The organism is endosymbiont 'TC1' of Trimyema compressum (assembly GCF_001584725.1).
Classification (GTDB): domain Bacteria; phylum Bacillota; class TC1; order TC1; family TC1; genus TC1.
In genome coordinates this window covers 1207501-1264906 of the sequence record NZ_CP014606.1, presented here as the reverse complement: position 1 = coordinate 1264906, position 57406 = coordinate 1207501, and the positions used below count along the sequence as shown (strand labels likewise).

The following is a 57406-nucleotide window of genomic DNA, read 5'->3' as shown; positions in this document are numbered from 1 at the left end:
GAGTTAGATGATTTAATAGAAGGTACAAGCCATCAAGGTATTGTGGCTGTTATGCCACCCTTTAAATATGCTAATTTTGATGAAACCATTGCATCTGTTAAGGAAAACAGAGAAAAAGGATTCTTTATTATTCTGGACCATCTAGAGGATACCCATAATTTTGGAGCCATTGTGAGAACTGCCTTATGTGGTGGAGTTCATGGCATTATTATTCCAGAGAACAGAAGTGTTCGGGTTACAAGTACTGTTATGAAAGTTTCAGTTGGCGCTGTATTTCATTTGCCTATTATTCAGGTTAAGAATTTAGTTCAGACAATAGATACTCTAAAAAAAGAGGATTATTGGGTTTTTGGTAGCCATCAAGATGGAAAATCAAATATTTTCAAGACTAAATTAGAAGGGCCTCTTGCTTTGGTTGTTGGCAATGAAGGCAAAGGCTTAAGTTCTATTGTTAAGAAAAACTGTGATAGACTAGTTTCCATTCCTCAAAAGAAAACTGTAGGTTCTTTAAATGTAAGTGTAGCTACAGGTATTTTAATCTATAGCGTTTATCGAGATTCCCAGGAGTAAGATTGTGAACAAAACGCTGATAATAGATGGTTATAATATGCTGTACCAATGGGAAGAAACTAAGTATTTAATGGAAAATGAAGATGATTCAGTTGATTTTGCAAGAACAAAACTAGTTAGAGAAGTTGCAAATTATTTAGGTTATTCAGATCAAAAAGGCATTATTGTTTTTGATGCATATTTATTAGCAGGTAATGAGGGCGAGGCTATTGAAGAGTCACCTTCATTACTTGTTTTGTATACAAAAACAGGAGAAACTGCTGATGAAAGAATTGAATTTATTATTAGTCAAACCCCTAAAGAGCAAAGAGAGAGTTTAGCTGTAGTAACAGATGATAATCTATTGCAAAAAATGGTGTTTTCCTACGGTGCTAGTCGCTTAACGTGCAATGAGCTAGCATACTGTTTTAAATCAATAGCAGATAGGGAAAATAAAAGGGAAAATAATGATTACTGCCGAAATACATTAAATACAGTAGTTTCTGAAGATACTTGGTGCTTATTAGAAGCTATTAGAAGAAGAAAGTAGCGAGGAGAAAGTTAATGAAGGAACAATTTAAAGATTTTACAGATGAAAAAATTGCTTTATTAGCTCAAGATGGCGATAGGGGTGCAGAACATTTCCTTTTAGAAAAATATAGAAATTTTGTACGCAGTAAATCCTATTCCTATTTTATTATAGGTGGTGACAGTGATGATTTGTTACAAGAGGGTCTCATAGGGCTTTACAAGGGGATTCATAGCTTTAAGGAAAAAGAAAAAACCTCTTTCAGAAACTTTGCATCACTATGTATAAAAAGACAGATTATTACGGCAATTCGTTCAGCCAATTGTCAAAAAAATCAACTATTAAATACCAGTCTTTCTTTTAGTCAAAAAGTATCTGATGAATCAGAAATGACTTTTGAGGAGATGTTAGGTGTAGACAATAGTATGAATCCAGAGGATATTATCCTAGGAAAAGAGCAAGCAAACTTAATTGAAAAAACAATTAAAAATGAGCTGAGCCTTTTAGAATGGACTGTATTTTTAGGGTATATGAATGGTGAAAAATTTAGTAAAATGGCCAGAAAACTAGATCTGCCAATTAAGTCTGTCTACAATGCTATAGATAGAAGTAGGAAAAAAATAATGAAGTCCCTTAAAGGAGAAAAAACATGATTAAGGAACTAGAAGTTATTAAAATAAGAGGAAGTAGCAGAGAAACTGTAATGGATAAAGTAGCAGAAGAAGTTCCTTTTCATATATACATAGAAAAAAATCATTATATTACATTAATGTGTTCACCAGAAAATCTAGTTGAATTAGGTTATGGTTTTCTTTTTTTTGATGGTGTTATAAAAAAGAAGGAAGACGTCAGAGACATTATTGATATGGGACATACTTTTTGTTTTCAGTTAACAAAGTCTTTTGTGCCAAAAAAAGAAGTTAGTGAAAGAGCTATTTTATCAGGTTGTGGTAAAGGAAGCTTACATACATCATTAATTGAAGACTATGTAACAGAAGAAAAAATCACTCATAGAATTCCTATAGAATCTGAAAGAATTTCAGAACTAATGAAAGATTTTAAAGATGAAGGACAAGTTTTTCTAGAAACTGGTGGTGTTCATAGAGTTGCTTTAGGAGATGTTAATGGTATTATTTGTGGGTTTGATGACATTGGTCGTCATAATGCAGTTGATAAAAATATTGGCTATGCATTAACTCATGATATTTCTTTTGATGATAAAATTTTATTTTCAACAGGGAGAATATCCTCAGATTTATTAGCTAAAGCAATTAAAGCTAGGATTCCTTTAGTTATCTCTCACACGGCTCCCACAACGTTAGCTGTCGAAATGGGACGAGCCTCAGGGGTTCAAATTATTGGTTTTGCTCGAGGCAAAAGAATGAATATTTATGCTTAAAAATTATTTTTATAATTGGCGAATATTAAAAAGATAAGTTCATAAAAGTGTACTTTGATTAAGAGGGGTACTGATTGAGAAATAAAGTTATTTACAAAAAGAACAATTAATATTACTATTATTGTAATACTAACATATCATTGAAGACTATAATTTAATATTAAACTCCTTAAGTGAATAGGCTTGGGGAGTTTTCTTATTTTAAGAGTAGAGAGCTATTAAAAAATCTACGTCATGGTTTAATTACAATTTTAAAACTAGTGAAGTGGATTGACTTATTCTTTGTAGTATTGTTTTTAGTAGCTAATATTGTAGGATAAAAAGTTATTTACAAAAATAAAAAGTTGTGTTATTATTAATTGGTAGTAATTAAAATGATACTACACAAACCACCTTTATTTGAAATTATATGATAAAGTATGATACCCTAAATAATAAGGTTGGGGAATTTTACTATATAAGGCATATTTTGAAAAGATATGTCTTTTTTGTTTGATAAATTTAGATTAACAAAAAAGCCAATCCGTAATGGACTGGCTTTTTGCTCTAAAAGGATAAGTGATATGAAAAAATGTTACATAAAAAATATAGCATACTATACTTAATTATACAACCCCTGAATTAATATTTTTTGCTATATGTAGCTTTTAATATGTTCTGATATGAATTTTTTTATGAAAATTTTACTAAATAGTTATTTTTATGTATTTTATTCTAATCTTTTTATTATAAAGGAAATTTATTTTATTTTTAAGGCAATAACCCTTATATTTAAAGGTAATAGAAAGGTGTGTTAAAATGAAAAAATAGTAATGATAGTGTTGGGGTTATTGTTAATGGTTTCATTTATAGGGATGGGCTGTTCTAATACTAAAGGTGTATCAACACTTGATAATTTATCATGGAATCAAATTGTAGATGAAGGTTCTAATTCAACAGTTGCATTTTATGGATGGGGTGGTAGTCAAGAAACAAATGATTGGATTGATAATGTATTATCACCTACTGTAAAAGAATTGTATAATATTACCTTAAGCAGAGTCCCTATGGATATTGATGAAAATACTTAATAAATTAATTACAGATAAACAAGGCAATAATGATAATGGAACTATGGATATTATTTGGATTAATGGGGGAAATTTTTTTACAGCTTGTTCTTATTGGAGATGGTGCTAAAGTAGGTGATATGCCTAGTTCACCTGAAAAACTTAAAGAATATAAAAAAATAAAGGGGTTTTTACTTATCCAGAAGTTACAGATTTTACAGGAAGTGCTTTTGTGAGAACTATTATTTATAATACATGTGATTTAGAAACGATTAAAAATTTACCAGCTGATGAATCAGAAGTTAAAAAGGATATTGCACCAGCAATGGACTATTTAAAAGAAATTGCGCCAAATTTATGGAGGGAAGGTAAAACTTATCCAACGAATTTACCACAATTAGATAATATGTATGCGGATGGAGAAGTAAATTTCACTATGAATTATGCTCCTTTTACAGCTACTCAAAAAATAGCTAAAGGTGAGTGGAAGAAAACTTTTCAGAAACATTTGTAATGGATAAAGGAACAGTAGGCAATACGAATTATTTAGCGATTCCTTTTAATAGCATTAATAAAGCAGGGGCAGCACTAGTGATTAATACTATATTAAGTCCTGAAATGCAAAGTAGTAAAGCCAATCCTTTAGGGAAAGGCGACATTACAGTTATTGAAGAAGCTTTTTTAAATACTGAAGAGAAAGCGTTGTTTGTATTGAATAATGAAGGAACTATTTCTATTGAAACACTAGAAAGCAAGCGTTTGCCTGAATTTTCTAGTGAGGTAGTACCGCTTGTAGAAAAATTTGGAGAGAGGAAGTATTGGGTGGTAAATAGAGGAAGACATTTATTAAGGTTGCTATTAATGACGCCCTTAATCGTACCTATTGTTAGTGTGTCAATGGGAATACAAATTAATTTTGTACCTTTAGGCATAGTAAATAGTTTTTTAGCTTTTTTAATAATTCATATTGTTTTAGCTATTCCCTACGCAGTCTGGTTTATTATGGATAGTTTTCAGTTAATTGGTTTAGGACGGGAATCCCAAGAAATTCAGCTAGGTGCAAATAGGTGGCAAGTTTTTATTCATATTACATTGCCTGATCTATTACCTACATTAATAATAGCTGGAGGCTTTGTATTTATATTTTCATTTAGTCAATATTTTGTAACTATGTTTTTGGGTGGTGGCCAAATTCGTACCCTTACTATGGACATGTTTCCTTATATTGCCAGTGGCCAACGAGCGATAGGGAGTGTATATAGCATTTTATTTTTAGTGATACTAATTATTTCCCTCCTCATTGGAAAGCAACTTATTAAAAAATATCAAAAAAAGAAAGAATTTTAGAGAAGTAATAATGGTAGATATTAAAGTTAATGCTATTTCAAAGCATTTTAATAAAAAGACTGTTTTATATAATATAAGTTGTTCTTTTCCTAAAGGAAAATTAACATCAATACTAGGACCATCTGGCTGTGGGAAAACTACTCTGCTAAATTGCATTACTGGTTTTTTAGAGCCTGATGTTGGATTTATTTGTTTTAACAATCAAGAAGTTAATAAAGTCCTTATGAATAAAAGGAAGGCGCCTATGGTTCACCAAGATCTTTTGCTTTTTCCGCATATGAATGTGCAAGACAATATAAGTTTTGGCTTAAGAATGGCTAAAATGAAATCTGCAGATATAAGAAGGAAAACAGATTTCTTAATTTTGAGGAGAATGGGTTTGCAATCAGAAGCATTTAAGTATCCTTATACGCTTTCAGGAGGTCAAAAACAAAGGGTGGCATTAGGGAGAGCATTGGCTATTGAACCTTCAGTTTTATTGTTAGATGAAGCTTTTTCTAAATTGGATACTAATTTAAGGAAAGATATGGGGAAGTTTGTTAAATGTGTACAGGAGGAATTTAAAATTACTACAATTTTAGTTACCCAGCCGAAAACACTTTCAGTTGCTGAGTTTTTAGGCAAAGAGAATATTTTTCCTGTAATTATCAAAGAGGGTAATTATTACCTTACTGAAGGTGTTTTTCCATGTGGAAGTATTAGGGAGGGATTTGGCCATATTATGCTTAATCAAAAAGATATTATTATTTCTAATGAAGGTATTTCAGGTGAAATTGTAGAAATACTCTATTGTGGTAATAGGGGCTATAAATATATCATTAAGGATTTTGGGGAAAATATAGTATATTACAGCTACAATCTATTACCTTATACTATTGGCAAAACCATATATTTAAGTATTGATTTTTCAATGCAATGTTTTATTAAGAAAGGAAAGAGTTGTTAGTATGTTAGATAGTAAAGGACGTAGCTTATTTCAATTTTGTATTAATATTGTAGCTAAACCTCTTTCTATAAAAGGCATTTCTCCTAATTTAATAACTATTATTGGTTTATGTATAGGCTTAGCAAGTGCCTTTGTTTATGTTTTTTAGGTTTAAGTATCATTGCTATTATATTATTGTGGATATCAGGTTATTTAGATGCTGTAGATGGAACTATGAGTCGTTTAATGGGTAAAACATCTAAAGTGGGGACATTAATTGATATTACATGTGATAGACTTGTTGAATTATTTGTTTTGATTGCTGTAGCTTATGTTCATCAAGAATCAGTTTTTCCTATACTAATTACAGTCAGTATGTTTGTTTTAAGTATGACCGTTTTCTTAACAGTTGGTGCTTTAACACCTCAAAAAGGTGAGAAAAGTTTTTATTATCAACCTGGACTTATTGAGAGAACAGAAGGTTTTATTTTTATTACACTAATGCTTGCTGTTCCTAGCCGGATTACTATTATTGCGTATATATTTGCATTGGTGTTGCTATTGGTGTTGCTATTACAGTAATTCAGAGATTTATAGAAGGATATAAACTGTTAAAAAAGAAAACATGATTAATATGCGTAAAGCCTTTTAGCGTTTATAAGTTAAATGGTTTGATGTAAGATGTTGCAAAAAACAAGTCTTTAATTGTAAAATAAGGTCAAACTGGACGTTTGGTTTAGTCAGAATAATAATTTTTTCAGTACTCTTTTTTGGCAATCATCAACAAATATAATGTCAGTTATACCCATGAAAGTAGTTTTCAGTAATTTATGTCTTATTGTATTTTTAATAGTGACTAAAAAAATTTACAATCCCCTGATGTAAAATAAAGTATAAAAAACATTGACAATTCCTAATTTAATATGAGACAATGTGTATAATAATTGATAAATCGGGGGATTTTTGATGTTAAAAAAACTTATTTGTTTATTTTTTTCTATTCTATTTATTGCTATTACTACTACTATTACTATTAATAAGCCTGTAACAGCAGCTGTTACATTTAATTCTCAATTTCCTAATTCCCATACAGCGCAAGTGATTTCTGGTTATTTTGGTAAGCATCCAACTGATGTAATGGATGCAACTACTTTAAATGCTACTTCTCTTGAACTGTCTGATTGTGTATTAACAGATGTTACTGGAATAGGAATATTTACTAATTTAACAAATATTAATCTTAGTAATAACAGTTTGACAGATTTACCTAGCAGTATGAGTAGCCTTACAAAATTAAATACGATTGCTCTAAATTTAAATCGATTAGCAACTGTACCTAGTTGTATAACTAATTTTACAAATTTAAAGTAATTAACTTTAGACTATAATAATATTACGATTTTACCTAGTGATATTAGCAATCTTACAAATTTAACCGAATTATATGTGACGGGTAATAATTTAACAAGTGTACCAGATCTAAGTAATCTTACAAATTTAGCATCTTTAAGTTTAGATGACAATGCATTAACTACTTTCCCTCCAAGCATATTAAACCTTTCCAAATTACAATCCTTATGGCTAGGAGACTTTGCAGCTGGAAATCAGATAACAAGTATTCCGGATAATATTGGTCAATTATCAAATTTAACGAGGTTATTGTTAGATTCAAATAAACTTACACAAATACCAGCCACAATTTACAATCTTACAAATTTAACTGAATTGTCTATAAATAATAATCAATTAGCAAGCTTACCAGATAATTTAGGCAACTTGTCTAAATTAACAACTTTAAATTTAGCTGGAAATCAACTAACAAGTTTGCCATCTAGTTTACAAAATCTGACGAATTTGCATGGCTTTTCTGTTTCACAATGTTTACCGCCAACCAACTACCCTACTGTACTTAATGGACTAGGAATAGTTGGAGGCGCTTTAAATTATGAAACACAAGATCAATTGTTATTAAAAACTGGTCTTACGCCAAATAGTATAGCATCTAAAACGGATTATAATAATTTAAATTTTGGCAATAAAGTGACATTACAATCAGGAAAATCTTTGTCTTCAAGTTAAAATTATATTATAACCAATTGTGTTGATAATGGTAATAATCCAGTTAATATTGATAGCTATTTTAGTGGTAATTTTGTGATAAAAGCAGGGGGCAGTAAAAGGGAATATACGTGCTACTGGCACAGGCTTATTTCCTAATAATAGTGATCATGCAATTACTACTGGAACAATTGAACTTGACTTTACAACAACTTCTTATCAGTACCAGTATGGACAGTATATACTTTTTAGGCTGAAATATTGCTGCTAATGGAAGTGGAATAAATTGGCAATTAAATTCAACTACAATGCCAGGCAATAATGTAACATTATATGTTCAGTGGCAGGGTAATCCCCATACCTTAAGCTTTAATTTAAATGGAGGATCAGGAACAGCTCCAGGAAATCAAACAGTGAATACAGGAGGAGTAGAAACAACCGTAACGGATTCAACATGGTTTGGCTATACCTTTTTACCGGTTGGAATACAGCAGCTGATGGCAGTGGCATAAATTGGCAACTTGGAACAACCCCAATGCCAAATAACGATGTGATATTATATGCTCAGCGGGAAAGATTATATGGTAAAATTAATGAAATTTTCCCAGATGCAAAATTAGCACAAATAGTTGCTAATATGTTAAGTGGGGGGGGAGATGTTAATGCTCAGTTAACTAGCGTTATGGTTAATAATTGCACTAATATAACTGCATCAAACAGCGGGATTACTGATATTACTGGAATAGAAGAATTAAATAAATTGCAGATTTTGGATTTACATAATAACAATATAACCAATATTCCAACTAAAATAGGCACTTTAAGTGATTTGCAATATTTAAATCTTAGTAACAATTTAATAAGTGTTGTTCCATCTGAAATAGCTAATTTAACTAAATTAACTGAATTGGATTTAGATTCTAATCAATTAATTAGTTTTCCAGATGTAATAGGAAACTTAACTAATTTAGTCCATATTAATCTTGCTGCGAATCAATTGACTAATTTAACCTTCTTAGGATTAGCTGATAATTTATTACCAAATAATTATCAAGACAAATTAAATTCGCTTGGACTATCTAATATTGTTTTTAACTATGAAGCACAAGCAGAACTTGTGCTAAAAGAAGGAATTTCTCCATATACTATTAAAAGTATTTCTGATATATCCGCAATAGCATTAAATTCATTAGTTGAAGTTAAACAAGCAGGGAAAATTGTTCCTTTATTTGCAAACCAAAAGTTAATTTTAACTGATTATGTTGATAGCACTAATGGTTCAGTCTCTATTGATGATTATACTTACAATGGTTTAGTAATTAAAGCAGGCAATTTTTGCGCGAATTCAAATAATGCCAACTGGTTCAGGTTTATTTCCTCTGGAAAGTAATCATGTATTAACAAATGGACAACTCCAATTTAATTTTGTGAAAGATTCTACAGTGTCTGAAGACAAAAGTAGTGGAAAAGTTACAGGATTACAGTTACCGAAAACAGGTAGAAATTGGTTTCAATTTCTTGGATTAGCTTTAATGTCTCTAGGCGTAAGTATAGGAAGTGCTATATTAATCAAAAAACTAAAAGGAGTTAATAAAAAATAAAATCAATAAATAAATACTATTGAGGTAGTAAATATAACAAATACTTTCATAATTGAGATAGAATCTATTGTGATTACTGTATTGAGCTTGTTCAACTTTGCCATTAGTGTATTTTAGAAGATTTTAACTAGAGTTTATTCTATGTTTACAATTAGGGATATATATTTTATATTTAATGATTAGTTAATAGACAAGTGAATCGCTCCTTTCTTTTGTTTGATGTTGTTATGTATCTACATTCTAACAAAAAGTGTTGCGCCTCATTTTTTATTTTATTTTGTCTCACATCTATTGTATATTAACAAGATAGAATGGCTGATAAGAGAAAGTCTATTGCTATATTCTATTAAAGTGTGATATTATAGTAGGGTAAATTAATAGTATAAATTGATGATTAGGATGAGTATTTTTAAAAGCCTTTACAGAGAGAATGGTGCTGAAAATTCTTAAAGGCATTAAAAAGAAAACCACCTAGGAGAGGAACCTGAAGAAAAAAGGGAACACGTAATGCTTGTGTTAAAAGCTTCTGAGGAGAAGTTGTAATAATGATTTCTTAAATTAGAGTGGAACCACGATGCTATCGTCTCTTATGAGAGGATAGCTTTTTTTATTTTATATTAAATATTTTATGTAGAAAACTAGGAGGCATGAATAAATGAAAGTATTTTTAAAAGATGGCAGTGGTTTTCAAGTTGAAAAAGGCGCTAATTTATTTGAAGTAGCCGGTGCTATAAGTCCGCGTTTGAAAAAAGAAGCTATTGTAGGCAAAGTAAATGATGTATTGGTAGATATGTTTACCGTTGTAAATGAAGGAGACAAGGTAGAGTTATTTACTTTAGACTCAAAAGAGGGATTGGATACCTATAGACACAGTAGTGCGCATATTATGGCAGAAGCAGTTGGAGAATTATTTCCAGATGCAAAATTTGGAATTGGTCCAGTAATTGAAAATGGCTTCTATTATGATTTTGATACTTCTCATATTTTTACGCCAGAGGATCTTGAGAAAATTGAAAAGAAAATTAGTGAAATTGTTAAAAGAAACAGTCCTTTTGTGAGAAGAGAATTATCAAGAGAAGAAGCGCTTGAATATTTTGCTTCTGAAGGTGAAATTTATAAAGTGGAGCTTATTAATGATTTGCCTGAAGGAGAAGTTATTAGCGCTTATGAACAAGGTGGTTTTATGGATTTATGTCGTGGACCACAAATGCCTTCAACAGGGTATCTTAAGTCATTTAAGTTAATGAGTTTAGCAGGAGCATATTGGAGAGGAAATGAAAAAAATAAAATGCTTCAAAGAATTTATGGTACTTCTTTTGCTAATAAAAAAGAATTGTCTGCTTACTTAATATTACTTGAAGAAGCTAAAAAAAGAGATCATAGAAAACTCGGTGCAGAACTTGATTTATTTACAATTGAAGAAGAGGGACCAGGCTTTCCAATTTTCTTACCTAAAGGTATGATTCTGAGAAATGAATTGGAAAACTACATGAAAGGTCTTTATGGAAAATGGGGGTATGATGAAATTAATACACCTATTATTTTAAATAGAAAGCTATGGGAACAATCTGGACATTGGGATCACTATCATGAAAATATGTATTTTACAGAAATTGATGATGTACCATTTGCCATAAAACCAATGAACTGTCCAGGATGCATGCTTGTTTACAAGCATGGTCAACACAGTTATAGAGAGTTGCCTATTCGCTATGCTGAAATGGGCTTAGTTCATCGCCATGAGAAATCAGGCGTTCTTCATGGACTAATGCGTGTACGGGCATTTACTCAAGATGATGCTCATATTTTTATGTTATATAGTCAAATTAAAGAAGAGATTAAAAAGGTAATTGAAATGGTAGATGAAGTTTACCGTACCTTTAATTTTGAATATAGTGTTGAGTTATCTACCCGTCCTGAAAAAGCCATGGGTTCAGTAGAGTTATGGAATCAAGCAACAGATGCTTTGAAAGATGCATTAGAAGATTTAGAAATGCCTTATGAGTTAAATGAAGGAGACGGCGCATTTTATGGTCCGAAAATTGATTTTCATTTAAAAGATTCTATTGGCAGAACTTGGCAGTGTGGCACTATTCAATTAGACTTCCAAATGCCTGAAAAATTTGATATCCATTATATTGGTGAGGATGGTAGCAAACATAGACCAGCTATGATTCATAGAGCTATTTTTGGTTCTATTGAGCGCTTCATTGGTATTTTAATCGAACATTATGCAGGAGCTTTTCCAACTTGGTTAGCGCCAATTCAAGTAAAATTAGTACCCATTGCAGAACCTCATTATAACTTTGCTTATTCTGTAGCTGAAAAGCTTAGAAGATCAGGTATCCGTTGTTCTGTTGATGATCGTAATGAGAAATTAGGTTATAAAATTAGAGAAGGTCAAATGAAAAAAATACCTTATTTATTTGTAATTGGTGATAAAGAAATGAGTGAAAACAAAGTAGCTGCAAGAAAGTACGGTCAAGGAGATCAAGGCGCTTTTGATGTAGATGTTATTGAAACTTTAATTGCTGATGAAATTAGAGATAAAGGCAATCAATAAGATATTTTAAAAGTAACCATGACCTTATTTATTAAGGTCATGGTTTTATTTTTTGACAATTATTATAAAAAATCGTATTATTTAACTATAGAGAATTGGGGGGATATAAAGAATGGTTAGAATACTACATAATATTTTTGAACTAATAGCAGATGCCTATAATCGAATGGTTGGTTTTCTAGCTGGATTTTACCAATCCTATTTGAATTCGCCTTATGCTTTAGTCCCAACTATAATAGGGTTGCTCTTTTGTATTGTATTGCTTATTACAGGTATCTTATTTCTAATTAAAAGCAAGCAAAAAATATGGTTATTCTGTATTGTTTTTGCCATAGTTTTTATTATCATTAATTGTGTTTTTATTATTAACCTGAATTAATTATTGGATTTTCCGGTGGAATAAATAACCAAGTGCTTTATATGTACTTGGTTATTTATTTTACAGTAGGTTTTTTAGTACAGATAAAAGCTTTTAAGGAACACACCATTGAGGAAAGTGAGCAGCTTTTTCAAACCAGCAAAAAATTTTCAGTTTTTATGGTTTTATAGTAATCGTAAACCAATCGAGATGAGGCGTGATAATCATAAAGTCCTTTAATAAAAATAAGAGGCATCTGAAAGGACGTAATTTAGAGGAACCTTTATGTAACAACTTGCTTTGTTACATAAAGGAGATTATTAAACCAATTTTCACCAGTGTGTAACTGAAATCAATTTTATTCAGTTTTTCAAGTGCCTTTTTTATTGCCAAATACCTATTTTTTTCTTTGGCTTTTTTCTCGGCTAGTCTGTATTCTTTGGCATAAGGCATAGTATCTTTTAAATATTTTAGATTAGCGTAACCTTCCTCAACTAATAATAGATTTAGATTAATACCGTCAACAAAAATAACACCAACAGGTCTATTATGGGTTGTACCTTGGGTTTTATCCCATTCTATTTCAATTACCTGAGCAATTTCTAATTTGGATTGTGTAAAATCGCTAGCTTCTTTACCATAGGGCTCAATACCTTTTGTAGGGTGTTTTGTCTCTGGTGTGTCAATACCTGAAAAACGAACTTTAATATTGCCATAGATAGCAGCATTAAAGTTGGCAGTATCACTATCAACTGGTCGAATCAATGTTACAATTTCTTTTCCATTTGGCCATAGTTGATTTATTGAAAAGCTCGGTTGTTCAGCTATAAAAATAACGCTTATTAGGATTACTGTAATTAAGGCGGTTATTATTTTCTTCTTTTGTTTCATATTGTCCCTTTCAAATTGCCTTATTTTCTCTTATGTAATACTTTAACACAACTGAAAACACATCTCAATAAAATAGAAAAAACCTTTTAATTGTACAGATGATGTTATATAATGTAAAGAGGATTAATCATTTAAGGAGGAAATAATATGTGGTATAAAATAGAAGATATAGAAGATAAATATAATATATCCAAGTTTTCTATTTACGCTTTGATTACACAAGAACCTGAATTAAGACAATATATTAAAGCTTTAGAAGGAGTTTTACAAATTAATGATGAAGGTATTGAATTATTATTAAAACATGTTGAAAAAGATGAAAATAATAATAAACCTATTGATAATAAAGAGGTTGTAGCTAATAAAAATATTGTTACTGAAGAGCCATTTGCTGCAATGGATAAGAAGAGAGAAAATCTTTTAGAAAAAGTTGTAGCATCTGAAAAAGAAGAAAGTACTATTCCAGAGGCAGTGGTAGAGGCAGAACCAGTTGTGGAAGCTAAGAAAGAAGAAGATGTTAAGGAAGTACCAGCAGTTTCCCTAGAAGAAGAGTTTTTTACTCACACTTCTTTAGATAGAGAAGAAGATTTCTTCGGTGAGACTGTTGATGAAGATGCCCCTTTATCACCAATTGAGGCTATTGTTGAAGAAGGGGTTCCGGAAGTAGATGTTGCTAAAGAAATGTCTATGTTAGAAGATGCTGAAGGTATTAATATGCCTGCCTATATTAAAGCCCTTAAGGAAAAAATGATTATTCAAAATAAACAAGTAAGAGCAATAAATGAATTTCTTGAAGTTTCTAAAAAACTATTGCTTCAAGACGAGAAGATTATTCATATTTTAGAGAAAACAGATTTGTAATTAATATAAGTAAATATATTAATAATTAAAAAGGTATAGCATTTGATAATTGAAGTTATATAAAGCTGGTAGACACAAAAAGATTGTGTCTACCAGCTTTTACTTTTAATGTATACTAGAAAAAGGAGTGAGAAAGTGCGAGAAAAGCTTATACATTTCATAGTAAAGAAGAAAAACTGTTGTTAGTTAAACGGTACTTATCAGGAGAGTCAGTAAAAAAGATTTCGGAAGAAATCGCCAAAAGGCTTTTAGAAAAAACAAAGAAGCGTACTAAAAATCCCATTCTTTTCCATAGCGATTAAGGAATTCAGTACACTTCATTAGGCTATTGTGCTTTACTTAGAGAATACAATGTCATTCAAAGTATGTCAAGAGCTGGAACACCTAGAGATAATGCTCTTATTGAAAGTTTTTTGGACGCTTTAAAGATGTGCTTAGATTTCAATTTAGATAGTGGGAGAAAGATAAGCTAGAGGAAACAGTTGCTGACGTCATTAACTATTTTAATTACTTACGACCTATTCGAAAACTAAATGGAAAACCACCTGTTCAATTTAGAATTGAACAGGTGGTTTAATTTGACTTTTTGTGTTTACTAACTATTAACTACTTCAATTTGATAATGCGATACCTTTTTAATTATTAACTAAGTGTTACTTCTACTTCAGTAGTTTGACCATTTCTATAGAGTGTAATTTTAACTTTATCGCCACTTTTATGAGAATAAATTGCTTGTTTTAGCTGCTCAAAAGTAGTAATTTCTTTATCACCTATTTTAGTAATAATATCTCCTTTTTGAATACCAGCTTTAGCAGCTGCTGAATTATTTAGTACTTCTCCAACAAGGATACCTTTTGAAGTATTATAGTATTTTGCCATTGCGTCGCCGATTTCCACCATTTGCGCAATGCCTAGTTGAGGACGAGAAACATTGCCTGTTTTAATGATTTCGTCAGCAATAACTTTTACAGTATTGACAGGAATTGCGAAGCCTATGCCTTCAACGCCAGAGGCAGCAATTTTAACGCTGTTGATGGCAATTAATTCACCAGAGGAATTTATAAGGGCACCACCACTATTACCTGGATTAATAGCTGCATCAGTTTGTAATACAGTTAAAATAGTTTTTCCATTACTTGTATCAACAGAGATTTCTCTATCTAAAGCACTAACAACACCAACTGTAACGGTATTGGCGAGCTCTATGCCTAACGGAGAACCAATTGCAATGGCAGTTTGTCCAACTTTAAGTTTCGGGGAATCTCCAAGTTTTATTGCTTTCAAATTGCTTTTGTCTTCTAGTTGAATAACGGCAATATCTGAGTCAGGGTCGCCACCTAACCTTGTTGCCTTTGTGGTTCTACCATCAGATAAATTGACGACTAAATCCCCATTGCCTTCAATAACATGATAGTTTGTAACTACATAACCATTTGTGTTGTCGATAATAACGCCGGAACCAATTGAAGCTGAACTTAAATTGCCACCTGATTGACTGGTATTAACAATTTGTACAACAGTAGAGGATGTGTTTGCAACTACATCTGGAATAGAAACATTCTCTCCTACTTTTACCTCATGAACTGTTTCTGTATTTTTGTTTTGTGTAGATGTTTCTTGATTCATTATTGTTAAGATACCTTGGTAGGCAAGCAATGAAATCAAACCACCAATAATACCTGCTAAAAGCAACTTTAGTGCATTTTTCATTTAAAAACTTCCTTGTATTTTATTTGTTTTCTATATAATAGACGGCTTCTTGTCCTGCGACAGCGCCATCTCCTACAGCTGTTGATACTTGATATAGAGACTTTGCAATAATATCACCACAAGCGAATATGCCTTGGATTTCTGTAGCCATCTTGTGATTAACAATTATTCTGCCATCTTTATTTAAAGGAATTTGATTATTTAAAAAATCAGTATTCATTTTTTGACCAATTGCGACAAAAACACCGTTGGTTTCTATTGTTTTGTTACTTTCTCCGGATGTGCTTTCAATTTCAATTTTTTCTACTTTTGTATCACCTAGTATTGCTTTTGGCGTATAGTTTAAATGAAGTTGAATATTGTTATGATTTTTAAGTTGTTCAGTTAATATTTTAGAAGCTCTAAATGTATCTCGTCTGTGAATTAAGTGAACTTCTTTTGAAATTTTAGCCAGATAGAGGGCATCTTCAAAAGCAGTATCACCACCACCAATTACTGTTGTTATTTTATCTTTAAAAAAGAAACCATCGCAAATTGCGCAATATGAAACGCCTTTTCCTGTATATTCTACTTCTCCTGGAATATCGAGAAGTCTAGGATTCCCGCCCATGGCTAATACTAAGGAGTGGCCTTCAATAGCGTTGCCATTGCCTGTTGCAACTACCACTTTATCAGTTTCTTTTTTTATGGAAATAACGGTTTGTGTTTCTAGTTCTAAGTTGCTATAGCTACTGATTTGTTGAAACATATTGGTAGCCAATTCCATACCCAATATGCCATTTGCGAAACCAGGGTAGTTGTCAATTTTTTCAGTTTTTAACAGTTGTCCACCTGGAGCGCCTTGTTCTATTAGTGTAACTTTATTTCCACTTCTAAGGGCATAGAGGGCTGCTGTTAAACCTGATGGCCCAGCACCAACAATAATTAAATCACGCATGTGTTTGCTCCTTTACATATTCTTTTATTTTTTCTTGGGTAATTTTGTCATTACCTTTTATTTTCTCCTTTGGATTAAGTAGCATATAAACTTGAGCCCATAAGGCTTTTTCCAAACGAATTTTTTCTAAATCACATCCTAATTGGTAGGGTATTTGAAGATTATTTGAAAAGTGGAAGTTATTAGCATGGCAACCACCACTACAGTAGAATCTAGCCCAACATGAGGAGCAGGATTCTTTACTATAAATAGTACTTTTTTGAAAAGTATCTTTAATGTTTTGATTAAAGGTATTATCTACAAGACTTCCCATTTTATATTTGTTATCTTTTATGAGTTGATGACAAGGAAAAATATCACCTTCTGGTGTAATAGCAATATATTCAAAGCCAGCACCGCAAGCTGTTATTCTTTTGTAGAGGCAAGGGCCTCCCTTTAAGTCAATGTTAAAATGGAAGAAATCAACTGGGTTTTCTTTATTATACCATTCTAGGAATAGTGTTTTAAGTCTTTCATAACTATCTTCTAAAAGGGACAAGTCACTTTCTTTTAAATCCCATGGTGTTTCACCATCAGTAATAACAGGTTCCATTGAAATATGTTTGAAGCCTAATTCTTTAAGGGTTTTAACATCATTGTAAAAATCCTTATTATAGCCTGTATAAGTTCCTCTAACAACATAGTCTTCTGTTTTATTCTTAAAAGAAAGATAGTTTTTAAGCACAATATCATAACTGCCCTTTTTATTTTTAAAATAGCGATGTCTATTATGAACTTCTTTACGACCATCAATACTTAAAACAGTACCCACATTATTTTCAATTAGGAAATCTTGAATTTGATTATTTAAGAGAACACCATTAGTTGTCATAGACCATTTAATAGTTTTACCTAATTCTTTTGCTTTTTTATTGCCATAGGGCATAAGGTATTTAATTAAGGAAAAGTTGAGTAAGGGTTCTCCGCCAAAAAAATCAACTTCCACAATTGGTCTATTTGAACTGTTTTCTAATAGGTAGTCAATAGCTTTTTTGCCAATGTCAGCAGACATGAGACCTTCATTTCCTTTATAATTACCACCAGCTGCAAAACAGTAAGGACAGGCTAGATTGCAAGTATGAGCAACATTTAGACAAATAGATTTTAAGCTTTGATTAACTTTTTTTGGTAGTTTTTTAGTGTCTGTAGTAAAAAGAAGCCCTTTTTTCTCCAATTCTAAAATGGTTGAAAGGGCTTCTTTTTCATCATCTTCTATAATAGAAGAGGCTTTGCCCCCAATATATTTTTCTAGAGCATTTTTAGCAACAGCATCAAATAAGTGAATGCTACCACTGTTTACGTCGAGTATAATGTATTGTTTATTTTTTTCAAATTCAATTATTTTTATATCTTTATTAATCACGAGTGCCTCCATGGAAAAAGGTCCTTTAATAAGGACCTTTTTGGTTATTCTTATTCATGAATACATAGTTGGTTTGCAACAGTACAAGAAGTTTTACAAGCAGATTGGCATGCTGATTGACAGTTGCCACAACCACCAGTTTCTTTTGTTTCCTGTAAGCCAGGTGTTGCTAAGGCGATAATGTGTTTTTTTCTCACTTTTAGTCCCTCCAGTAACTTTTTTTCATATATTAAATTATAGCATAAAAGTTGAAAGAAAAACCATATTTATAGTGATTTTATGTGTATTTACTCTGTTGTTTTGATATAATAAAATTGGTTGAAAAAAGGAGGAAATGCATTTTGTGCGGTTACGTTGGATTTATTAATGATACAATTGAACATAAAGAACCCATTATAAAAAAAATGATGGATAGAATTATACATAGAGGACCTGACAGTAAAGGTGCTTATGCAGATAGCTCAATTGCTATGGGCTTTCGTCGTTTAAGTATTATTGGCTTAGAAGATGGGATGCAACCTATTTATAATGAGGATAAAAAATTAATACTTGTTTTTAATGGCGAAATATACAATTATCAAGTGCTAAAAGAAGAATTGCTTAAAAAGGGACATGTTTTTTACACCCACGCTGATTCTGAAGTTGTAGTACATATGTATGAAGAATATGGAAAAGAAATGATTAGTCAATTAAGGGGCATGTTTTCTTTTTCAATTTGGGATACAGAAAAAAAGACTTTGTTTATGGTTAGGGATTATTTTGGTATTAAACCATTATACTATGGAAAAATTAAAGATACATTCTTTTTTGGCTCAGAAATTAAGAGTTTCCTAGATCATCCTGATTTTGAAAAAGAGCTTAATCTAGATGCTCTTGAGAGTTATTTGAGTTTTCAATACTCAAGTTTACCTGAAACTTTTTTTAAGGGTATTTATAAATTAACGCCAGGTCATTATGGTTATTATGAAAATGGAAATCTTGAGGTAAAGCGTTATTTTCAACCTTCCTTTGACGAAAATCTAGGGGAGTCATTAGGGTCTTTTGTAGATACAATTGAAGAGACTTTTAAAGGTTCAGTTGAAGCCCATAAAGTAAGTGATGTAGAAGTAGGTTCATTTTTATCTAGTGGTATAGATTCAAGTTATATTGCAGCTACTTTTAAAGGGGACAAAACATTTACAGTTGGTTTTAACTATGATAACTATAGCGAAATTGAATATGCAAAGGAATTATCAGCGCAAGTGGGTATTCGGAATAAGAATAAGTTGATTTCTGATGAAGAATACTGGAATGTATTGCCTAAAGTTCAGTATCATATGGATGAACCTTTGGCAGACCCTTCAGCAATTGCGCTCTATTTTGTGAGTCAAATTGCTAGTGAAGATGTTAAAGTTGCTCTTTCTGGAGAAGGAGCTGATGAACTTTTTGGCGGTTACACAATTTATAAGGAGCCTATTAGTTTAAGTGCCTACCAAAAGCTTCCTAAAAGCTTGAGATCTGGATTTGGCAAGCTTGCTCGGAGATTGCCTAAAATGAAAGGCCGTTCATTTTTAATTAGAGGGAGTATGGAAGTTGAAGATCGTTTTATTGGAAATGCTAATATTTTCTCAAATGAAGATCGAAAAAATATTTTAAAAGTTAAAACCAATGCACCATCGACAAAAGAAGTAACCAAGCCTTTTTATGATTTTGCCAAAAACTATAATTATACAACTAAAATGCAATTTGTTGATATTAATACCTGGTTAATTGGAGATATTCTTTTAAAAGCGGATAAGATGAGCATGGCTCATTCTCTAGAGGTTAGAGTACCTTTTCTCGATAAAGAGATTTATAAAGTTGCTAGAACTTTGCCATTACAATATAAAGTTAATTCTAAAAATACCAAATATGCTTTACGTTTGGCGGCGAGACGTTCTCTGCCTAAAGTAGTTGCTGATAAAAAAAAACTTGGCTTTCCCGTTCCGACTCGAGTTTGGTTAACTCAGGATACTTACTATAATAAAGTAAAGGAAGCATTTAATAGCCCTATTGCAAAAACTTTATTTAAGGAAGAAAAACTTAGCCAGCTTTTAGATGATCACTATAATGGCAAAGAAGATTACAGCAGAAAAATTTGGACAATATATATTTTCTTAGTTTGGTATGATGTTTTTTTTGTAAGAGAAAAGTAAGGAGAAAATCATGAACATTAAAATTAATGCTGAAGTTTTAGAGATGATGCTATTTTTATGGCAAAGCACGTCATAGAAAGAAAAAGTCAGTGATACATATTTGACTGAAATTGGCGCCCGAAAAGAAATGAAGGTGCTTTTTTCAGAGTTCTTTAATGAGGAATCTATTCGCAAGGTATTGAGTGCCATTACAAACAGAGAAATTCTTTCTAAAAAACAAAGGATGAAGGTCGATTTTGGAATAATAACATGTGGATGTTAGAAGACCTTTCATTGACTAACATGATGTTGGCGCCAATTAAGCAACTTAATCCTGATCAATTTTTACCTTATGTAAAAGAGAATTTAGAGATTATTTTTATTCCTGGTATTTTCGAAACAATTTATAAGGAAAAATGGCAATTGTATATTAATTTTTTTAAGTTACAAGTAAACCCTTATGGAGATGATGCAACGCCAAAAATTGATGGTTTGTCAATTGAGGCATTTATTATTGAGCAATTAAAAAGCTAATTTATAGAGCTGGTGTATTCCAGCTCTATATTTTTATGTGCAACGTGTAAAGGAGAGAATGAAGATGATTTTAAAAGGCAATTTTTTCTGAGTTCTTAGAAATGGATACGAGTATTGCAGTTTTTATTCCAGACGGACTCCATCGAGATAAACCTTATCAAATTACATATCTGCTACATGGTTTAAAAGGCAATCACAATAATTGGGCAGATTATACATTATTACCACTATATGCTTTAGATTACCAGTCTATATTTGTTATGCCTGCCGTAAGTAGAAGTTTTTATACCGATATGGTTTATGGACAAAAATTCTTTTCTTATGTGGCTGATGAGTTACCTGAAGTCTGTAAACACAGGTATTTAATATATCTTCAAAAAGAGAAGATACAGGGATTATTGGCGCTTCTATGGGGAGCGTATGGGGCCTTGAAAATAGCTCTGACAAAACCGGAAAATTATGGTTTTTGTGGTGCTATTTCTGCAGCTGGATTATTTTTAAAAGAGGGATTGATATTTCAGAGAGAAAACGAAAGTCAGGTTATTGAGGGGTTTGGAGAACAAATCAATAATGACTTTAAAAGTATTTTTGGGCCGCGATTAGAATGGAAACCTGAATATGAAATTTTAGAGCTAGCAAAGAAGATAAATGAAGCTAAGTGTAAGCCTAGAATATATATGAGCTGTGGAACAGAGGATGTTGTATACTATAAAGATAATAGTCGCTTTAAAGACCAGATAGAGAAGTTTGACTTTGATTTTACTTATGAAGAGTGGGCTGGTGAACATAATCTGCACTTTTTTAATGAGGCATTGAAAAAGACTTTAGACGTTTATTTTAAATGAAAGGAAGACTATTATGGCTATATATGTAACTAGTAAAAGAAGGAAGAGTAAAAACCCTTTTTTATTATATTGCTTATCGTATTAATCGCAGGCATTGGGTTTTTAGTATTTAATTTAGTTAAAGGCAATTCTGCTGAAAAGCAAGAATTTACTTAAGCTCTTCAGCAGGAGGCTCAAGTCACTAGAAAATCTGAGTGGAATTTAATGCTGGTTAATCAGGATAATCCCTTACCAAATAATTATGCACCGACACTTGCAACTCATAGCAGTGGCTATTTAGTAGATGAACGGATTGTTTCTGAATTAGATAAAATGCTAAACGATGGAATAAAAGATGGTGTATCATTACTTATTTGTTCAGCTTGCCGATCTATTGAAAAACAGACTGCGTTATTTAATGATCAAGTAAGTGGCCATAAAGAAGAAGGACTTTCGAAAGAAGAAGCTATTTAGGAAGCCAAGAAAGCGGTGGCTTACCCTGGCACCAGTGAACATAATATGGGATTGGCACTGGATATTGTGACACCAAGTTATCAGGTTTTAGATGATGGTCTTGCAGATACTGATGCAGCTAAATGGTTAAAAGATAATAGCTATAAATATGGTTTTATATTGCGCTATCCTAAAGGCAAAGAAGATATTACAGGTGTGATTTTTGAGCCTTGGCATTTTAGATATGTGGGTGTGGATGATGCAACTTAAATAACAAAAAATCAGTTAATATTAGAAGAGTATTTGAAGCAATAAATTATAAAACAACCTAAAAGTATTCGCTTAGAGACTGTTTTTTATTTTATTGTAATGAGAAATTATAATTGCCTTTTTTATAAATCTATTATAACTTTAAAATTACATTGACTCTAACAGTGCGGTATACTTTACTATAGTAATATAGAGGAATTTGAGGAGGTAAAGTTATGAAATATGAATGGAAGAAAAATGATAAAGCTATTTATTTACCAAAGAAAAACCAGAGGAAATTCATTTAGATGAGATGAAATACGCAGTTATTGATGGTCAAGGGAGTCCCAGCAATCCTGCTTACACAGATGTAATAGGAACATTGCATGCTTTTTCTTATACTTTGAAAATGCTACCTAAAAAAGGTATTGTTCCAGAGGGATACTTTGATTATAGTATATTTCCTTTAGAAGGATTTTGGCATTCTGAGGATGGTGGCAATATAAGAGAAGGACTGAATAAAGATAAGTTTGTTTATAGAATGATGATTAGACAGCCTGATTTCCTCAGTGCTGAGTTGTTTCAAAAAATTCTTAAAATGATTACTAAAAAGGTTGATTCAGAAATGATTAAACGCTTAAAAATTGAAACAATTACGGAAGGACATTGTGTTCAAATGATGCATATTGGGCCATATAATAAAGAATATGAAACCTTTGATATTATGGATAGTTATTGTGAAGCTAATGGTCTTGAGAGAGTGAATAATGTTCATAAGGAAATTTATCTTTCAGATTCTAGAAGAATAGCTCCAGAAAAATTAAGAACAGCATTACGCTATCAAGTTAAAGATAGTGAATAAATATGAGGGGGGGTTATTTGCGGATATCAAATTAGAGGAACAAATTCCTAAGAGAACCGCTTATATTAAGACTATTACTACAATGAAAGCATTACCTAAGCTTTTGGACAAAACATTTATAGAAATTTCTAATTATCTCCAAGAGCAAGATATTAAACCTATTGGCGGACCTTTTGCTGCCTATTTTGGCTTTGATAAAAATGCTTTAAATGTGCATCTAGGGTGGTTAATATCTTACGATATAGTAGAAGATAAGCTGATTAAAATGGGGGAATAATTGAAGGAAAAGCTGTTGTAGCTATTCATAAGGGGCCTTATGGAAAGCTGATGAATACTTATAATAAAATAGCTGAATGCATGGCTAAAAAAGGATTAACTTCAGCTGATATTACGTATGAGTATTATTTGAATTCAGCACTGGAAGTGTCCTCGTCTGAGCTATTAACAAAGGTTGTAGTCTATATAAAAGAGTAACCCATCGAGTTACTCTTTTTCTCTTCGTGTATTCTGTATGGTTATGGAACGTCTTGCCTCATTAATAATGAGAGGTTCATTATCAGTCTCAATAATTATTTCTAGTTGTTTTTGCTGTGGCAGTGTAAAAACTAGATAGAGCAAGGGTAATTTTCCAACGTGTTATGGCATCATTAATATGGATATAGTAGTGATTAATTAATTACTTAACACAATTTTCTTCATTAATTATTTGGTTATAAAAACAGAGAAAGCCAATAGCATCAATTAGTTCACGTGTTTGTTCAAGTGGCAGGTTTTTTAAGCCTTTAAATAGTGTTGAAATATTTTCTGGTTTCATATGTCCTATTGTTCTAGCAATAATATCTCGAGGCAAGGGATAACTTTGCTTTTTTGATACTCTTGCTGGAAGGCTGTGATGTTGATTGTTTCCTATGATGCCTAAATAAGGTAATATTTCATTTATGGTTGCTGAGGAGCCTTTTTCTAGAGTTCTGCAAAGCTCGATTTTCGTATAAAGGGCTTTTTCAAATTGCAAGGTTTTAAGTAAGGGTTTTGCTAACGAAGCTTCATCAATATCTTGTCTTTCACTTAGCAAATAAGCTGCAGCTGTTCGTGCTTGAGGTTTTGCTGATTCTAATGACTTTAGTAACGCAGTTGTCGATAAGGAATGAGGGAGATAATCTTTGTCTAAATAACCTCTTTTTTCTAATTTATCCATAGTTGCTCCTTCATTAATATTATTGTTAATTTGCTTTATTATAGCATAGTGTAGATGTTTTGGCAGTTAAGTTGGCATTTGTTTCCTTAAAAATAATTAAAAGAAACAAAGTTTCAGAAATTGTGTTGACAATCATAAAGTAATATGTTTTAATGCAGTTAAATACAGGGATACTTTCTTAATTCCTTCAATTCAAAATCCAAATCTAAATAACGAAAATCTTTTCTGTAAAACTCGTAAAAATCTACAGTAATTCTAAACAATTTTATAATCAAATAAAGCCGAGAATCTGAACTGTCAAACTCGTTAAAAACTAACAGACCTTCTATTGAGGGTATCAGTAGTAATTTAAACGAAAATGTTTTTATGAAAAAGGAGGATGTTATGACAAGTCCGGAAGATAAACAATTGGAAAAAATCAAGAATCAATTTAAGGTTATTCGAGGTAGAAAAGAAGCAGACTTATTAATTAATAATCTAAGAATTTTAGATATTTTAGGTGAAACTGTTTATGAAGGTTCAATTTTAATTAATGATGGCGAAATTGTAGCCATTAACCCTGATAAGGCAATTGTTAAAGTAAAAGATTAATTTGATGGTGAAAATCTTTATGCCATTCCTGGTTTAATTGATGCGCATTTTCATTTTGAATCTCAGTTAGTTAATCCCGTTGCCTTAGGTGAGGTTATGGTTCCTTGCGGAACAACTACATGTTTTGTGGAATTTCTAGATTTTATTGGCTCAGCTAAAGATAAAGGCGTTGAAGCTGCAAAAGGACTTTTTAAAAATTACCAGAATCTTCCCTATCGAATTTTTGCTTTTGCTCCAGCCAAGAAAGTTGAGTTAGAGACTACAAAGGCACTGCTGAATGAAGAACCTGTTATAGGCCTTGGAGAGTTTGACCACTTTACGTATAGTTCTGAAAATGCCGAAAGCATGGAAGCTATGGCTTGCGCTAAAGTAGCTGGAGGTCTTGTCAATGGACACTGGGGTTTGACTACATTGTCTGACAATGATTTAAACATAATACCAGCTATTGGTGCTAATAATAATCATGATGTTTGGAACAGTGATGATATAGCTAAAAGTTTACGTTATGGTTTTGCTACTCAAATTAAATTTGGAGTAGGTAAAGTTTAAAATCTTTTAACTGCAATTGTAAATAAAAAATATCCGTTGGATAATTTTATGTTTTGCTCAGATAATTTATCTTTTAATCATATGAAAACAAAGGGGCATATGGACTTTTTTATTACAAAAGCAGTTACTATGGGAATTGCACCTATTAAGGCAATTAAAATATCTACGTACTATACAGCAAGACATTTTAGAACGGAAGATAAATTGGGTGTAATTGCACCAGGTCACTATGTTGATATTGTTTTGACAGATAGTCTCAGTAAAATTAAACCAAAGTACGTCTTTCAAAAGGGAGAATTAGTGGTTAAAAACCGGAAAATTCTTAGGCAGGTTCAGATAGACTATTCTAATATGGTGGAAAAAAGTGTAATGGGTTTAGATGACTTGAAGGCTGAGGACCTCTCAGATAATATTTTAGAAATATCAGCAGATGGCACTAAGGTGAAAGTTTACTTATTTGATATTTTTGGCAGAGGTCACTTGAAATTTTATCAAGAAATCTGATTACCTATAAAAGATGGTGTCATTTTAGAGGAATATGAAGGAAAGTCACTTAACCGTATTTCTATTGTGCAACGTTATAAGCATAATAAGAAACGCCATATTGTTAATGGTTATATGATTGGAATTCATATTGATGAAGGTGCTATTGCTACATCATTTCCTGCACCTGTTTCATATCTGATTGGCATTGGTGAAAACTGTGAAGAAATATTAGGCGCATTAAAGTCCGTTGACAATTATTCAGGAGCCTGCGTTGTAATGAAAGTAGGGCTAGAGGAGGCAGTTCTTACGCTTGAAATTTACGGTATGATGTCTAATGCAAGTGCTGATGATTTTGAAAAGGAGTCAATACGCATTGATGAAGTAGCTGAAAAGCTAGGTTATAAAAATGAAGGCGAACCTATTATAAATAAATTATTGAGTATGTTCATTTTTCTTCATAGATTTGGTTTTATGAAGGAGTAGTAACAAAGGAGGACTATAATATGGGCGACTTTATACAAATGCAGAATATTGTAAAGCGGTTTCCTAGTGTAACTGCCTGTAATCATATAACAATTATTGGTTTTGCAAAAGGAGAAATCCACGCTCTATTGGGAGAAAATGGTGCTGGTAAAAGCACTCTGATGAATATTCTTTATGGTCTTTTAAAAAAGGATGAAGAAGAGATTTTAATGGATGGGCAATCTATTGAAATTAATTCTCCTCAAGAGGCTATAGAACTTGGAATTGGCATGGTTCATCAACATTTTATGCTAATTCCCAAATTTACAGTTATTGAAAATATTATTTTAGGGACAAAACTTAAAAGAGAGCCTTTTCTAGATTTTAAAGTTGCAAGAAAGGAAATAGAGGCTCTTCAAAAAACACAGGTTTAATAATTCCATTAGATGAGAAAGTACAAAATCTCTGTGTTGGAGATCAACAGAAAGTTGAAATTATTAAAGCCTTGTATAAAGGCGCGACAACATTAATCATGGATGAACCAACAGCTGTTTTGACACCAACAGAAGTAGATGAACTTTTTATGGTACTTAAAACGTGGGTTGAAAAAGATAATACAGTTATTTTTATTACTCATAAAATGAGAGAAGTAGTTGAAATATGTAATCGTATTAGTATTTTAAGAGATGCAGCATTTATTGGAACTTTTCCTGTGGAAAATTTAGATGAAGAAGAAGTAGCTAGATTAATGGTAGGTAGAGAAGTATCCCTTGAAATGAATAAAGTGCCTCAAAATATAGGTAAAGACATTTTAAGTGTTAGCCATCTTACAGTGGAAAATGATATGGGCATTGTTGCTGTAAATGATGTTAGTTTTACAGTTGGTGCTGGCGAAGTCTTTGGTATTGCAGGAGTTGATGGGAATGGGCAACTAGAGTTAATTGAAGCTATTATGGGACTTAACAAAAAGAAGATAGGGGATTATTATTATGGCAGGAGAATCTCTCGATCATTTGACTCCTAAAAATATATTAGAGAAAGGTATCTCCAATATTCCATTTCAAAGACAGGTTGAAGGACTGGCTTTAGATTTTTCAGTTAGTGATAATTTTATTCTTAAAGAGGAATGGAAAGAACCCTATTCTAAAAGAGGTGTCTTGAATTTTAAAGTTATTAAGGAAAAAGTAAAGACAGTTATTGAGAATTATATGATTAAGGCTAAAAGCCCAGAAACCCAAGTAGGTAATATGAGTGGAGGCAATCAGCAAAAAGTCGTAATTGCGAGAGAAGTTGAAAGACAGCATGAATTATTAATTGCCTGTCATCCTACTCATGGTCTTGATATTGGTGCTATTGAATTTATTCATCACAAAATAATGGAAGAACGAAAAAAGCAAAAAGGAATTCTTTTAGTTTCAACAGAATTAGAAGAACTAATTTCTTTAAGTGATAGGATTTTAGTTATGCATCAAGGGGAAATAATGGGCGAGGTTGAAGGGAATATAGCTAGCATTCCTGAAATTGGGACAATGATGCTTGGTACAAAAGCAATCCATGAATAGGAGGTTGTTATGGAATCTTTTAATAAGGAAAAGACAACAGTCAATTATGATCAGCTTGATGATCTTGTCAGAAAGTTTCAGAAAATATTTAATATATTAGTACCAGTTATAACTGTAATTTTTTCTTTACTCGTTGTTAGCATTATTATAAAAATTCAAGGTGGTTCTATTGTTTTAGCTTATTCCTCTCTATTTGAAAGTGCTTTTGGAAATCTAAACAACATTGGTAATAGTTTGAATAGAGCTATTCCTTTAATTATGACTGGACTGGGAATTGCAATTGCTGCAAGGGCAAATATTATGAATCTTGGAGCAGAAGGTCAAATTATTTTTGGAGGTATTTTTGCAACTGTAGTGGCAGTTAATTTTCAAGGAATACCACCCAGCAATTCATGTTCCCCTTTGTTTATTGGCCCCGGCTTTTTAGGTGGCGTTTTCTGGGCTTTTATTCCAGGATATTTTAATGCAAAACATAATACCAACATTATTATTACAGCTATTTTGTTAAATGATATAGCCATTGGTGTTTTAAGAGCTCTTGTCCAGGGACCACTTAAAGAAGCTAATGGATTTGCACCTCAATCTGCTCAAATTGTAACTTCAGCCCATTTACCTTTAATTTTAAGTGGCTCAAGACTCCATTTGGGAATTGCAATTGCATTAGTATTAGCTATTATTGCACATTTTGTCTTATTTAGAACCCCCGTTGGCTTAAATAATCGGATTTTAGGAGGTAATCCAATTTTAGCACGTCACTCCGGCATGAATGTAGTTACCATGCCAAATACTACTGGTTTTAATAGCGGGTGGCTTAGCGGGAATGGGTGGTGCCAATGTGGGGGGGAGATTATGGGCAGTCAGCACCCGCCTTAGAGAAGCCTTTTTGTTTAATTACGGCCATGAAGCACTTGCTGTTGCATTATTAGGGCAACGAAGTCCCTACGGTGTTGTTTTAGCAGGTATCCTATTTGGTGCTTTAAAAGCCGGAAGAGGAGGTATGGTTAATGCCGCTAATTTACCTGTAAGTTTTAGTATGGTGCTAAGTGGAGTTATTATTATTTTTGTTGCTATTAGCCCTATACTAATGAAATTACCAAGATACTTGGCAGTACGAAAAATATCTGTACAGAAATAGGAGGGAACTATGGAATTTATTTTATCGATTTTCACAGAAGAGTTCTTTTATGCAGTAATCCGCATGGCTAGCCCAATTATTTTAGCTGCCTTGGGAGAAGTTCTTTTAGAAAAGCAGGTATTTTTATCTAGGTATTGAAGGTACTATGCTATTTGGCTCTTTCTTCGCTGTTCTAGGAAGTTTTATAACAGGAAATGGTTGGCTAGGTGTTGTTTTTGCAGCTGTTATTGGTGCTTTTGTTGGTTTGGTTTATGGTGGCGCTGTTGTTTCTATTAGAGCCAACCAAGCTGTAACAGGAACAGGAATTAATATTTTAGCAGTTGGCTTAACTGCTTTGATGAGTCGGATGATTTAGGGGGGGGTAATGGAGGCGCCTTTATCTATTGCCGGTGTTGGACCTGTAAAATACCTATTTTAGGAGATATTCCTTTTATTGGCTCTATTTTATTTAATAATAGTCCCTTAGTATATATAGCTTTTATAATGATTGGCGTTGTTTTTGTTATATATAAAACTTCATGGGGTTTAAAAATAAGGGCTATTGGAGAAGTCCCAAAAGCTGCAGATACAATTGGGCATTAATGTTATTGGCTGGAAGTATGGTATGTGTATATTATCTTCTATGATGGCATCTGTAGCAGGAGCTATTATCTCACTTTCCTTTATGAATTGCTTTGTTGATAATATGTCTGGAGGACGAGGGTATATGGCTGTTGCCTGTGTAATCTTAGGTCAATGGACACCTCTAGGAACAACTTTAGGAGGGGGTTTTAATATTTGGAGCAGGCGCAATGCTTTGCAGATGCGTATGCAGGCTTTTGGAATACCAATTTCTTCCAATCTATTACTAGTATTTCCAATGATTTTTGCTTTAATTGTAGCGCTTATTGTAAGAGGGAGTGCATCAGCTCGACCATCAGCATTGGCAAAACCTTATTTCAAAGAATAAAAAAAGAAAGGTATACGGCGAATAATATGAGAAAGATTAAATGTCTATTTACTTTGTTAGTAGTTTTAGTCCTTATTGTAATTGGCGTTATTGGCTGTAGTAATACAAGTGGGGGTAAAGACGATAGCAGTGGGGGAAAAGTTAAGGTAGCTCTTTTATTACCAGGCAATATCAATGATGCTGGGTGGAGTCAGCCAGCCTACAATGGCTTAATGGATGCTGAAAAAGAATTTGATATTGAAAGTGCTTATACAGAATCTGTACCTCTTGCTGAACAAGAATCTACGATTAGAGACTATGCAAGCAGAGGATACAATTTAATTATCTGTCATGGTAATGATTTTGAAGATGCAATTGCAACTGTAGCACCTGAATTTCCTGATGTTGGCTTTGCAGTAACAAATAGTGATGTTCATGATGATAATTTAATTGGCATAGGTGTTCAAAATGAAGAACAAGGTTATATTGCAGGCTATGCTTTAGGTTTAATTACTAACGTAAATAAGGTGGGTTATGTTGCCTCCAATGAAGGTTATGCTATGAAACGTACTGAAAATGGCTTTGTTAAAGGCGTAAAAGATGGCAATCAAAATGCTGATATAGTCGTTGCCTATACTGGGAGTTTTGATGATGCTGCTAAAGGAAAGGAAACTGCTTTGGCTATTTTTGATAAAGGAGTAGACTGTGTCTTTCAATATGCTCAGGGGTCCGGCATTGGAGTAATTGAAGCAGCTTCTGAAAAAAAGATTCCTATTGTTGTAACCAGTGAGAGTCAGGTGAAAATAGCGCCAGAACAAGCAGTTATTTCTGATATGTCTGATATGAAATTTAATATTTTAGATACTATTACAGCCTATGTAGATGACAAATTTGGTCCGGATTTAAAAATCATTGATAATTATAAAACAGGGTTGTATAAAGTTAGCTCCTATAATGAGAATTTATTGACCCTTGAACAGAAAAGCAAGATAGAAGAGAAGGTTGTTGAACTAAAGGAAGGAAAAATCACTTTTTAGAACTACTTAACCACTTTTTTATAAATAGCAACTAGTTATAAGCTAGTTGCTTCTCGTTTTTGCTTTATATTTCGTAGTCAACTACAGATACTGTTTCACAGTATTCATTTAAATAGTCAATTACCTTTAAGTGTTCTGGATGTGGGCTATAGAAATTAAGACCTTCAAAAGAATCAAATAAAGTAATTAGGGAAAGATCCCAGCTTCTAGGTGAATCCATAATGTTGTCTCCAATTTCAATAGAACGGATAGTAGATATCAGGCTTGGCAGAGCTTTTAATTTTTCTTTTAATACCTCTTTTTCTTTTGCTTTATCAACACCTTCTTTGAATTTAAAAAGAACGATGTGTTTAATCATTAATATTGCCTCCTTTTATTCCTTTATATTAACATTATACCTGTAAATGACCTAAGAAAACAACAATTTTAGTTCAAGTCTTTTTCAAATTAGAGTATAATTAAGATAATGATTAAGAAGATGAGGCAAGATAATGATTAAGAAGATGAGGCAAGATAATGAAAAAAAGAATTTTTATAATAGATGGCAACAGTTTAATTCACAGAGCCTTTCATGCCATGAGATCCCTTATGAATAAAGAAGGGCAGGCAACACATGCGGTATATGGTTTTTTGAAAATGCTTTTGAGATTGATTAAAGATGAAAATCCAGATGGCATGGCTGTAGCTTTTGATATTGGCAAAACTTTTAGACATGAAGCCTATAAAGAATATAAGGCTCAACGAAAAAAGACTGATGAGGATTTAGTAAGTCAATTTCCTATTTTAAAGGATGTCTTAAAGTATATGGGAATTCCTATTTTAACAGCGAAAGGATTTGAAGCTGACGATGTTTTAGGTACGGTAGCCTGTAAAGGAAAAGCTACTGGGGACCATGTTTATGTAGTAACGGGAGATAAAGATAGTTTACAACTCATTGATAATGATGTGACTGTCTATTTGACTAGAAAGGGATTATCCCAAATTGAAAAATTAGATGTACTAACCTTAAAAGAAACCTCTGGCTTAGATCCTGACCAAGTAAAAGATATAAAAGGTTTGCAAGGTGATGCTTCAGATAATATTAAAGGGGTTCCTGGTATTGGTGAAAAAACAGCTTTAAAACTAATAACAGCATATGGCGACTTAGAAGGAGTTTATAATCATTTAGATGATTTAAAAGGCAAGGTAAAGGAAAATTTAATTAAATATAAGGATGAAGCATTTTTCTGTAGAGATTTAGCTACTATCCATTGTGATGTTCCCATTTCCTATGATGCTTACCCATTTGGTTTAGCTTTAGGCAATAAAGAAGCTTTAAAAAAATTGCTTTTAGAATTAGAATTTAAATCCCTATTAGGTGAGTTTGGAATTGAAAATGCAGAGGATGAAAAAGCTATGATTCCAATTATTGAGCCTGTAGTACATTATGAAATCAATACTTTTCTTAAAGATTTAGAAGGACTAGAGGGGACTCAATGGACTTTATATTTAAAATTAAATGAGTTGCAAGAAATTAGTCTTTGTAGTATTTATAATGGGAAAAAACCAATAACTTTAGAGGTGTCTTTTCCAATGCCAGCTGTTACTGAAGCTGTAGTCAGTAGTTTACTTAGAAAGGGTGGAAACTTTATTTCATTTGACTCAAAACCACTGTTTCATCTTTTTTTAGCTGAATCGAAAAAGATAACTTCTTTTAAGTTTTATGATTTAAGATTAATGGCTTATATTGTTCATCCAGAAAAAACTTATAATATAGATTCATTTATGAGTGCTTTTATGGGTGCAGAAGTTGATAAAGCCTATTACACTCAAAATCTTTGGCATATATATGAAATTATAAAGAAACAATTAGAAGAGGGCAATGTTTTTTCTGTTTACAATAATATTGAAAAGCCTTTGTTACCAATTCTATGCCAAATGGAACATCATGGTGTTGCTCTTAATCGTGAAACTTTAAAAAAGATGGAAAGTGAAATTGAAGAAAAGATTAGTGGTTTAAGCCATGATATATTTGCCTTAGCAGGTGAAGAGTTTAATATTAATTCGCCACAACAACTAGGTAAAATTTTATTTGAAAAATTAGAATTACCACCTCTTAAAAAAACTAAAACAGGTTATTCAACCAATCAAGAAGTTTTAGAAAAGTTAGAAGATAAGCATCCTATTATTACATTGATTTTAGAATATCGAAAAGTTACAAAACTTTTTAATACTTACATTCAAGGATTGCTTACTTTAACCGATAAAGATAGAGTTGTCCATACAACTTATAATCAAACGGTTGCAGTAACAGGCAGGTTGTCAAGTGAAAATCCTAATCTTCAAAATATTCCAATTCGCATGAAAGAAGGCCGTTTAATCAGAAAAGCTTTTGTACCTGTAAATGCAAGAAACTACTTTTTATCTGCCGATTATTCCCAGGTTGAATTAAGAGTATTAGCCCATATATCCGGTGATAAGAATTTACAATCAGCTTTTTTAAATGGTGAGGATATCCATACAAAAACAGCCAGTGAGGTATTTGATGTACCAATGAGTGAAGTAACAAAAGATATGAGAAGGAAGGCTAAGGCTGTTAATTTTGGAATAGTTTATGGTATTAGTGATTTTGGACTCAGTAGGGATTTAAATATTCCAATGGAAGAATCAAAGCTCTATATTGAGAAATATTTTAGTCGTTATCCTGATGTCAGACGGTGGATTGATGAGACTTTAATGGAGGCCAAAAAAACATTGAAGGTCAGCACTTTAACTGGACGGTATCGTTTGTTATCTGATTTAAAAAGCAGTAAGTGTATGGTGCGTTCTGGTGCTGAGAGAATGGCTATGAATGCACCTATTCAAGGTACAGCTGCAGATTTAATAAAGATTGCTATGATTCATATTAATGATGCCTTAATTGCTGAAGCCTTAGAATCTGTGATGGTCCTTCAGGTACATGACGAACTTATCTTTGAAGTTCCAGAAAATGAAATAGATAAAATGAAAGTATTAATAGCGGATAAAATGAGTCATGCTATGACACTAGATGTACCATTAGAACTGGATATGAAAATAGGCAAGAATTGGTATGATATGGAGGAGTTATAGAAGATGCCAGAATTACCAGAAGTTGAAAACATTGTAATGTCTGTGGCTACACTTCTTGAAAATCAGCAGATAGAATTTATAGAAATATTAGATTCAGTTGTTGTAAGTGGAGATATAGATCTATTTAGAAGCAATGTTGAAGGTCAAAGGATTAAACATTTAAATAGAAAAGGGAAATATATAATTTTTGAAATGGAAAAAGGCTATGTTATTCTTCACTTAAGAATGACAGGACAATTATTAAAAGGTGATTTAGAGGATAAGCACACCCATTTGAAAATTCATCTAGCCAATGGGAAGATTGTTAGCTATCGAGATATCAGAAAATTTGGAGGCTTTTTTTTCTTGGAGAAGGAACAGCTAAATGCTTACTTTGAATCCAGGCTAGGATTAGAACCTCTTAAAATGACTTATGAAGAATTTAATGGGGCTCTTAAGAAAGCTAAGGGGTCAATAAAGAAGATTCTCTTAGATCAGAAAATAATTGCAGGTATTGGCAATATTTATGCAGATGAAATATTATTTTATGCTGGGATTCATCCCCAGAAGAATGTAGAATACTTTAGTAAGAGACGGAAAGAAAAGCTCTATGAAGGGATTTATGTTGTTCTGCAAACAGCTATAGAGGAAGGTGGTTCTTCTATACGGGATTATGTTAACAGCGAAGGTAAGGAAGGTGGTTTTCAAGATCAGCATCAAGTTTATGGTCGTAAGGGAAAAGGTTGCTATGTCTGTAAAACACCTTTGAAAAAAATAACAGTGGCTGGTCGAACAACTGTTTATTGTCCTCAGTGTCAGACTAAGAGGTGAAATTATGATAGTTGGAATTACAGGAGGCATTGGTACGGGAAAGTCATTTGTTGCTTCTTATATAAAAGAAAAAGGTTACCCTATTGTTTCGTCTGATGAGATTTCAAGTGTATTAATGAAAAAAGGTAATCAAAATTATCTGAATATTGTAGATGCTTTTGGGAAGGCTGTTCTTTTATCAAATGGGGAAATTAATAGGAAAAAGTTAGGTCAATTAATATTTTCTAATAAAGAAGACAGAGCCTTGTTAAATAAAATTACCCACCCCAATATTATTGAAGAATTGAAAAAACAAGGCACTGCACATAAATTGGTGTTTTTAGAAATACCTCTACTATTTGAAGCTAACTTAGAATATATGGTAGATGAGATTTGGGTAGTAGCTTGCTCTGAAGATATTCAAATAAATCGCATAGTTAAAAGAGATGAGATTACACAAAAAGAGGCTTTGTTAAAAATAAGAAGCCAGTATCCTTTAGCGGAAAAGAAAAAGAAAGCGCATTTTATTATTAATACAAATGAAAGCAAAAAAAATATATATAAAGAAATTGATCAACTTATAAATAGATTGGAGAAAAAGAATAAATGGATATTGTAAACGCACTAGGTCAAATGTTTCCTTTTAAGCCCTCTCAAATTAAGGCTGCTTTAGAATTGAAAGAAGATGGAAATACAATTCCTTTTATAGCCCGGTATAGAAAAGAAAGAACCGGGGGATTATTAGATGAAGAATTAAGGGTTTTATTTGAGAAAGCAGATTACTATACTCGCTTAGAAGAGCGAAAGGTTGAGGTTAAGAATCTTTTAAAGGAACAGGAAAATTTAACAGATGAATTAGATAAATCTATTGATAATGCCACTATTCTGACTGAAATTGAAGATATTTACAGACCCTTTAAACCTAAGAAGAATACAAAGGGGTCTATTGCTAAGAAAAAAGGATTAGAACCATTAGCACTGGAAGTCTTAAATATGGATAAGGGTGAGAAGGATGCTATTTTAAGTCAATATGTAAATCCGGATAAAGAAGTATTGACTTTAGAAGAGGCTTTAGAAGGAGCTGGGCATGTCATTGCAGAAATGGTTTCAGATTCACAAACTGTTAGGGACTACATTCGTCAGCTAACAAGAAAAAACGGTTTGATAACAAGTAAGGGAAAAGAGACTGGGAAAAAAGATAAAGATGGTATTTATGATATGTATCATGATTATCAAGAGCCTTTTAATGCCATTAAAAATCATCGCGTATTAGCGCTTTTGAGAGGGGAAAAAGAAGGCGCATTAAGCATTAAAATTGAATTTAATGAAGAACAAATATTGCAACTTTTAGACAGAGAGTATAAAGTTTCCAATAAGCTTTTTGCTGATGAGTTAAGGGGCTTTTTTAAAGATAGTTTAAAACGCTTACTATTTTCTAGTTTAGAAAGAGAGCTTTTTGCTGAGCTTAAGGAAAGAAGTGAAGAAGGGGCTATCGATGTATTTAAGAAGAATTTAAAGCAGTTGCTTTTGATTTCTCCAGTAAATAATCAAGTAATACTTGGATTTGATCCAGCGTTTAGAACAGGTTGTAAATTAGCTGTTATTAATCAGTTTGGACAAGTTTTAGATACTGCTATTATATTTCCAATGCCTCCTCAAAAGAAATTTGAAGAAAGTAAGAAGAAACTATTAGCGTTAATAAAAAAGTATGGCATTACAGCAATTGCAGTTGGTAATGGCACAGCTTCAAGGGAGAGTGAAGCTTTCTTAGTAGAGGTCTTAAAAGAGACAGTAACAACTGCGTATACTATCGTAAATGAAGCAGGAGCAAGTGTCTATTCCGCTTCTTCGGTTGCTAGAGATGAGTTTCCAGATATGGATGTTAATTTGAGAAGTGCGGTATCAATTGCGAGACGTTTGTTAGATCCTCTGGCTGAATTGGTGAAAATATCACCTAAAGCAATTGGTGTTGGACAGTATCAACATGATGTTAATCAGAAGAAGCTTGAAGGTGCTTTAGATGGTGTAGTAGAAAACTGTGTTAATTTTGTAGGTGTTGATGTGAATAATGCTTCTGTTGAATTATTAAGTTATGTGGCGGGTCTCAATACCAAGGTAGCAAAGGCAATGTATAGTCATAGACAGGAACATGGTACTTTTAAAAATAGAAAGGCTTTTTTAAAATTAAAAGGACTGGGTCCAAAAGGCTTTTCTCAGTGTGCAGGTTTTTTAAGAATTAAAGACGGGGATAATTTTTTTGATAATACCGGAATTCACCCAGAGAGTTATTGGATTGGTGAAGCTCTGTTAAATGGCGAAGAAATATCTGGTAACGAGCTTAAAGAGACAATTGCAGATATTAAAAAAGAATTAGAAAAGCCCGGAAGAGAGCCTAGAGAAGATTTACCAAAGCCTATCTTTAAAAGAGAGGTATTAGATATTGAACAGCTTCATGAAGGGATGATCATATCTGGAGCTGTTAGAAATATAGTTGATTTTGGGGCTTTTATTGATATTGGTGTTCATGAGGATGCACTTGTTCATATTTCTCAAATTACAAATCGCTTTATTAAGCATCCTTTGGATGTTTTAGAGATTGGGCAAGTCGTTAAAAGTAAAATTATTTCTTTAGATAAGGAACGAAATAGAATTGGTTTAACCCTTAGGGAGGTTCCTAATGAGGAATAAACTGACAGATAATAATACTTTAAAATCAGTGTTAAGAAAAAAGGATTTTTATACAAAAAAAGGTCTGGGTCAGAATTTTTTAATTAATGAACAAGTGGCTAGAAAAATTGTTGAGAGTCCCCAAATTTCTTCGGAAGATATTGTTGTTGAAATTGGTCCTGGTGCAGGATCTCTTACTCAATATTTAGTTGAGAAGAATCCTCATGTTTTAGCAGTTGAAATAGATAAAAAGGCCATTCCTTTGTTACGGGAAAATGTACAGCAATTTGGATTCCTATCAATTGTAGAAGGGGACATTTTAAAAATTGATTTAGAAGAAAGTATAAAATCCCATTTTGGTGACTTTGAAAAAAAGATTAAAGTTATAGCAAATTTACCTTACTATATTACAACACCAATATTGATGTTGCTTTTGGAAAAATATGACTTTATTGAGAGTATTACAGTAATGGTTCAAAAGGAAGTTGGGGAAAGAATGATTGCAGAAGCAGGAACTAAAGCATATGGCGCTTTAACGTTAGCTATAAATTATTATACTGAATGTGTTCCCATTTGTTCTGTTGACAGCCAGTCTTTTTATCCAGCACCAAAGGTGGATTCCATGGTTTTGAAAATGAATATTAGGCAGCAGAAATTACTTTCAAAAGAAGTTGAAAAAATTTTTTTTCAGTTAGTGCGCTGTGGTTTTAATCAAAGGAGAAAAACATTATCAAATAGTTTATTACCATTTTTTATGGGTGATAAAGAAGAGACAAGAGCCTTTTTAAAGTCTCTGAATATTGATGAAAAAAGACGAGGAGAAACTTTAAAAATGACAGAATATATTCAGATGGCAAATGTTGCCTGGAGAGAATTTTAGTGGTATAATTAAAAACACATTGTGTTGGATATTTTTAAAATGAAAAGGGGATATGATGGATCCAATAGCAATTAATTTATTTGGCATAGAAATTATGTGGTATGGTATACTCATTGCAGCAGGTGCTTTAGTAGCTATTTTATTCAGTTATTTTATTTTAAAAAAAGAGAAAAATTTTAATGAGGATTACTTTTTAAATGGAATCATTATTACAGTTATAGTAGGCTTTATTGGTGCTAGACTATGGTTTGTTCTCTTCAACTTAGGTGATTTTCATAATTTATGGGATGTTATTAATACGAGAAATGGTGGACTTGCTTTTCATGGCGGTATTATTTTTGGTGTCCTTGCATTTGTTCTTTATGCTCGGAGGAAAAAAATTGATATACTGAGGTATCTTGATGTCATTAGCGTCGGTGTTTTATTTGCTCAAGGACTGGGTCGTTGGGGGAATTTTTTAAATCAAGAAGCCCATGGAGGTCCTGTATCAGAATCATTTATTAGCCATTTTCCTACCTTTATTCAAAATGGAATGTTGATTAATGGTGTTTATTATCACCCTACTTTTCTTTATGAATCAATTAATGATTTAATTTGGTTTGTTGTATTGGCTTTTCTAATTTTAAGAAAAGTGAATTTTAAGAAAGGCACTTTTCTTGCATTAGCCATTTTTGGTAATTCTTTAGGCAGATTATTTATTGAAGGCTTGAGAACAGATAGTTTAATGTTAGGTCCATTACGAGTGGCGCAAATAGTTGCCTTTACTGGTATTATTTTGAGTTTGTTATATCTTGTATATTTATATTTGATTATGAATAAGCATAGAAAAAATTAATTATTATTGAAAGGGTTGATAAGGAATGAACAAAAACATGCGGCAGTTGAGACTTGACAGAGGTCACACACAACAATCCTTAGCTGAGAAAGTCGGTGTGGCTAAGCCAACGATTCACTTGATAGAAGTCGGTAAATATAATCCAAGTTTGAAAGTGATGAAAAAAATATGTAATGAGCTGAATGCAACTCTAGAGCATTTATTTGGTGACGAATCATATATTGAAGATTAATAGAAAAGAATGCCTTAGGCATTCTTTTCTATTTTTATACATTCTTTTAGTATTATTTTTTTTAATTCTTTTAAATTAATAGTTGGTCTATTATCATCTAGAGGGATAATTGAAAAGAAATTTATGTAGAGTTTATTTTTTTCTGTAAAAGTAGTCTGAATATGAAGGGGGACAAAGAAAATCTCTAGAGAATCATATTTTCCATTTGGAATATTTTCATTAATCAGTGGGATTAATTCATCAACATTTAAACGTTTAAGTGGTGCTACAAGATTAGTAATGTAGTTAATGTCTTCTAGCATCCATAAGTTATTGCTCCAAAATCGACCTTGTTCTTTGTTTTCTCCTATGAAAACTTCTCTATTTGAAATAGCACTTAGTACCCGTCTTAAAGATATATGGGCGAACTGTTCTATGTAAGAAGCTTTAAAGGGAGGTAGCTCTGTAATTCTTAGGATATATAATTCACTAACTTTTTCTTTTTCTAAAATAAGTTGCCAAAAAACAGGAGACTTTCAACAGCAGTAAAATCAATTTTTATAGCCTTTAACATAAGAAAAACTCCTTTCTAAGTTTATTTTAATTGCTAAGGATATCCTATCATAAATATGTAAAAAACAGTGAAAAATGATATAATAAAAAGGGATGTATAAGAGAATATGGAGGAAACAATGACAGAATTACTTATGGGATTAAATGAAAGACAAAAAGAAGCTATTTTACATAAAGAGGGTCCTCTTTTAATTATTGCAGGGGCAGGCTCTGGAAAAACAAGAGTACTCACTAGAAGGATTGCCTATTTAATTGCAGGAGGCGTTAGCCCTTATGAGGTTTTAGCTATTACTTTTACAAATAAAGCAGCCAGCGAAATGAAAGAGCGAATTGGGGAATTGACTAGTGGCTTTACAAGCAAGGCTTTATGGGTAAGTACTTTTCATAGTATGTGTAATAGAATCTTAAGACAAGAAATTGAAGCTTTAGATTATACAGTTCGTTTCAATATTTATGATAGTAGTGACCAAGAAGCTTTAATAAAAAAAGTAATTAAAGAACAGAGAATAGATGATAAAAAATTTACACCAAGAAATCTTTTGTATGCTATTAGTAATTGTAAAAATAGAATGGAAGACTATTTGAATGTGCAGAAGAAAGCCAGCAACTTTTTTAAAGAGACTGTAGGTCAAGTCTATGAAAGTTATCAAAAAGCTTTGAAAGAAGCAAATAGCCTAGATTTTGACGATTTACTCTATTTAACAGTTAAGCTTTTTAAAAAATATCCAGATATATTAGAAAAATACCAAGAACGCTTTAAGTATATTTCTGTAGATGAATACCAAGATACGAACTATGTTCAGTTTTTACTAGTCAAAATGTTAGCTGGGAAATATAATAATATTTGTGTAGTAGGGGATCCTGACCAATCTATTTATGGTTGGAGAGGTGCAGATATGAATAATATTTTAGATTTTGAAAAGGATTATCCCAATGCTAAGACTATTTACTTAGAACAAAACTATCGTTCAAGTGAAACTATTCTTACTGCTGCTAATGCAGTTATTAAAAATAATAGTGATCGCAAACCTAAATCATTGTGGACTGAAAATAAAGGTGGCGAATTAATTTGTTGTTATGAAGCAACAGACGAAAGTGAAGAAGCAATTTTTGTGGTCAGAGAAATTGATAAAATTGCTAGAAAAGAAAAAAGACCCTATAGTGACTTTGCCGTTTTTTACAGAACTAATGCTCAATCTAGAATTATTGAGAAAAGTTTAGCTCGCTATGGAATTCCTTATAAACTATATGGTGGTGTTAGTTTCTTTAAAAGAAAAGAAATTAAAGATATTATTACCTACCTTCAATATTTAAATAATCCAGCTGATGTCATTGGTTTTGAAAGAATAATCAATACTCCAAAACGCGGAATTGGAAAAGCTACTGTAGATAAAATATTTGCTTTTGCAAGAAATCAGGAAATTACCTTAGAAGAGAGTTTAAATCGTGTAGATGAATATCTTTCTGCTACAACACTAACAAAAGTAAAAGGCTTTATTGACCTGATTAGGATCTTAAAGGAGCTTGTAGGCAATGTTAGTTTAACTGAGCTCACTGAGGTTATTTTAAAGGAAACTGGTTATTTAAAAGCCCTTGAAGTCGAGAGAACAGAAGAAGCAAAAGATCGTATTTTAAATGTGCAAGAGCTTTTATCTGAAACCCGTGAATTTGATTTATATGATGAGGAAAAAACCTTAGAGGCTTTTCTGGCCAATACAGCTTTATATAGCGAAACAGATGAATTAAATGATGATGAAAAGGTAACTTTAATTACCCTTCACATGGCCAAAGGCCTTGAGTATAAAGTTATTTTTATCACGGGTATGGAAGAAGGTATCTTTCCGCATTATAGAGCCCAAGGAGATCCCCTTGAAATGGAAGAAGAAAGACGGTTGTGTTATGTAGGTATTACGAGAGGTGAGGAAAAAGTTTATTTAACTAGAGCTTGGCAGAGAAATCAATTTGGTATTACTAGAGGCGATTATAAGTCTAGGTTCTTAGACGAAATACCAGAAGAATTATTGGAATTTCCTCATAGAACAACAACAGAAAAAAGAGATACTTTTATTAGAGATCCATTTGAAAAAGCCAAAGGTGGTGGCCTTACTTTAGGTGATCATGTTTTCCATAGTAAATTTGGTGAAGGTATGATTGTAAAGGTTGATGGAGAAGGTTGCGATGGTGTCCTTTCAATTGCTTTTACCAACCTAGGTGTTAAGAAATTAATTGCCAAGTATGCACCCATTAAAAAAATCAAGTAGGTGGAATAAATGACTAAAAAAGAGGCTAAAGAAAAAAATGAGTCTTTAACAAAAATATTGAATAAAGCCAATGAGGACTATTATCTTTATGATATGCCTACCCTTGCAGACAGCGAATTTGATGATTATATGCATCAATTAATAGAGTTAGAAAAGGAGTATCCAGAATTTTTAAAAGATACTTCCCCAACTCAAAAGGTAGGAGGGGCTCCTTTAGTTTTATTTTCCACATATACTCATCGTTATCCCTTGTTAAGTTTAAGTAATGCTTTTTCAGGAGAAGATTTAGATAGTTTTAATGGACGTTGTGAAAAGACTCTAGAAAAAACAGAGCTTCAATATATTGGAGAGTTGAAAATTGATGGATTGTCTATTGCTCTAATCTATCAGAAAGGAAAGTTAGTTGTTGGTGCAACGAGGGGCGATGGCTTTATTGGTGAAAATGTAACTCACAATGTAAGAATGATTAAGGATATTCCTTTAGAATTACCTGTTCCTATTGATTTAGAAATCAGAGGAGAAGTCTATATGGATAATGATACTTTTGTAAAGCTTAATAAAGAACGGGTAGAAGCCGGTTTAGCGGAATTTAGAAATCCCCGGAATGGAGCAGCAGGTTCTTTACGGCAACTAGATTCTAAGGAAACTAAAAAGCGTCACTTGTCTTCTTTCTTTTATGAAATAACATATCTTAAAGGTAAAGATATTGAAACTCAGGAAGAGGCTTTAGAATATTTAGAATCTTTAGGTTTTTCTACTAATAAGGATCGACTTTTAGGGTCAATTGAAGAAATGATTGCTTTCTGTGAAACTATTGTAGAAAAAAGAGGTCATCTTTCATATGGTATTGATGGCGTTGTTATAAAAGTAAATAATATTAGAGATCAAATTGAATTAGGTTCTACTACTAAAAGTCCACGCTGGGCAATTGCCTATAAATTTCCGCCAGAACAGCAAATTACAAAGGTTGAGGATATTTCTATTTCTGTTGGGCGTACAGGTGTATTAACGCCGGTGGCTGAATTAACCCCTGTTCTAATTGGCGGTTCAGTTGTCAGTAGAGCTTCCCTGCACAATGAGGACTATATAAAAGAAAAAGATATTAGAGCAGGTGACTACGTTGTTATTCAAAAAGCTGGTGATGTAATTCCGGAAGTAGTAAAAGTAGTATTGGATAGGCGACAAGAGGATTTAGTTCCTTTTGTTTTTCCTACTAGATGCCCAGTTTGTAATTCTCCTGTAATTCGCATTGCTGGAGAGGCCGGCCATCGTTGTACAGGTGAACTCTATTGTCCAGCCCAATGGGTTAAAGGATTAATTCATTTTGCTTCTAGAGAAGCCGTGGATATAGATGGATTGGGAGAAAAAATTGTCGAGTTATTCGTAAATGAGAAACTCATTAGTAATCCAGGCGATATCTATAGGTTGAAAAAAGATGATATAGAAAAATTAGAAGGTTTTAGGGAAAAATCAGCAAATAATTTAGTAGAAGCAATTAGTAAAAGCAAACAGAGAGGGTTAGGTCCATTATTGTTTGCTTTTGGAATCCCCTTAGTTGGTAATAAATCTGCTAAAGTACTGGCCAGATATTTTAGGACTATGGGTGCTCTTTTAAAAGCTAAAAAAGAAGAGTTCCTTAACGTAGAAGATGTAGGGGAAAAGATGGCTGATAGTCTAGTTAGGTTTTTCAGTGAAGAGCGCAATCGAAAAATTATTGAGGATTTAAAAAACCAAGGAGTAATGATGGAGGAAACCTTTGTTTTAAAAGGTAGCATATTTAAAGGAAAAACTATTGTCCTAACAGGAACCTTGCCTCATTATGATAGAAAAGAAATGATGAAACTCATTGAAGATTATGGTGGCAAAGTATCTACCAGCGTTTCAAAGAAAACGGACTATGTTTTAGCTGGCTCTGAAGCAGGCAGTAAATTAGAAAAAGCCAACAAACTTGGCATTGAAGTATTAGATGAAGAAGGATTACTAAAATTATTAAATAAGGAGGCGTAATAAATGGCTATTGGAAGAAAAGAAGTTGAACATGTTGCTTCACTAGCAAGATTAGCATTAACTGAAGATGAAAAAAAAGCCTATGAAGAAGAATTAAGAGATGTGATTACTTTTATGGATAAGTTAGAGGAATTAGATACAGAGGGTATTGAACCTACAATTCATGTTCTTGATATGAACAATGTCTTTAGAAAAGATGAAATTCAGGAAAGTCTTCCTATAGATGATGTCTTAAAAAATGCACCCGATAGTGAAGAGGGCTGCTTTGTAGTACCTAGTATATTGTAGGAGGACTGGCAATGGGGAAAATAAAAGCGACTCATGAGAGTCTTGTTAATAAAGAATATTCTGTTACTGAACTTGTTAAAACAACTTTGGATAAAGTTAAAAAATCTAGTCCCCAATTAGGGACTTATATTACCATTACTGAGGAAAAAGCTCTAAAAGACGCTGCAGCAATAGATGATAAAATAAAAAAGGGTGAGCCTATTTCTGTGTTGAGTGGTATTCCAATGGGCGTAAAGGACAATATATCAACAAAAGGCATAAGAACAACCTGTGCTTCTAAAATGCTTGAAAACTATACGCCTATATTCGATGCGACTGTAATGAAGAAATTAAATAATGAATCTCCTATTCTAATTGGGAAATGCAATATGGATGAGTTTGCTATGGGTTCTACAAGTGAAACATCAGCCTTTGGAGCTGTTAAAAATCCTTGGAGTACCAAGCATGTTCCTGGTGGCTCAAGTGGTGGTTCAGCAGCAACTGTTGCTGCTGATGAAGTTGTATTTTCCCTTGGTACAGACACTGGAGGCAGTATTCGACAACCAGCAGCTTTTTGTGGCATTGTAGGTATGAAACCAACCTATGGTACTGTTTCTAGATTTGGGGTTGTTTCCTATGCCTCTAGTCTAGATCAGGTTGCTTCTTTTACAAAAACTGTTGAGGATTGTGCTATTGTTATGGAAACAATTAGTGGCTATGATCCGTTAGAGTCTACATCTGTTAATAGGCCTAATCCAAGCTATTCTAATGGCTTAGGAAAATCAATTAAAGGTTTAAAAATTGGTGTACCAACAGAATACTTTAAAGGTGATTCAGTAGTTATGGAGAAGATAAAGGCGGCTTTAAAGGTATATGAATCATTAGGTGCAATAATTGAGGACGTTAGTATTCCCCATGCAGAGTATGCTTTGCCGGCATATTATATTATTGCTTCGGCTGAAGCTAGCTCAAACTTAGCTAGATTTGATGGTGTTCGTTATGGCGCTAGAGTAGAGGATGTTGAAGATGTTACAGACATGATGTCAGAAACAAGAGGTCAATTCTTCGGAAAAGAAGTAAAGAAACGAATTATGATAGGAACTTATGCATTAAGTGCTGGCTATTACGATGCTTATTATTTAAAAGCTTTGAAAGTTAGAACTTTACTTAAACAAGACTTTGATAAAGCGTTTGAAAAATTTGATATTTTATTAACGCCAGTTGCACCGTGTTTACCTTATACAATTGGAGAAGGTTATAAGGATCCAGTTGCAATGTATTTAGGTGATTTATGTACAGCCTCTATTAATTTAGTCGGTATTCCTGGCTTAACAATTCCTTGTGGTTTTTCAGAAGGCTTACCAATTGGCTTGCAACTTTTAGGAAAACCTTTTAGTGAGAAAGCATTATTGAACGCAGGGGCCGTGTTTGAACAAAATACAGATTATCATAAACAAAGTCCTAATATGGAGGTGCTATAATGGCAAAAGGATATGAAACAGTTATTGGTTTAGAGGTTCACGTTGAACTTAAAACTAATACAAAAATATTTTGTAGTTGTTCAACTGAGTTTGGGGGGAGCCCTAATAGTCATACCTGCCCTATTTGTTTAGGGATGCCTGGAACATTACCTGTTTTAAATGAAAAGGTTGTAAAGTTTGGGGTTATGACAGGGCATGCATTAAATGCAAAAATACCTAATTTTTGTAAATTTGATAGAAAAAACTATTACTATCCTGATTTAACCAAAAACTTTCAAACATCACAATTTGATTTGCCAATTTGTGAGAACGGCCATTTAGATATTGAAGTAAATGGAGAGATGAGAAGAATTGGAATTACGAGAGCTCATATGGAAGAAGATGCTGGAAAACTAGTACACTCAGGAAAAACAATTACAAGTTCAAGCTCTTCCCAGGTAGATTATAATAGAGCAGGTGTTCCTCTGTTAGAAATTGTTTCTGAACCAGATATAAAAAACAGTGAAGAGGCTAGAGTTTTCATGGAAAAATTGCGTCAAATAATTTCTTATATTGAAGTGTCCGACTGTAAAATGGAAGAAGGCTCTATGCGTTGTGATGCTAATGTATCGGTAAGACCTATTGGGCAAAAAAAACTAGGAACAAGAACAGAAACAAAAAATTTAAATTCTTTAAAAGCGCTAGAAAAATCTATTGAATATGAGGTTCGAAGACAAATCAAGGTTATTGAAAAAGGCGAATCTGTTGTTCAAGAAACTAGAACATGGGATGATGAAAAAGGTATAACATTATCTATGCGTAGTAAAGAAGAAGCTCAAGACTATCGTTATTTTCCAGAGCCTGATTTGCCACCAATTATTTTGACAGATGAGTGGATTGAAGAAATTAGAGAAAGTTTACCAGAGTTACCTGATGCTAGGAGAAAACGACTAATTGAAAATGATGGCCTTTTTGAATATGATGCTGATCTCATTATAAGTGAAAGAATTATTTCTGATTTTTATGATGGTGTTAGAAAAAATGGTCATGATGGCAAAACTATTGTAAACTTTTTAATGGGTGATTATATGAAATCTTTGAAAGAAGAAGGTGAGACTGTTTCTTCTTCAAAAGTTACAATAGAATCTTTTTCAAAATTACTAGATTTAATAAAGGATAAGACTATTAGTGGAAAAATAGCTAAAGAAATAATACCAGAAATAATAAAATCTGGTAAAGTTCCAGAAGCTATTGTGAAAGAAAAGGGACTAGTTCAGATTACAGATTCAAGTGAGATTGAATCATTTGTTGATGAAGTGCTTAATAATAATCTTCAAGCAATTGAAGATTATAAGCGTGGTAAAGAAAGTGCAATAGGCTTTTTAGTGGGTCAAGTTATGAAGGCTTCTAGAGGAAAAGCTAATCCAGGTATTGTCAATGGATTGCTAAAAGATAAATTAAAATAACACAGTTTGAATAAAAAAAAGACTTTGATTTTTATGAAGTAGTATAAAGATAGGAGGCGTAAAAGATGTGTCTCCTATCTTTTGTTATATAATGAAAAAAGGCGGTGAGAAAAGAATATACCTTTCACAGTAAAGAAGAAAAGCTATCAATAGTAAAGCGATACTTGTCAGGAGAATCTAGAAAAAACCTCTCAAAAGAAACTGGAATAAGTGAAAGCAACATCCACAAATGGGAGTAACAATAATTAGCAGAAGGAGAACCTAATCAGTATGAAAAACACAAGTATTGCTAGATGCTCATATTAAAAATATTCATACCCACTATCCTTCAATGTGGGATACCGACAACTGCGAGATAAACTTGAATTAGAGGTTGATTGGCAAGTATGTGATGTGTCTGTGTGGCGTTCAATGAAGCGGCTCAATATTAGAGGATATACACGTAAAGCCCGTTACCTGTATTTATCCTAATATTTTAAATCGAAAATTTAACACACTAGATTCTCTCAGAAAAGTGGTTTCAGATATTACATATATTAAACATAAAGGAAAATGTTACTATCTAATTTGTTATTTAGATTTATTCAACAATGAAATTATAGAATGGGAATTAAGTGATTCTCTTGGTATGAAATTTGTTCTAGACTCCGCAAAAAGGTTTCTGGAAAAACAAAGCGTACTTGATTACCCTATCCTTTTACACCGTGACCAAGGTATTCAATACACTTCATCAGCTTATCAAGCCTTGCTTAGAGAATATAATGTTGTTCAAAGTATGTCAAGAGTCGATAACCCAAAAGATAATGCCATTACGGAAAGTTTCTTTGGCAGGTTTAAAGATGTTTTGCGTTTTCAATTCCGCCCCGTTATTGGTTAGAAGATGATTTACGCTCTGTAGTCGCTAAAACAATTCACTATTTTAATTATATTAGGCCTGTTCGGAAACTTAATGGAAAACCACCTGTCCGATTTAGAATTGAACAGGTGGTTTAATTCAGTCTTTTTTATCAAAGTCTTTTTTTAAAATAATTCTAGATGATAAGTCGCTACTTTTTGCATGTCATTCTCATAGACAATAGGTTGTTCAACTATAGAGTCTTCTATTTCATTTTGATAAATTGAAATAAAAAATGATAGATTTTTAAATTCATTAGTCAAGTTGTTTGTAACTTCGCCAATCATTTTTTTACCTAGAATTGCCAACTCTTGTCTAAATTGCTCATCGCTTCTAAAATATTTATCATCAATAATATAGTTGTTTTTAAAAGGCTTATTTTTATGAAGCAATTTTCTTGTGCCAAAGTTGTAAGGCCTTCCTAAATAGGAAATATCAATGAGAATTTTCTCTTCTTCCTCTAAGGCGTTAATATCCCTTAGAGTAATTTCGCTAATTTTTTTTTTGATAGTGTTTTCATTATCCATATCATTCACTTTCCTTTGTATCGATACATATATTATGTATTATACAACATATCCGAATGAAAGTCAAATTATCTTAACAGGAACATTTTTATTCTTATTTTGTTAGTTTTGGAACAATATAGTTATTGTTGTTTTTAACAAACCATTTATTAGGGTCTGTTTCAATAAATTTGAATTTTCCGAGAATATCACTGTCAATAAGTCTGTATTTATCATAAATCATCTTATATTCATCTGTATCTTTATGATAAAATATATTATCCTTTACTATATAATAATCTGTAAAAGAATTAATTTTCTCCTTTTCTCTCATGGTTTTTAAGATATGGAAGTAGTTTGGCATATCAGATTTTGCTGCAGATAAAACCTTTTCTCCTAAAGATGTCATATCAATAGTTTCTTCAGTAGTTTTTAATGATTCTGAATTACTCCAAATAAATGCTGGCACTTTATGCATTTTATGGTTTTCTCCAGAAGATAGTTTTTTTAGAGTATCTTCGGCATTGGACATTTGAAAGTTTGCAAGATTTCTAAACTTTAATGAAGGCTGATGGTCGCCATAAAATGCTACAATTGATGGTTTTTCCCTATTTCCTAGATATTCAATTAACTCTTTAATAGATTCATCAGTAGCTCTTAAGCTAGTTAAATAACTATTAAATTCTTCTAAATATTCGGGATTTTCAATATCATTACCATTATAAGTAATTGCGTATTTTTCAGGACCGCCGTAAGGAACATGTCCTTGCATTGTGACTGCAAAAATAAATTTTGGTGCATTTTCATTTTTTTCTAATCTGTTGATAATTTGATTTGTTAATTCAATATCATTTATATATTGAGATCCGGGATAAGCAAGTCCACGTTCGTATATTGTTGGGTCATTATCAACCATGGTTTCTAGACTATCAAATTCATTAAATCCAAGAAGTCTATACACTTGATTTCTTTTATAGAAGTTTCCAAAAAAAGGATGTAGTAGGTAGGAATAATATCCTTGTTCTCTAAGAATGCTTCCCAAGGAAATGGTTGGTTTATTTAGATAACCAGAGAATACAGTCATTTCTGCTGGGAAAAAAACTGTAGAAAGTCCTGTAATCATTTCAAACTCAGCATTAGCTGTTCCGCCACCGAAAACAGGTGAGGTAACAGAAAATGAGTCGCTTTTCTTTTGTATTTTGTGAAAATAAGGTAATGGATCTTCAGAAAATTTACTTATATCCATTGTTTCTGTTGGATCAAAAAATGATTCGTTTTGGATTACAATTATATCTGGTTTTTCTTTTGAGTTATTTTTATTATATTTAATAGTGCTAAGCTCATGACTAAAAGCTGTTTGAATTTCATTTTCATTTGGTGCCTTAAGCTTAACCGGATTATTAAATTGAGAAAAAAAGTAAACTGGGGCTCCTGTTTCATTTACAGTAGCCTTAATTGGTACGGAACCTCCTCTAATAACAATCCATTCAGGCGAGAAGGAGTAGACAAAAAAGAAAAAAAGAAAAAATCCTACAATACCTTTTAATTTATTTTTAGAGGAAATTTTTGGCAAGCGCATTTTTTTAATAAGTATCATAGCGATAATGGCAATTAAAATCACGTATAATAATATGCTTAAAATAAAGCCGGGTGTCAGTACTCCCGCCATTTCGCCTGCTTCTCCTAATGTTAAAAAATCAGCTGGGCTGGGACCCGTTCCTCTGAAATCATATTTTACTTTGCTAGCAATACCCAATATGACCATTAGAATTGTCATTATTGATAATGAGACATATTTATTGTTGAAGATACATACAAATAGTAAGAAAACAAATCCTATAAGTATGATATTTAATAAAAAATATAAAGGATTTTTAACTATAAATATTAATGCATCAAGAATATTTAAGCGTGTTAATATTTCAACAGCTATTGTCATAAAAATTATATAAAAAGGGATAAGCGCAATACTTGTTTTTGTTTTATTTGATTTACTGCTTACTGGTTTTATTCTATTTGTGTTAATTTTATTATTTCTTTTTTTAGCTGTATTTACAAATGAGTTGTTCAAATAATTCACGCTCCTACATATTAGTTATTATTCATAGGTTATTGTCAATTCATCTTCAGATGAATTGACAATGTATTCAATAGGTCGAGACTTGGGGGATATGAATCAATAAAGTTGGTTGAATTTGTTTCTCCTAACTGTTTTTTTCCATTGCTATTTTTCTATAAATAGTATATGTTGTTTCTGGACCTTGCCATTTTAGGCTGATTTATCCATTTTTCATTGTAGCAGATCCTTTGCCAGCAGTACTGTCAACTAATGAAGAACTTGCTTTTTTGGGTTCTAATCCTTTAATAAATATATCCGTATAGCCAGTGTTTGTGTTTGTTGGCAAACCATTAGTTCTATCAATGTTTTCTTCAATAATATTTTTGGGTTTTTCAAAAGTGCTATTAGGCGTATTGGCTAGTGATTGGCTCATTACGCTACTCCAAATATTGGCACACATATTACTGCTATAACTTCTAGATAGGTAATGGTTTTCATCACTTTGATCGTAACCTATCCAAACAGCAGCAGTAAGTTCTGGTGTGTAGCCAACAAACCAAAGATCTTTATTACCATTATGAATCACTTTGCCAGAAGAATCAACCATATCAGTAGAACCTGTTTTACCAGCAGCATCTCTATTTGCTAAAGCGGCGCTTGTTCCAGATCCATGATCAACAACATCTTCAAGTGTATTTGTAACCATATAGGCTACTTCCTGACTAATAACTTGTTGGCTTTTAGGTTTAGCTTCATATACTACTTTACCATAACTATCTACGATTTTTCGAATAGATGTATTTTCTATTAATTTGCCTTTGTTAGCGAATGTACTGTATGCTTTAGCCATTTCTAGAGGTGATACTCCCTGTTTTAAGCCGCCTAAAGCTAGAGAAAGGTTATCTTTTTCACTATCTTCTAAACTAGTAATGCCTAAACGTTTAACAAAGTCAAAGCCTGTTTTAGTACCAATATCGTTTAATACTCTAACAGCAATGGTATTGGTTGAACGAGCAATAGCGTTACGTATGCTCACTTTACCGCTGTAGGTGCCTTCGTAGTTAACTAATTCATAAGGTCTTCCTTGACCATCATAAACAGGAGGTTCTGGAGAGTCATTATAGACGGAAGAAGGTGCTACAATTCCTGCTTCAAATGCGGGGCCATATACGCTAATTGGTTTAAAAGTTGATCCAGGTTGACGTTTTGCATCTATGGCTCGGTTAAAGCCTTGTTCTAATTCATAGGTTCTACCACCTACAAGTCCTCTTATTTCTCCAGTAGTATGATCAACAACTACCATAGCGCTTTCGGGCTTAACACCATTCATTCCGCTAGGGAAATAACTGCTATTTTGATAAACATTTTCTATAGACTGTTGTACATTAGTATCCATAGTAGTATAAATTGTATAACCGCCTTTATAGAGACTTTCCAGTTTCTTTTCAGATAAGATTCTATCAGCTTGAATGGTTATATAGTCTGTAAAGTATTTATTGTTTTTTGTTGTTGCATCATCTGATGAGTAATCTGTTCCATCTGTTAATGCAACTTCTGTATTTTTAATTGCCTCTCCTTCTGCTTCAGTAATTCTATTAGTTTCCACTAACCGTTTGACTACCATAGCCCTTCTTTTCAAGGCTTCATTCATGTTTACGTAAGGATCGTAAAATGAAGGGCTTTGAGGTAAGCCGGCTAATAGCGTTGCTTCTGCATCTGTTAATTCATTTGCGTGCTTATTAAAGTAGGTTGTTGAAGCAGCTTCAATTCCATATGCACCATGGCCAAAATAGGCTGTATTGGCATAATGTGTAAAGATTTCTTCTTTTGTTAATCTTTCTTCAATTTGCATAGCCAAGAGTATTTCTTTAATTTTACGTGAGTAGTCTTTTGATAGTGCCTCGTCACTGCTCAAAAATACTCCTCTTGCCAATTGTTGAGTGAGAGTGCTTCCTCCTTGACCTTTGGAGCCAGAAAAAATATTTGATACGGCAGATCTCAAGATTCCTTTAATACTGAAACCATTATGCTCATAAAATTCATTGTCTTCTGTAGCAATAACGGACTTTACAAACATTGGTGATATTTGATTGTATGTTACAGGGGTTTTGTTTTCCTGAGCAAATTTTTTACTAATAACCTGCTCATTTTTATCTAGAATTTGTGAAGTAATTGATTTATCAAAAACTGCTTCGTTCCATTCTGGCAAAGTTTTTGATAAGTAAGCTAAATAAACAGTGCCTGCTGTTACTGCTAAAATAGTTAAAACTAAGAGGGTGATAAGTATTCTTAAGGTTATATTTTTCCAAGAACTTTTCTTTTTTGTAGTTCCTGTTTTTTCGCTACGGCGTTTATTATGTTTATTGTCAATTCTTGACATAGGTATAGTCACATCCTTTATTGTAAGCTTATTTGATAATTATTAATTATCAAATATAAAATTAACTTTATTATATCAAAAAATGAGCTAATTTTCAAAATCACTTTTTTATGCTACAATGAAGTTTATGATATCCTAATAAATTATTAATGGAGGTAGATTTGGTGGAGCAATCACTAGAAAAGCAAATGAGTATAATCAAAAGAGGAGCAGTTGAAATTATACCTGAAGAAGAATTAGTTAAAAAGGTAAAAAAAGCTATTAAGGATAATAAACCTTTAAAGGTGAAGCTGGGATTAGATCCTTCTGCGCCAGATATTCATTTAGGTCATACAGTTGTTTTGCAGAAGATGAAACAATTTCAAGATTTAGGTCATGATATCTATATTATTATTGGAGACTTCACTGGAAGAATAGGTGATCCTTCTGGAAAATCTTCTGCCAGAAAGCAGCTGACCCAAGAAGAGGTATTGATTAATAGTGAGACTTATAAAACTCAAATCTTCAAAGTCTTGGACCCTGATAAGACTAAGCTGGTTTTTAATAGTGAATGGTTGGCTACCTTTTCTTTTGAAGATGTTATTCGTTTAGCAGCGAAAACTACAGTTGCTAGAATTTTAGAAAGAGATGATTTTCAAACTAGATATAAAAATAATCAACCCATTGGTGTTCATGAATTTTTCTATCCATTAATGCAAGGTTATGATTCTGTTGCTTTGGAAGCTGATGTTGAATTAGGAGGAAATGATCAGAAGTTTAACCTTCTAATGGGACGGCAAATCCAAAAGGAATATGATTTACCTGGACAAATTGCTATAACAATGCCAATTTTAGAAGGCCTAGATGGTGTTCAAAAAATGAGTAAGTCTTTGGGTAATTATGTAGGGGTTGATGAAGCGCCTAATGAAATTTTTGGTAAACTCATGTCTATTAAAGATGAGTTTATTTGCCGATATTTTGAATTAGCTACACAGATCTCTATGGATGAAATTGAGCAAATGAGAGAAGCAATGGATAATGGAGCGAATCCTCGAAATTATAAAATTGCTTTAGCTAAAGAAATAATTACAACATATCATAGTAAGGAAGCAGCAGATGAAGCTGAAAAAAATTTCATTCAAGTTTTTTCTAAGAACCAGATACCAGAGGATATTCCTGAATATAGGTTTACAGAAGATAAGGAAGAAATCTACTGGATTCCCAAGCTGTTGCATATTCTTAAATTAGTTTCTTCTACATCAGAAGGAAAAAGAATGTTTGAACAAGGTGCTGTTCGTATTAATAGTGCGAAGGCTGAAAATAGTCAATTGAAGGTAGAAGACCAAATGGTTATTCAAGTTGGTAAGCGGAAATTTGTAAAAATAGTATTTTAATATTAAGCTATAAGAAAATGAAACTGTTAGAAGCAGTTTCATTTTTTGCAAAAAAAGAGCCTATTATTAGGCTCTTAGATTTTTGATATTATGGAGTTGGTGTGATAGATTTTTTTGGATCAACAGGCTTTACTGGATCAACAGGCTTTACTGGATCAACTGGTTTTTCTGGTTCGGCAGGGGTTGGTGTAACTGGCGCTGGAGTTGTAACAACTGTATTAGTTGTAGTATCTTCTTTCTTATCTTCTTTCTTATCTTCTTTCTTATCTTCTTTCTTATCTTCTTTCTTATCTTCTTTCTTATCTTCTTTCTTAGGAGCGGACGATCCTATAATGTTTTTCTTCTGGAAATTTCTAGGAATAGTTTCTAATGGATTAGGTTTTGTAAATGGCTGATCTTCAAGAGGCGCTAAATATTCAGACATAAATGCTTTCCATAGTCTAGCACAGTAGCCACCACCATATTGATCATATAATGCATTTTGGGCATTTGGTTTGTCAAATCCTATCCAAACAGAAGCAGTAATTGATGGTGTATAACCAATGAACCAAAGGTCTTTGTTACCACCAGACACGCCTGGAAGTTCTGTTGTACCTGTTTTGCCAGCCATTGTAATTGGCAGTTTTGATTGAGCGCCTGTACCTGATGAAACAACTGACTGTAATAAATCTGTTATGTACCAAGCCACTGTTGGTGAAATAACTTGCTTGTTTTCTGGTTGGTATTCATAAACAACAGCACCTTTACTGTTAACAATCTTTGTAATGAAGTGCGCTTTTTCTCTCATACCTTCATTGCCAAATGTTCCAAAAGCTCTGGCCATTTCAATTGGAGAGACTGCTGCTGCACCACCTAAAGCCATACTTAGATACTCAGAACTTTCAGTTGGCATATCTATGCCTAATCGTGTAGCAAAATCATAACCTTTTTCAGTACTAATATCATTTAGGACTTGAACAGCAACTGTGTTAATGGAGTTTTGAATAGCTGTTCTAACTGTAACTGCTCCACTGTAGTTACCGCAAGCATTTTTTGGTTGATAGCCATTAATGTTAATTGGACCATCTACATAAGTATCATTGGCCGTTAGGCCTAATTCAATTCCAGGCCCATAAGCTGCAATTGGTTTAAATGTTGAACCAGCCAGTCTTTCTTTAGATAATGCTCTGTTTAAACCTAGCTGAGCTTCATATTGTCGACCTCCTTGAATGGCTCTAACCTGACCATTTTTTTGATTATAAACAACCATTGCACCTTGAGCTAGTTCGCCATTAACTTCGTTTGGAAAATAGTTTGGGTCAGCAAAATACTTTTCAAGTAATTGTTGTCCTCGAGTATCTAATGTTGTGTAGATAGAGTATCCACCTGTATATAATGAAGCTAGTCCTTTTTCTTTTAGTATGTCGCCTGCTTCTCCAATAGCACTATCAATAAAGTAACCATATTGTGTACCGGCATTAGTTCTTGTTGGATTAAGTGCAATTGCTGTAGCCTTTGCAGTTTCTGCTTCTTTCTTTGTGATATAGCCTGCAGTGGACATGGCGTTTAATACATCATTTCTTCTTGCTATTGCTTTGTCCATATTGGCAATAGGATTTTGATCACTAGGAGACTGAGGTGTTCCTGCAAGAATAGCAGCTTCTTCTAATGTTAATTCGGAGAGTTCTTTGCCAAAATATGTTTTAGCTGCTGCTTTAATACCATAGGAGGATTCACCATAGTTAATAACGTTCACATAATAGGTAATAATGTCTTCTTTGCTCATAACTTCTTCTAGCCCAAGAGCAATAAGGCCTTCTTTGATTTTTCTACTCATTACTTGAGCTGTTCTATCAGATTGATCTATTAGAACATTCTTAGCTAATTGTTGTGTCAAAGTACTGGCTCCTTCTTTGACGCCGCCTGCTTTAAAATTTGAAAATATTGCTCTAATAATGCCAATTGGATCTACACCCTCATGACTCCAAAAGCTTCTATCTTCTATAGCTACTACTGCATTAATAAAATTTTTTGGCAATTCATCAAAAGTTGCCCAAGATCTGTTTTCAGTGCCGTATCTATCAGCAACCATATTACCAGCATTATCATAAAAGGTAGAAGTCAAATCAAATGTAAGTGTTTCGGGGCTGACTGCTTCCAAGTTTCTGGCGATGTTACCACTATATACAGTAACACCTAATGTAAATCCTCCTAAAAGAATAGCTGCTCCTGTAAACAGCACATAAAGCCCTTTTCTTAACCTAGATGTTTTTTTCTTTTTAATATCGATATCCTCTTTGGAAATGCTAGTGTTTTTAGTTTTACTCATTTATTTACAAGCTCCTTTTGCTTTTGTTTCTTTATTTAATAATGGTTGTTATGTAAAATTATCAATTCAGTCTAATACTAATTATACATTTAACTACTATAAGATGTAAATACTTAACTTAATAAAAAGAAAATTTCCAAGAAAAATTATAATAAAGGCTAAAAACTTGAAAAATGGTAT

The 57406-nt window shown here is 32.6% G+C and carries 67 protein-coding genes, 2 pseudogenes and 1 other annotated feature (1 of these 70 cut by a window edge); of the genes and pseudogenes, 56 read left to right on the top strand and 13 right to left on the bottom strand.

The genetic code is table 11. From position 1 onward, the window contains the following. The 19 genes from rlmB to AZF37_RS07860 all read left to right on the top strand — a co-directional run. A protein-coding gene (rlmB, locus tag AZF37_RS07935) for a 23S rRNA (guanosine(2251)-2'-O)-methyltransferase RlmB (protein WP_088370322.1) crosses the window boundary here: on the top strand, positions 1-570 show its 3' portion. Its footprint begins 168 nt before the window's first position; the window shows 570 of its 738 coding nt (coding positions 169-738); the start codon falls outside the window, past its left edge; it ends in the stop codon at positions 568-570. Between the two features lie 4 nt (positions 571-574). Next, positions 575-1099, top strand: a complete 525-nt coding sequence (locus AZF37_RS07930; protein WP_088370321.1) for an NYN domain-containing protein — start codon at positions 575-577, stop codon at positions 1097-1099. A gap of 14 nt (positions 1100-1113) precedes the next feature. Next, positions 1114-1731, top strand: a complete 618-nt coding sequence (locus tag AZF37_RS07925) for a sigma-70 family RNA polymerase sigma factor (protein ID WP_088370320.1) — start codon at positions 1114-1116, stop codon at positions 1729-1731. Further along, positions 1728-2477: a formate dehydrogenase accessory sulfurtransferase FdhD gene (gene fdhD / locus AZF37_RS07920; RefSeq protein WP_088370319.1), complete on the top strand. Its 750-nt coding sequence runs from the start codon at positions 1728-1730 to the stop codon at positions 2475-2477. The genes AZF37_RS07925 and fdhD overlap by 4 nt, the downstream gene beginning before the upstream one ends. A 173-nt stretch (positions 2478-2650) precedes the next feature. Beyond that, positions 2651-2797 carry a hypothetical protein gene (locus AZF37_RS10680; RefSeq protein ID WP_162474012.1) on the top strand — a complete coding sequence of 49 codons (147 nt, stop codon included), beginning with the start codon at positions 2651-2653 and terminating at the stop codon, positions 2795-2797. Positions 2798-3313: 516 nt separating this feature from the next. Then, positions 3314-3547, top strand: coding sequence for a hypothetical protein (locus AZF37_RS07915; protein ID WP_088370318.1), 234 nt, complete (start codon positions 3314-3316; stop codon positions 3545-3547). Between the two features lie 62 nt (positions 3548-3609). Further along, complete coding sequence (locus AZF37_RS07910) at positions 3610-3762, top strand: hypothetical protein (RefSeq protein WP_172793103.1); 153 nt, start codon at positions 3610-3612, stop codon at positions 3760-3762. Further along, positions 3759-4040 (top strand): hypothetical protein, encoded by a 282-nt coding sequence (locus AZF37_RS07905; RefSeq protein WP_088370316.1) that lies wholly within the window; start codon positions 3759-3761, stop codon positions 4038-4040. Before AZF37_RS07910 ends, AZF37_RS07905 begins: the two co-directional genes overlap by 4 nt. Continuing rightward, positions 4010-4873 (top strand): ABC transporter permease subunit, encoded by an 864-nt coding sequence (locus AZF37_RS07900; RefSeq protein WP_088370315.1) that lies wholly within the window; start codon positions 4010-4012, stop codon positions 4871-4873. Before AZF37_RS07905 ends, AZF37_RS07900 begins: the two co-directional genes overlap by 31 nt. A gap of 10 nt (positions 4874-4883) precedes the next feature. After that, a complete protein-coding gene (locus AZF37_RS07895) occupies positions 4884-5819 on the top strand; it encodes an ABC transporter ATP-binding protein (protein WP_162474011.1) in 936 nt (311 codons plus the stop codon). Position 5820: 1 nt separating this feature from the next. Next, entirely contained in the window at positions 5821-5967 is a 147-nt protein-coding gene (locus tag AZF37_RS10675; protein ID WP_162474010.1) for a hypothetical protein, read from the top strand. Beyond that, the gene (locus tag AZF37_RS07890) at positions 5928-6380 is read left to right on the top strand and encodes a CDP-alcohol phosphatidyltransferase family protein (protein ID WP_088370313.1); all 453 of its coding nucleotides are present in this window, start codon (positions 5928-5930) and stop codon (positions 6378-6380) included. The genes AZF37_RS10675 and AZF37_RS07890 overlap by 40 nt, the downstream gene beginning before the upstream one ends. Before the next feature lie 384 nt (positions 6381-6764). Continuing rightward, positions 6765-7169: a leucine-rich repeat domain-containing protein gene (locus tag AZF37_RS07885; protein ID WP_088370312.1), complete on the top strand. Its 405-nt coding sequence runs from the start codon at positions 6765-6767 to the stop codon at positions 7167-7169. 75 nt (positions 7170-7244) lie between these two features. After that, the gene (locus tag AZF37_RS07880) at positions 7245-7877 is read left to right on the top strand and encodes a leucine-rich repeat domain-containing protein (protein WP_088370311.1); all 633 of its coding nucleotides are present in this window, start codon (positions 7245-7247) and stop codon (positions 7875-7877) included. Positions 7878-8164: 287 nt separating this feature from the next. Then, positions 8165-8368, top strand: a complete 204-nt coding sequence (locus AZF37_RS10670; RefSeq protein WP_162474008.1) for a hypothetical protein — start codon at positions 8165-8167, stop codon at positions 8366-8368. Beyond that, on the top strand, positions 8311-9246 hold the full coding sequence (locus AZF37_RS07875) for a leucine-rich repeat domain-containing protein (protein WP_088370310.1): 936 nt from the start codon (positions 8311-8313) through the stop codon (positions 9244-9246). The genes AZF37_RS10670 and AZF37_RS07875 overlap by 58 nt, the downstream gene beginning before the upstream one ends. Next, complete coding sequence (locus AZF37_RS10980; RefSeq protein ID WP_088370309.1) at positions 9209-9457, top strand: LPXTG cell wall anchor domain-containing protein; 249 nt, start codon at positions 9209-9211, stop codon at positions 9455-9457. The genes AZF37_RS07875 and AZF37_RS10980 overlap by 38 nt, the downstream gene beginning before the upstream one ends. Positions 9458-9838: 381 nt before the next feature. After that, positions 9839-10048, top strand: a binding site (T-box leader). Positions 10049-10112: 64 nt separating this feature from the next. Then, a complete protein-coding gene (gene thrS, locus AZF37_RS07865; protein ID WP_088370308.1) occupies positions 10113-12020 on the top strand; it encodes a threonine--tRNA ligase in 1908 nt (635 codons plus the stop codon). 112 nt (positions 12021-12132) lie between these two features. Next, a complete protein-coding gene (locus AZF37_RS07860) occupies positions 12133-12399 on the top strand; it encodes a hypothetical protein (RefSeq protein WP_088370307.1) in 267 nt (88 codons plus the stop codon). A gap of 282 nt (positions 12400-12681) precedes the next feature. On the opposite strand, the gene AZF37_RS07855 is transcribed toward AZF37_RS07860, so the two are convergent. Beyond that, positions 12682-13269, bottom strand: a complete 588-nt coding sequence (locus AZF37_RS07855; RefSeq protein ID WP_088370306.1) for a thermonuclease family protein — start codon at positions 13267-13269, stop codon at positions 12682-12684. 147 nt (positions 13270-13416) lie between these two features. Between AZF37_RS07855 and AZF37_RS07850 the strand changes: the two genes are divergently transcribed. Both AZF37_RS07850 and AZF37_RS13445 read left to right on the top strand, forming a co-directional pair. Further along, complete coding sequence (locus AZF37_RS07850) at positions 13417-14130, top strand: hypothetical protein (protein ID WP_088370305.1); 714 nt, start codon at positions 13417-13419, stop codon at positions 14128-14130. Positions 14131-14605: 475 nt separating this feature from the next. Then, positions 14606-14707: pseudogene (locus AZF37_RS13445) on the top strand (hypothetical protein); the annotation flags it as partial. A gap of 65 nt (positions 14708-14772) precedes the next feature. Here the strand turns inward: AZF37_RS13445 and AZF37_RS07845 are convergent. Genes AZF37_RS07845 through scfA form a run of 4 tightly spaced genes read right to left on the bottom strand, consistent with a single transcriptional unit; the run spans position 14773 to position 18376 of the window. Beyond that, a complete protein-coding gene (locus AZF37_RS07845; protein ID WP_088370304.1) occupies positions 14773-15840 on the bottom strand; it encodes a S1C family serine protease in 1068 nt (355 codons plus the stop codon). A 19-nt stretch (positions 15841-15859) separates the two neighbouring features. After that, the gene (trxB, locus tag AZF37_RS07840) at positions 15860-16777 is read right to left on the bottom strand and encodes a thioredoxin-disulfide reductase (RefSeq protein WP_088370303.1); all 918 of its coding nucleotides are present in this window, start codon (positions 16775-16777) and stop codon (positions 15860-15862) included. Beyond that, positions 16770-18179, bottom strand: coding sequence for a thioether cross-link-forming SCIFF peptide maturase (gene scfB, locus AZF37_RS07835; RefSeq protein WP_162474007.1), 1410 nt, complete (start codon positions 18177-18179; stop codon positions 16770-16772). Before scfB ends, trxB begins: the two co-directional genes overlap by 8 nt. A 50-nt stretch (positions 18180-18229) precedes the next feature. Next, a complete protein-coding gene (gene scfA / locus AZF37_RS07830; RefSeq protein WP_088370301.1) occupies positions 18230-18376 on the bottom strand; it encodes a six-cysteine ranthipeptide SCIFF in 147 nt (48 codons plus the stop codon). Between the two features lie 144 nt (positions 18377-18520). Here scfA and asnB point away from each other — a divergent pair, with 144 nt between their 5' ends. The 7 genes and pseudogenes from asnB (at position 18521) to AZF37_RS13435 (ending at position 23728) form a co-directional block, all read left to right on the top strand. Continuing rightward, positions 18521-20353, top strand: a complete 1833-nt coding sequence (gene asnB, locus AZF37_RS07825) for an asparagine synthase (glutamine-hydrolyzing) (RefSeq protein WP_088370300.1) — start codon at positions 18521-18523, stop codon at positions 20351-20353. Between the two features lie 273 nt (positions 20354-20626). Next, positions 20627-20866 carry a hypothetical protein gene (locus AZF37_RS07820; protein ID WP_162474006.1) on the top strand — a complete coding sequence of 80 codons (240 nt, stop codon included), beginning with the start codon at positions 20627-20629 and terminating at the stop codon, positions 20864-20866. A gap of 101 nt (positions 20867-20967) precedes the next feature. Next, positions 20968-21711 carry an alpha/beta hydrolase gene (locus AZF37_RS07815; protein WP_088370298.1) on the top strand — a complete coding sequence of 248 codons (744 nt, stop codon included), beginning with the start codon at positions 20968-20970 and terminating at the stop codon, positions 21709-21711. Between the two features lie 204 nt (positions 21712-21915). After that, positions 21916-22413, top strand: a pseudogene (locus tag AZF37_RS13440) (M15 family metallopeptidase). A 277-nt stretch (positions 22414-22690) separates the two neighbouring features. Next, complete coding sequence (locus AZF37_RS07800) at positions 22691-23254, top strand: GyrI-like domain-containing protein (protein ID WP_281178963.1); 564 nt, start codon at positions 22691-22693, stop codon at positions 23252-23254. After that, positions 23247-23531 (top strand): hypothetical protein, encoded by a 285-nt coding sequence (locus AZF37_RS07795; RefSeq protein WP_088370295.1) that lies wholly within the window; start codon positions 23247-23249, stop codon positions 23529-23531. Before AZF37_RS07800 ends, AZF37_RS07795 begins: the two co-directional genes overlap by 8 nt. Beyond that, positions 23528-23728: a GyrI-like domain-containing protein gene (locus AZF37_RS13435; RefSeq protein WP_088370294.1), complete on the top strand. Its 201-nt coding sequence runs from the start codon at positions 23528-23530 to the stop codon at positions 23726-23728. Before AZF37_RS07795 ends, AZF37_RS13435 begins: the two co-directional genes overlap by 4 nt. 9 nt (positions 23729-23737) lie before the next feature. Here AZF37_RS13435 and AZF37_RS12505 read toward each other — a convergent pair whose 3' ends face one another. Together AZF37_RS12505 and AZF37_RS07785 are read right to left on the bottom strand one after the other, a co-directional pair. Continuing rightward, entirely contained in the window at positions 23738-23872 is a 135-nt protein-coding gene (locus tag AZF37_RS12505) for a hypothetical protein (RefSeq protein ID WP_281178857.1), read from the bottom strand. A 58-nt stretch (positions 23873-23930) separates the two neighbouring features. Then, positions 23931-24449, bottom strand: coding sequence for a hypothetical protein (locus AZF37_RS07785; RefSeq protein ID WP_088370293.1), 519 nt, complete (start codon positions 24447-24449; stop codon positions 23931-23933). A gap of 384 nt (positions 24450-24833) precedes the next feature. Between AZF37_RS07785 and AZF37_RS07780 the strand changes: the two genes are divergently transcribed. The 13 genes from AZF37_RS07780 (at position 24834) to AZF37_RS07725 (ending at position 31199) form a co-directional block, all read left to right on the top strand. After that, a complete protein-coding gene (locus tag AZF37_RS07780) occupies positions 24834-25040 on the top strand; it encodes a hypothetical protein (RefSeq protein WP_088370292.1) in 207 nt (68 codons plus the stop codon). A gap of 96 nt (positions 25041-25136) precedes the next feature. Continuing rightward, on the top strand, positions 25137-25589 hold the full coding sequence (locus AZF37_RS07775) for an amidohydrolase family protein (protein WP_088370291.1): 453 nt from the start codon (positions 25137-25139) through the stop codon (positions 25587-25589). A gap of 48 nt (positions 25590-25637) precedes the next feature. Continuing rightward, entirely contained in the window at positions 25638-26093 is a 456-nt protein-coding gene (locus tag AZF37_RS07770) for an amidohydrolase family protein (RefSeq protein ID WP_088370290.1), read from the top strand. 6 nt (positions 26094-26099) lie between these two features. Beyond that, complete coding sequence (locus AZF37_RS07765) at positions 26100-26558, top strand: adenine deaminase C-terminal domain-containing protein (protein ID WP_088370289.1); 459 nt, start codon at positions 26100-26102, stop codon at positions 26556-26558. 20 nt (positions 26559-26578) lie between these two features. Further along, on the top strand, positions 26579-26971 hold the full coding sequence (locus AZF37_RS07760) for an ATP-binding cassette domain-containing protein (RefSeq protein ID WP_088370288.1): 393 nt from the start codon (positions 26579-26581) through the stop codon (positions 26969-26971). A 71-nt stretch (positions 26972-27042) separates the two neighbouring features. Next, positions 27043-27561 (top strand): ATP-binding cassette domain-containing protein, encoded by a 519-nt coding sequence (locus AZF37_RS07755; protein ID WP_172793101.1) that lies wholly within the window; start codon positions 27043-27045, stop codon positions 27559-27561. Continuing rightward, the gene (locus tag AZF37_RS07750; protein ID WP_162474004.1) at positions 27527-28099 is read left to right on the top strand and encodes an ATP-binding cassette domain-containing protein; all 573 of its coding nucleotides are present in this window, start codon (positions 27527-27529) and stop codon (positions 28097-28099) included. The genes AZF37_RS07755 and AZF37_RS07750 overlap by 35 nt, the downstream gene beginning before the upstream one ends. A gap of 9 nt (positions 28100-28108) precedes the next feature. After that, positions 28109-28972 (top strand): ABC transporter permease, encoded by an 864-nt coding sequence (locus AZF37_RS07745; RefSeq protein ID WP_088370285.1) that lies wholly within the window; start codon positions 28109-28111, stop codon positions 28970-28972. After that, positions 28935-29234 carry an ABC transporter permease gene (locus tag AZF37_RS07740; RefSeq protein ID WP_172793100.1) on the top strand — a complete coding sequence of 100 codons (300 nt, stop codon included), beginning with the start codon at positions 28935-28937 and terminating at the stop codon, positions 29232-29234. Before AZF37_RS07745 ends, AZF37_RS07740 begins: the two co-directional genes overlap by 38 nt. A gap of 9 nt (positions 29235-29243) precedes the next feature. Next, on the top strand, positions 29244-29372 hold the full coding sequence (locus AZF37_RS12500; RefSeq protein WP_281178856.1) for a hypothetical protein: 129 nt from the start codon (positions 29244-29246) through the stop codon (positions 29370-29372). A 7-nt stretch (positions 29373-29379) separates the two neighbouring features. Next, positions 29380-29589 (top strand): hypothetical protein, encoded by a 210-nt coding sequence (locus tag AZF37_RS07735; protein ID WP_088370283.1) that lies wholly within the window; start codon positions 29380-29382, stop codon positions 29587-29589. A gap of 216 nt (positions 29590-29805) precedes the next feature. Next, positions 29806-30183, top strand: a complete 378-nt coding sequence (locus AZF37_RS07730; RefSeq protein WP_088370282.1) for a hypothetical protein — start codon at positions 29806-29808, stop codon at positions 30181-30183. Between the two features lie 26 nt (positions 30184-30209). Next, positions 30210-31199 carry a BMP family protein gene (locus tag AZF37_RS07725; RefSeq protein WP_088370281.1) on the top strand — a complete coding sequence of 330 codons (990 nt, stop codon included), beginning with the start codon at positions 30210-30212 and terminating at the stop codon, positions 31197-31199. Positions 31200-31263: 64 nt separating this feature from the next. Here AZF37_RS07725 and AZF37_RS07720 read toward each other — a convergent pair whose 3' ends face one another. After that, positions 31264-31557 carry a Dabb family protein gene (locus AZF37_RS07720; protein WP_088370280.1) on the bottom strand — a complete coding sequence of 98 codons (294 nt, stop codon included), beginning with the start codon at positions 31555-31557 and terminating at the stop codon, positions 31264-31266. 158 nt (positions 31558-31715) lie between these two features. On the opposite strand from AZF37_RS07720, the gene polA reads away from it, so the two are divergent. Genes polA through AZF37_RS07685 form a run of 7 tightly spaced genes read left to right on the top strand, consistent with a single transcriptional unit; the run spans position 31716 to position 39692 of the window. Further along, on the top strand, positions 31716-34289 hold the full coding sequence (polA, locus tag AZF37_RS07715) for a DNA polymerase I (RefSeq protein WP_088370279.1): 2574 nt from the start codon (positions 31716-31718) through the stop codon (positions 34287-34289). 3 nt (positions 34290-34292) lie between these two features. Further along, positions 34293-35099 carry a DNA-formamidopyrimidine glycosylase gene (gene mutM, locus AZF37_RS07710; protein WP_088370278.1) on the top strand — a complete coding sequence of 269 codons (807 nt, stop codon included), beginning with the start codon at positions 34293-34295 and terminating at the stop codon, positions 35097-35099. Between the two features lie 4 nt (positions 35100-35103). Further along, complete coding sequence (gene coaE / locus AZF37_RS07705) at positions 35104-35697, top strand: dephospho-CoA kinase (RefSeq protein WP_088370277.1); 594 nt, start codon at positions 35104-35106, stop codon at positions 35695-35697. Next, entirely contained in the window at positions 35685-37766 is a 2082-nt protein-coding gene (locus tag AZF37_RS07700) for a helix-hairpin-helix domain-containing protein (protein WP_088370276.1), read from the top strand. Before coaE ends, AZF37_RS07700 begins: the two co-directional genes overlap by 13 nt. Then, on the top strand, positions 37756-38625 hold the full coding sequence (gene rsmA / locus AZF37_RS07695; protein WP_088370275.1) for a 16S rRNA (adenine(1518)-N(6)/adenine(1519)-N(6))-dimethyltransferase RsmA: 870 nt from the start codon (positions 37756-37758) through the stop codon (positions 38623-38625). Before AZF37_RS07700 ends, rsmA begins: the two co-directional genes overlap by 11 nt. Positions 38626-38680: 55 nt before the next feature. After that, positions 38681-39460 (top strand): prolipoprotein diacylglyceryl transferase, encoded by a 780-nt coding sequence (gene lgt / locus AZF37_RS07690; protein ID WP_088370274.1) that lies wholly within the window; start codon positions 38681-38683, stop codon positions 39458-39460. 37 nt (positions 39461-39497) lie between these two features. Further along, entirely contained in the window at positions 39498-39692 is a 195-nt protein-coding gene (locus tag AZF37_RS07685) for a helix-turn-helix transcriptional regulator (RefSeq protein WP_245611937.1), read from the top strand. A 14-nt stretch (positions 39693-39706) separates the two neighbouring features. On the opposite strand, the gene AZF37_RS13600 is transcribed toward AZF37_RS07685, so the two are convergent. Then, positions 39707-40183, bottom strand: coding sequence for a TDE2712 family protein (locus tag AZF37_RS13600; RefSeq protein ID WP_483855414.1), 477 nt, complete (start codon positions 40181-40183; stop codon positions 39707-39709). 168 nt (positions 40184-40351) lie between these two features. Between AZF37_RS13600 and pcrA the strand changes: the two genes are divergently transcribed. From pcrA to AZF37_RS07650, 7 genes are all read left to right on the top strand, one after another. After that, the gene (gene pcrA, locus AZF37_RS07675; protein WP_425425425.1) at positions 40352-42505 is read left to right on the top strand and encodes a DNA helicase PcrA; all 2154 of its coding nucleotides are present in this window, start codon (positions 40352-40354) and stop codon (positions 42503-42505) included. A gap of 9 nt (positions 42506-42514) precedes the next feature. Next, positions 42515-44512 (top strand): NAD-dependent DNA ligase LigA, encoded by a 1998-nt coding sequence (gene ligA, locus AZF37_RS07670; RefSeq protein WP_088370270.1) that lies wholly within the window; start codon positions 42515-42517, stop codon positions 44510-44512. 3 nt (positions 44513-44515) lie between these two features. Beyond that, a complete protein-coding gene (gene gatC, locus AZF37_RS07665; protein ID WP_088370269.1) occupies positions 44516-44800 on the top strand; it encodes an Asp-tRNA(Asn)/Glu-tRNA(Gln) amidotransferase subunit GatC in 285 nt (94 codons plus the stop codon). A gap of 11 nt (positions 44801-44811) precedes the next feature. Continuing rightward, positions 44812-46260, top strand: a complete 1449-nt coding sequence (gene gatA, locus AZF37_RS07660) for an Asp-tRNA(Asn)/Glu-tRNA(Gln) amidotransferase subunit GatA (RefSeq protein WP_088370268.1) — start codon at positions 44812-44814, stop codon at positions 46258-46260. Continuing rightward, a complete protein-coding gene (gatB, locus tag AZF37_RS07655; protein WP_088370267.1) occupies positions 46260-47705 on the top strand; it encodes an Asp-tRNA(Asn)/Glu-tRNA(Gln) amidotransferase subunit GatB in 1446 nt (481 codons plus the stop codon). The genes gatA and gatB overlap by 1 nt, the downstream gene beginning before the upstream one ends. Before the next feature lie 104 nt (positions 47706-47809). Then, positions 47810-47944 carry a helix-turn-helix domain-containing protein gene (locus tag AZF37_RS13430; RefSeq protein WP_162474002.1) on the top strand — a complete coding sequence of 45 codons (135 nt, stop codon included), beginning with the start codon at positions 47810-47812 and terminating at the stop codon, positions 47942-47944. Between the two features lie 275 nt (positions 47945-48219). Next, entirely contained in the window at positions 48220-48582 is a 363-nt protein-coding gene (locus AZF37_RS07650; protein ID WP_162473761.1) for a DDE-type integrase/transposase/recombinase, read from the top strand. A gap of 143 nt (positions 48583-48725) precedes the next feature. Here the strand turns inward: AZF37_RS07650 and AZF37_RS07645 are convergent, their stop codons facing one another. The 3 genes from AZF37_RS07645 to AZF37_RS07635 all read right to left on the bottom strand — a co-directional run bounded on the left by AZF37_RS07645 (position 48726) and on the right by AZF37_RS07635 (position 53545). Beyond that, a complete protein-coding gene (locus AZF37_RS07645; protein ID WP_088370266.1) occupies positions 48726-49127 on the bottom strand; it encodes a hypothetical protein in 402 nt (133 codons plus the stop codon). 94 nt (positions 49128-49221) lie between these two features. Then, the gene (locus AZF37_RS07640; protein WP_172793099.1) at positions 49222-50871 is read right to left on the bottom strand and encodes an LTA synthase family protein; all 1650 of its coding nucleotides are present in this window, start codon (positions 50869-50871) and stop codon (positions 49222-49224) included. A gap of 514 nt (positions 50872-51385) precedes the next feature. Then, positions 51386-53545 (bottom strand): transglycosylase domain-containing protein, encoded by a 2160-nt coding sequence (locus AZF37_RS07635; RefSeq protein WP_088370264.1) that lies wholly within the window; start codon positions 53543-53545, stop codon positions 51386-51388. Between the two features lie 149 nt (positions 53546-53694). Here AZF37_RS07635 and tyrS point away from each other — a divergent pair, with 149 nt between their 5' ends. Beyond that, entirely contained in the window at positions 53695-54918 is a 1224-nt protein-coding gene (gene tyrS / locus AZF37_RS07630; RefSeq protein WP_088370263.1) for a tyrosine--tRNA ligase, read from the top strand. 88 nt (positions 54919-55006) lie between these two features. Here tyrS and AZF37_RS07625 read toward each other — a convergent pair whose 3' ends face one another. Beyond that, positions 55007-57226 (bottom strand): transglycosylase domain-containing protein, encoded by a 2220-nt coding sequence (locus tag AZF37_RS07625; RefSeq protein WP_088370262.1) that lies wholly within the window; start codon positions 57224-57226, stop codon positions 55007-55009. Positions 57227-57406: the final 180 nt, after the last annotated feature.

Bases quoted from the DNA above. Each gene is read 5' to 3' on its own strand.
- AZF37_RS07925 (WP_088370320.1), top strand. From the start codon at position 1,114: ATGAAGGAACAATTTAAAGATTTTACAGATGAAAAAATTGCTTTATTA.
- fdhD (WP_088370319.1), top strand. From the start codon at position 1,728: ATGATTAAGGAACTAGAAGTTATTAAAATAAGAGGAAGTAGCAGAGAA.
- AZF37_RS07915 (WP_088370318.1), top strand. From the start codon at position 3,314: ATGGTTTCATTTATAGGGATGGGCTGTTCTAATACTAAAGGTGTATCA.
- AZF37_RS07910 (WP_172793103.1), top strand. From the start codon at position 3,610: ATGGGGGAAATTTTTTTACAGCTTGTTCTTATTGGAGATGGTGCTAAA.
- AZF37_RS07895 (WP_162474011.1), top strand. From the start codon at position 4,884: ATGGTAGATATTAAAGTTAATGCTATTTCAAAGCATTTTAATAAAAAG.
- AZF37_RS10675 (WP_162474010.1), top strand. From the start codon at position 5,821: ATGTTAGATAGTAAAGGACGTAGCTTATTTCAATTTTGTATTAATATT.
- AZF37_RS07890 (WP_088370313.1), top strand. From the start codon at position 5,928: ATGTATAGGCTTAGCAAGTGCCTTTGTTTATGTTTTTTAGGTTTAAGT.
- AZF37_RS07885 (WP_088370312.1), top strand. From the start codon at position 6,765: ATGTTAAAAAAACTTATTTGTTTATTTTTTTCTATTCTATTTATTGCT.
- AZF37_RS10670 (WP_162474008.1), top strand. From the start codon at position 8,165: ATGCCAGGCAATAATGTAACATTATATGTTCAGTGGCAGGGTAATCCC.
- AZF37_RS07875 (WP_088370310.1), top strand. From the start codon at position 8,311: ATGGTTTGGCTATACCTTTTTACCGGTTGGAATACAGCAGCTGATGGC.
- AZF37_RS10980 (WP_088370309.1), top strand. From the start codon at position 9,209: ATGCCAACTGGTTCAGGTTTATTTCCTCTGGAAAGTAATCATGTATTA.
- thrS (WP_088370308.1), top strand. From the start codon at position 10,113: ATGAAAGTATTTTTAAAAGATGGCAGTGGTTTTCAAGTTGAAAAAGGC.
- AZF37_RS07860 (WP_088370307.1), top strand. From the start codon at position 12,133: ATGGTTAGAATACTACATAATATTTTTGAACTAATAGCAGATGCCTAT.
- AZF37_RS07855 (WP_088370306.1), bottom strand. From the start codon at position 13,269: ATGAAACAAAAGAAGAAAATAATAACCGCCTTAATTACAGTAATCCTA.
- AZF37_RS07850 (WP_088370305.1), top strand. From the start codon at position 13,417: ATGTGGTATAAAATAGAAGATATAGAAGATAAATATAATATATCCAAG.
- AZF37_RS07845 (WP_088370304.1), bottom strand. From the start codon at position 15,840: ATGAAAAATGCACTAAAGTTGCTTTTAGCAGGTATTATTGGTGGTTTG.
- trxB (WP_088370303.1), bottom strand. From the start codon at position 16,777: ATGCGTGATTTAATTATTGTTGGTGCTGGGCCATCAGGTTTAACAGCA.
- AZF37_RS07815 (WP_088370298.1), top strand. From the start codon at position 20,968: ATGGATACGAGTATTGCAGTTTTTATTCCAGACGGACTCCATCGAGAT.
- AZF37_RS07785 (WP_088370293.1), bottom strand. From the start codon at position 24,449: ATGGATAAATTAGAAAAAAGAGGTTATTTAGACAAAGATTATCTCCCT.
- AZF37_RS07780 (WP_088370292.1), top strand. From the start codon at position 24,834: ATGACAAGTCCGGAAGATAAACAATTGGAAAAAATCAAGAATCAATTT.
- AZF37_RS07775 (WP_088370291.1), top strand. From the start codon at position 25,137: ATGGTTCCTTGCGGAACAACTACATGTTTTGTGGAATTTCTAGATTTT.
- AZF37_RS07770 (WP_088370290.1), top strand. From the start codon at position 25,638: ATGTTTTGCTCAGATAATTTATCTTTTAATCATATGAAAACAAAGGGG.
- AZF37_RS07760 (WP_088370288.1), top strand. From the start codon at position 26,579: ATGGGCGACTTTATACAAATGCAGAATATTGTAAAGCGGTTTCCTAGT.
- AZF37_RS07750 (WP_162474004.1), top strand. From the start codon at position 27,527: ATGGCAGGAGAATCTCTCGATCATTTGACTCCTAAAAATATATTAGAG.
- AZF37_RS07745 (WP_088370285.1), top strand. From the start codon at position 28,109: ATGGAATCTTTTAATAAGGAAAAGACAACAGTCAATTATGATCAGCTT.
- AZF37_RS12500 (WP_281178856.1), top strand. From the start codon at position 29,244: ATGGAATTTATTTTATCGATTTTCACAGAAGAGTTCTTTTATGCAGTA.
- AZF37_RS07735 (WP_088370283.1), top strand. From the start codon at position 29,380: ATGCTATTTGGCTCTTTCTTCGCTGTTCTAGGAAGTTTTATAACAGGA.
- AZF37_RS07725 (WP_088370281.1), top strand. From the start codon at position 30,210: ATGAGAAAGATTAAATGTCTATTTACTTTGTTAGTAGTTTTAGTCCTT.
- AZF37_RS07720 (WP_088370280.1), bottom strand. From the start codon at position 31,557: ATGATTAAACACATCGTTCTTTTTAAATTCAAAGAAGGTGTTGATAAA.
- polA (WP_088370279.1), top strand. From the start codon at position 31,716: ATGAAAAAAAGAATTTTTATAATAGATGGCAACAGTTTAATTCACAGA.
- mutM (WP_088370278.1), top strand. From the start codon at position 34,293: ATGCCAGAATTACCAGAAGTTGAAAACATTGTAATGTCTGTGGCTACA.
- coaE (WP_088370277.1), top strand. From the start codon at position 35,104: ATGATAGTTGGAATTACAGGAGGCATTGGTACGGGAAAGTCATTTGTT.
- AZF37_RS07700 (WP_088370276.1), top strand. From the start codon at position 35,685: ATGGATATTGTAAACGCACTAGGTCAAATGTTTCCTTTTAAGCCCTCT.
- rsmA (WP_088370275.1), top strand. From the start codon at position 37,756: ATGAGGAATAAACTGACAGATAATAATACTTTAAAATCAGTGTTAAGA.
- lgt (WP_088370274.1), top strand. From the start codon at position 38,681: ATGGATCCAATAGCAATTAATTTATTTGGCATAGAAATTATGTGGTAT.
- AZF37_RS07685 (WP_245611937.1), top strand. From the start codon at position 39,498: ATGCGGCAGTTGAGACTTGACAGAGGTCACACACAACAATCCTTAGCT.
- pcrA (WP_425425425.1), top strand. From the start codon at position 40,352: ATGGAGGAAACAATGACAGAATTACTTATGGGATTAAATGAAAGACAA.
- ligA (WP_088370270.1), top strand. From the start codon at position 42,515: ATGACTAAAAAAGAGGCTAAAGAAAAAAATGAGTCTTTAACAAAAATA.
- gatC (WP_088370269.1), top strand. From the start codon at position 44,516: ATGGCTATTGGAAGAAAAGAAGTTGAACATGTTGCTTCACTAGCAAGA.
- gatA (WP_088370268.1), top strand. From the start codon at position 44,812: ATGGGGAAAATAAAAGCGACTCATGAGAGTCTTGTTAATAAAGAATAT.
- gatB (WP_088370267.1), top strand. From the start codon at position 46,260: ATGGCAAAAGGATATGAAACAGTTATTGGTTTAGAGGTTCACGTTGAA.
- AZF37_RS07645 (WP_088370266.1), bottom strand. From the start codon at position 49,127: ATGGATAATGAAAACACTATCAAAAAAAAAATTAGCGAAATTACTCTA.
- AZF37_RS07640 (WP_172793099.1), bottom strand. From the start codon at position 50,871: ATGGTCATATTGGGTATTGCTAGCAAAGTAAAATATGATTTCAGAGGA.
- AZF37_RS07635 (WP_088370264.1), bottom strand. From the start codon at position 53,545: ATGTCAAGAATTGACAATAAACATAATAAACGCCGTAGCGAAAAAACA.
- tyrS (WP_088370263.1), top strand. From the start codon at position 53,695: ATGGAGGTAGATTTGGTGGAGCAATCACTAGAAAAGCAAATGAGTATA.
- AZF37_RS07625 (WP_088370262.1), bottom strand. From the start codon at position 57,226: ATGAGTAAAACTAAAAACACTAGCATTTCCAAAGAGGATATCGATATT.